This is a genomic window from Mycobacterium persicum, assembly GCF_002086915.1.
GTDB classification, from domain to species: Bacteria; Actinomycetota; Actinomycetes; order Mycobacteriales; family Mycobacteriaceae; genus Mycobacterium; species Mycobacterium persicum.
Genome location: NZ_MWQA01000001.1, coordinates 3,851,778 through 3,909,448, shown reverse-complemented (window position 1 = coordinate 3,909,448; position 57,671 = coordinate 3,851,778). Strand labels below are relative to the sequence as shown.

55 protein-coding genes and 1 pseudogene (2 of these 56 cut by a window edge) are annotated in these 57,671 nt (G+C 66.4%); 23 read left to right on the top strand and 33 right to left on the bottom strand.

Annotated elements, in window-relative coordinates; all coding sequences use genetic code 11:
- From B4U45_RS17830 to B4U45_RS17795, 8 genes are all read right to left on the bottom strand, one after another.
- Positions 1-824 carry the 5' portion of an SDR family oxidoreductase gene (locus B4U45_RS17830; protein WP_075546946.1) on the bottom strand. The gene continues 313 nt to the left of window position 1, outside the view, so 824 of the gene's 1,137 nt are visible here — the first part of the coding sequence; its start codon is at positions 822-824; its stop codon lies off the left edge, out of view.
- Positions 825-902: 78 nt separating this feature from the next.
- Positions 903-1,004, bottom strand: a complete 102-nt coding sequence (locus tag B4U45_RS17825; protein WP_003402602.1) for a 30S ribosomal protein bS22 — start codon at positions 1,002-1,004, stop codon at positions 903-905.
- Positions 1,005-1,176: 172 nt separating this feature from the next.
- A complete protein-coding gene (locus B4U45_RS17820; RefSeq protein WP_023370446.1) occupies positions 1,177-1,434 on the bottom strand; it encodes a helix-turn-helix domain-containing protein in 258 nt (85 codons plus the stop codon).
- 140 nt (positions 1,435-1,574) lie between these two features.
- Positions 1,575-2,447 (bottom strand): pyrroline-5-carboxylate reductase, encoded by an 873-nt coding sequence (gene proC, locus B4U45_RS17815; protein WP_176357673.1) that lies wholly within the window; start codon positions 2,445-2,447, stop codon positions 1,575-1,577.
- A 28-nt stretch (positions 2,448-2,475) separates the two neighbouring features.
- A complete protein-coding gene (locus tag B4U45_RS17810) occupies positions 2,476-3,312 on the bottom strand; it encodes a thioesterase family protein (RefSeq protein WP_075546948.1) in 837 nt (278 codons plus the stop codon).
- 1 nt (position 3,313) lies between these two features.
- Entirely contained in the window at positions 3,314-4,156 is an 843-nt protein-coding gene (locus tag B4U45_RS17805) for a sugar phosphate isomerase/epimerase family protein (RefSeq protein ID WP_075546949.1), read from the bottom strand.
- A 15-nt stretch (positions 4,157-4,171) separates the two neighbouring features.
- Entirely contained in the window at positions 4,172-5,209 is a 1,038-nt protein-coding gene (locus tag B4U45_RS17800; protein ID WP_075546950.1) for a hypothetical protein, read from the bottom strand.
- Positions 5,206-6,240: a Ppx/GppA family phosphatase gene (locus B4U45_RS17795; RefSeq protein WP_075546951.1), complete on the bottom strand. Its 1,035-nt coding sequence runs from the start codon at positions 6,238-6,240 to the stop codon at positions 5,206-5,208. Before B4U45_RS17795 ends, B4U45_RS17800 begins: the two co-directional genes overlap by 4 nt.
- Before the next feature lie 141 nt (positions 6,241-6,381).
- On the opposite strand from B4U45_RS17795, the gene B4U45_RS17790 reads away from it, so the two are divergent.
- Together B4U45_RS17790 and B4U45_RS17785 are read left to right on the top strand one after the other, a co-directional pair.
- Positions 6,382-7,179, top strand: coding sequence for a DUF3109 family protein (locus B4U45_RS17790; protein ID WP_075546952.1), 798 nt, complete (start codon positions 6,382-6,384; stop codon positions 7,177-7,179).
- 94 nt (positions 7,180-7,273) lie between these two features.
- On the top strand, positions 7,274-9,076 hold the full coding sequence (locus tag B4U45_RS17785; RefSeq protein ID WP_219859471.1) for a PE family protein: 1,803 nt from the start codon (positions 7,274-7,276) through the stop codon (positions 9,074-9,076).
- On the opposite strand, the gene B4U45_RS17780 is transcribed toward B4U45_RS17785, so the two are convergent.
- Positions 9,073-9,795: a FadR/GntR family transcriptional regulator gene (locus B4U45_RS17780; protein WP_075548122.1), complete on the bottom strand. Its 723-nt coding sequence runs from the start codon at positions 9,793-9,795 to the stop codon at positions 9,073-9,075. The two genes, B4U45_RS17785 and B4U45_RS17780, sit on opposite strands and share 4 nt — an antisense overlap.
- A gap of 44 nt (positions 9,796-9,839) precedes the next feature.
- On the opposite strand from B4U45_RS17780, the gene B4U45_RS17775 reads away from it, so the two are divergent.
- From B4U45_RS17775 to B4U45_RS17760, 4 genes are all read left to right on the top strand, one after another.
- Positions 9,840-10,799 (top strand): hypothetical protein, encoded by a 960-nt coding sequence (locus B4U45_RS17775; protein ID WP_075548160.1) that lies wholly within the window; start codon positions 9,840-9,842, stop codon positions 10,797-10,799.
- Positions 10,796-11,125: a hypothetical protein gene (locus B4U45_RS17770; RefSeq protein ID WP_075513270.1), complete on the top strand. Its 330-nt coding sequence runs from the start codon at positions 10,796-10,798 to the stop codon at positions 11,123-11,125. The genes B4U45_RS17775 and B4U45_RS17770 overlap by 4 nt, the downstream gene beginning before the upstream one ends.
- Positions 11,122-12,990 carry a GMC family oxidoreductase gene (locus tag B4U45_RS17765; RefSeq protein ID WP_122526368.1) on the top strand — a complete coding sequence of 623 codons (1,869 nt, stop codon included), beginning with the start codon at positions 11,122-11,124 and terminating at the stop codon, positions 12,988-12,990. The genes B4U45_RS17770 and B4U45_RS17765 overlap by 4 nt, the downstream gene beginning before the upstream one ends.
- Before the next feature lie 122 nt (positions 12,991-13,112).
- Positions 13,113-15,017 (top strand): PE family protein, encoded by a 1,905-nt coding sequence (locus B4U45_RS17760; protein ID WP_122526367.1) that lies wholly within the window; start codon positions 13,113-13,115, stop codon positions 15,015-15,017.
- 180 nt (positions 15,018-15,197) lie between these two features.
- Here B4U45_RS17760 and regX read toward each other — a convergent pair whose 3' ends face one another.
- The 6 genes from regX to B4U45_RS17730 form a co-directional block, all read right to left on the bottom strand.
- Positions 15,198-15,881: a two-component sensory transduction protein RegX gene (gene regX, locus B4U45_RS17755; RefSeq protein ID WP_075548125.1), complete on the bottom strand. Its 684-nt coding sequence runs from the start codon at positions 15,879-15,881 to the stop codon at positions 15,198-15,200.
- A 357-nt stretch (positions 15,882-16,238) separates the two neighbouring features.
- Positions 16,239-17,462: a sensor histidine kinase gene (locus B4U45_RS17750; RefSeq protein WP_219859470.1), complete on the bottom strand. Its 1,224-nt coding sequence runs from the start codon at positions 17,460-17,462 to the stop codon at positions 16,239-16,241.
- 136 nt (positions 17,463-17,598) lie between these two features.
- Positions 17,599-18,354 carry a phosphoglyceromutase gene (locus tag B4U45_RS17745; RefSeq protein WP_075548161.1) on the bottom strand — a complete coding sequence of 252 codons (756 nt, stop codon included), beginning with the start codon at positions 18,352-18,354 and terminating at the stop codon, positions 17,599-17,601.
- Between the two features lie 13 nt (positions 18,355-18,367).
- Positions 18,368-18,901, bottom strand: a complete 534-nt coding sequence (locus B4U45_RS17740) for a type III secretion system chaperone family protein (RefSeq protein WP_176358024.1) — start codon at positions 18,899-18,901, stop codon at positions 18,368-18,370.
- The gene (mshA, locus tag B4U45_RS17735) at positions 18,898-20,241 is read right to left on the bottom strand and encodes a D-inositol-3-phosphate glycosyltransferase (RefSeq protein ID WP_083154567.1); all 1,344 of its coding nucleotides are present in this window, start codon (positions 20,239-20,241) and stop codon (positions 18,898-18,900) included. The genes B4U45_RS17740 and mshA overlap by 4 nt, the downstream gene beginning before the upstream one ends.
- Before the next feature lie 58 nt (positions 20,242-20,299).
- Positions 20,300-21,601 (bottom strand): ROK family transcriptional regulator, encoded by a 1,302-nt coding sequence (locus B4U45_RS17730; RefSeq protein ID WP_244899377.1) that lies wholly within the window; start codon positions 21,599-21,601, stop codon positions 20,300-20,302.
- 177 nt (positions 21,602-21,778) lie between these two features.
- Between B4U45_RS17730 and B4U45_RS17725 the strand changes: the two genes are divergently transcribed.
- Entirely contained in the window at positions 21,779-22,537 is a 759-nt protein-coding gene (locus B4U45_RS17725; protein ID WP_075548128.1) for an SDR family NAD(P)-dependent oxidoreductase, read from the top strand.
- Here B4U45_RS17725 and B4U45_RS17720 read toward each other — a convergent pair.
- Positions 22,515-23,837: a L,D-transpeptidase gene (locus B4U45_RS17720; RefSeq protein WP_198929538.1), complete on the bottom strand. Its 1,323-nt coding sequence runs from the start codon at positions 23,835-23,837 to the stop codon at positions 22,515-22,517. The two genes, B4U45_RS17725 and B4U45_RS17720, sit on opposite strands and share 23 nt — an antisense overlap.
- Before the next feature lie 94 nt (positions 23,838-23,931).
- A complete protein-coding gene (locus B4U45_RS17715) occupies positions 23,932-25,056 on the bottom strand; it encodes a UDP-N-acetylmuramate dehydrogenase (RefSeq protein WP_075548130.1) in 1,125 nt (374 codons plus the stop codon).
- 2 nt (positions 25,057-25,058) lie between these two features.
- On the opposite strand from B4U45_RS17715, the gene B4U45_RS17710 reads away from it, so the two are divergent.
- From B4U45_RS17710 to B4U45_RS17700, 3 genes are read left to right on the top strand one after another with little or no spacing between them, the layout of a single operon-like run.
- The gene (locus B4U45_RS17710) at positions 25,059-25,583 is read left to right on the top strand and encodes a DUF2505 domain-containing protein (RefSeq protein WP_075548131.1); all 525 of its coding nucleotides are present in this window, start codon (positions 25,059-25,061) and stop codon (positions 25,581-25,583) included.
- 41 nt (positions 25,584-25,624) lie between these two features.
- Positions 25,625-26,455, top strand: coding sequence for a carbon-nitrogen hydrolase family protein (locus B4U45_RS17705; RefSeq protein WP_075548132.1), 831 nt, complete (start codon positions 25,625-25,627; stop codon positions 26,453-26,455).
- The gene (locus B4U45_RS17700) at positions 26,452-27,516 is read left to right on the top strand and encodes an LmeA family phospholipid-binding protein (RefSeq protein ID WP_075548133.1); all 1,065 of its coding nucleotides are present in this window, start codon (positions 26,452-26,454) and stop codon (positions 27,514-27,516) included. The genes B4U45_RS17705 and B4U45_RS17700 overlap by 4 nt, the downstream gene beginning before the upstream one ends.
- Positions 27,517-27,522: 6 nt before the next feature.
- Here B4U45_RS17700 and deoC read toward each other — a convergent pair whose 3' ends face one another.
- The 6 genes from deoC to B4U45_RS17670 all read right to left on the bottom strand — a co-directional run bounded on the left by deoC (position 27,523) and on the right by B4U45_RS17670 (position 31,803).
- Complete coding sequence (gene deoC, locus B4U45_RS17695) at positions 27,523-28,212, bottom strand: deoxyribose-phosphate aldolase (RefSeq protein WP_075548134.1); 690 nt, start codon at positions 28,210-28,212, stop codon at positions 27,523-27,525.
- The gene (locus B4U45_RS17690; RefSeq protein WP_075548135.1) at positions 28,212-28,652 is read right to left on the bottom strand and encodes a DUF2599 domain-containing protein; all 441 of its coding nucleotides are present in this window, start codon (positions 28,650-28,652) and stop codon (positions 28,212-28,214) included. The genes deoC and B4U45_RS17690 overlap by 1 nt, the downstream gene beginning before the upstream one ends.
- A 4-nt stretch (positions 28,653-28,656) precedes the next feature.
- Complete coding sequence (locus B4U45_RS17685; protein WP_023370391.1) at positions 28,657-28,944, bottom strand: DUF2516 family protein; 288 nt, start codon at positions 28,942-28,944, stop codon at positions 28,657-28,659.
- A gap of 86 nt (positions 28,945-29,030) precedes the next feature.
- Positions 29,031-29,645 (bottom strand): heparin-binding hemagglutinin HbhA, encoded by a 615-nt coding sequence (hbhA, locus tag B4U45_RS17680; protein ID WP_036398732.1) that lies wholly within the window; start codon positions 29,643-29,645, stop codon positions 29,031-29,033.
- Between the two features lie 297 nt (positions 29,646-29,942).
- A complete protein-coding gene (locus tag B4U45_RS17675) occupies positions 29,943-30,359 on the bottom strand; it encodes a helix-turn-helix domain-containing protein (protein ID WP_075548137.1) in 417 nt (138 codons plus the stop codon).
- A gap of 82 nt (positions 30,360-30,441) precedes the next feature.
- Complete coding sequence (locus B4U45_RS17670; RefSeq protein WP_075548138.1) at positions 30,442-31,803, bottom strand: DUF445 domain-containing protein; 1,362 nt, start codon at positions 31,801-31,803, stop codon at positions 30,442-30,444.
- A 137-nt stretch (positions 31,804-31,940) separates the two neighbouring features.
- On the opposite strand from B4U45_RS17670, the gene B4U45_RS17665 reads away from it, so the two are divergent.
- A complete protein-coding gene (locus tag B4U45_RS17665) occupies positions 31,941-32,648 on the top strand; it encodes a TetR/AcrR family transcriptional regulator (RefSeq protein ID WP_075548139.1) in 708 nt (235 codons plus the stop codon).
- 168 nt (positions 32,649-32,816) lie between these two features.
- Positions 32,817-33,680 carry a cyclopropane mycolic acid synthase PcaA gene (gene pcaA / locus B4U45_RS17660; RefSeq protein ID WP_075548140.1) on the top strand — a complete coding sequence of 288 codons (864 nt, stop codon included), beginning with the start codon at positions 32,817-32,819 and terminating at the stop codon, positions 33,678-33,680.
- Positions 33,681-33,693: 13 nt separating this feature from the next.
- On the opposite strand, the gene B4U45_RS17655 is transcribed toward pcaA, so the two are convergent.
- The 3 genes from B4U45_RS17655 to B4U45_RS17645 form a co-directional block, all read right to left on the bottom strand.
- Positions 33,694-34,557: a 3-hydroxybutyryl-CoA dehydrogenase gene (locus tag B4U45_RS17655; RefSeq protein WP_075548141.1), complete on the bottom strand. Its 864-nt coding sequence runs from the start codon at positions 34,555-34,557 to the stop codon at positions 33,694-33,696.
- 152 nt (positions 34,558-34,709) lie between these two features.
- Positions 34,710-35,996, bottom strand: coding sequence for an isocitrate lyase (aceA, locus tag B4U45_RS17650; protein WP_075548142.1), 1,287 nt, complete (start codon positions 35,994-35,996; stop codon positions 34,710-34,712).
- A 274-nt stretch (positions 35,997-36,270) separates the two neighbouring features.
- A complete protein-coding gene (locus B4U45_RS17645; protein ID WP_083154560.1) occupies positions 36,271-37,065 on the bottom strand; it encodes an acyl-[acyl-carrier-protein] thioesterase in 795 nt (264 codons plus the stop codon).
- Between the two features lie 163 nt (positions 37,066-37,228).
- Here B4U45_RS17645 and ramB point away from each other — a divergent pair, with 163 nt between their 5' ends.
- Complete coding sequence (ramB, locus tag B4U45_RS17640) at positions 37,229-38,650, top strand: acetate metabolism transcriptional regulator RamB (protein ID WP_075548144.1); 1,422 nt, start codon at positions 37,229-37,231, stop codon at positions 38,648-38,650.
- A complete protein-coding gene (locus B4U45_RS17635) occupies positions 38,647-39,213 on the top strand; it encodes a carboxymuconolactone decarboxylase family protein (RefSeq protein WP_075548145.1) in 567 nt (188 codons plus the stop codon). Before ramB ends, B4U45_RS17635 begins: the two co-directional genes overlap by 4 nt.
- Positions 39,214-39,218: 5 nt before the next feature.
- Here the strand turns inward: B4U45_RS17635 and B4U45_RS17630 are convergent, their stop codons facing one another.
- Positions 39,219-39,494 carry a hypothetical protein gene (locus B4U45_RS17630; RefSeq protein WP_075548146.1) on the bottom strand — a complete coding sequence of 92 codons (276 nt, stop codon included), beginning with the start codon at positions 39,492-39,494 and terminating at the stop codon, positions 39,219-39,221.
- A gap of 9 nt (positions 39,495-39,503) precedes the next feature.
- Positions 39,504-40,898, bottom strand: coding sequence for a dihydrolipoyl dehydrogenase (lpdA, locus tag B4U45_RS17625; protein WP_075548147.1), 1,395 nt, complete (start codon positions 40,896-40,898; stop codon positions 39,504-39,506).
- Positions 40,899-41,245: 347 nt separating this feature from the next.
- Here lpdA and B4U45_RS17620 point away from each other — a divergent pair, with 347 nt between their 5' ends.
- The 5 genes from B4U45_RS17620 (at position 41,246) to B4U45_RS17605 (ending at position 46,936) form a co-directional block, all read left to right on the top strand.
- Positions 41,246-41,989, top strand: a complete 744-nt coding sequence (locus B4U45_RS17620; protein ID WP_131808325.1) for a hypothetical protein — start codon at positions 41,246-41,248, stop codon at positions 41,987-41,989.
- Between the two features lie 366 nt (positions 41,990-42,355).
- Entirely contained in the window at positions 42,356-42,487 is a 132-nt protein-coding gene (locus B4U45_RS29920) for a hypothetical protein (protein WP_255245988.1), read from the top strand.
- Positions 42,477-43,634 carry a hypothetical protein gene (locus B4U45_RS17615; protein ID WP_131808326.1) on the top strand — a complete coding sequence of 386 codons (1,158 nt, stop codon included), beginning with the start codon at positions 42,477-42,479 and terminating at the stop codon, positions 43,632-43,634. Before B4U45_RS29920 ends, B4U45_RS17615 begins: the two co-directional genes overlap by 11 nt.
- A gap of 458 nt (positions 43,635-44,092) precedes the next feature.
- Complete coding sequence (locus tag B4U45_RS17610) at positions 44,093-45,397, top strand: PPE domain-containing protein (protein ID WP_075548149.1); 1,305 nt, start codon at positions 44,093-44,095, stop codon at positions 45,395-45,397.
- Between the two features lie 450 nt (positions 45,398-45,847).
- Entirely contained in the window at positions 45,848-46,936 is a 1,089-nt protein-coding gene (locus B4U45_RS17605) for a hypothetical protein (RefSeq protein WP_131808327.1), read from the top strand.
- A gap of 563 nt (positions 46,937-47,499) precedes the next feature.
- Here the strand turns inward: B4U45_RS17605 and B4U45_RS17600 are convergent.
- The 4 genes from B4U45_RS17600 to exaC are packed head-to-tail and all read right to left on the bottom strand — an operon-like array spanning position 47,500 to position 50,383.
- Positions 47,500-48,066, bottom strand: coding sequence for a hypothetical protein (locus B4U45_RS17600; protein ID WP_116671275.1), 567 nt, complete (start codon positions 48,064-48,066; stop codon positions 47,500-47,502).
- On the bottom strand, positions 48,059-48,337 hold the full coding sequence (locus tag B4U45_RS17595; protein WP_082275522.1) for a putative holin: 279 nt from the start codon (positions 48,335-48,337) through the stop codon (positions 48,059-48,061). The genes B4U45_RS17600 and B4U45_RS17595 overlap by 8 nt, the downstream gene beginning before the upstream one ends.
- Positions 48,338-48,357: 20 nt before the next feature.
- A complete protein-coding gene (locus B4U45_RS17590; RefSeq protein ID WP_075548152.1) occupies positions 48,358-48,846 on the bottom strand; it encodes a DUF779 domain-containing protein in 489 nt (162 codons plus the stop codon).
- A 13-nt stretch (positions 48,847-48,859) separates the two neighbouring features.
- Complete coding sequence (gene exaC, locus B4U45_RS17585) at positions 48,860-50,383, bottom strand: acetaldehyde dehydrogenase ExaC (protein WP_083154557.1); 1,524 nt, start codon at positions 50,381-50,383, stop codon at positions 48,860-48,862.
- A gap of 65 nt (positions 50,384-50,448) precedes the next feature.
- Here exaC and B4U45_RS17580 point away from each other — a divergent pair, with 65 nt between their 5' ends.
- The 4 genes and pseudogenes from B4U45_RS17580 to B4U45_RS17565 all read left to right on the top strand — a co-directional run bounded on the left by B4U45_RS17580 (position 50,449) and on the right by B4U45_RS17565 (position 55,842).
- Positions 50,449-52,467 (top strand): prolyl oligopeptidase family serine peptidase, encoded by a 2,019-nt coding sequence (locus B4U45_RS17580; RefSeq protein WP_083154555.1) that lies wholly within the window; start codon positions 50,449-50,451, stop codon positions 52,465-52,467.
- Between the two features lie 440 nt (positions 52,468-52,907).
- Positions 52,908-53,870, top strand: a complete 963-nt coding sequence (locus B4U45_RS17575; RefSeq protein WP_075548165.1) for a crotonase/enoyl-CoA hydratase family protein — start codon at positions 52,908-52,910, stop codon at positions 53,868-53,870.
- Positions 53,871-53,946: 76 nt separating this feature from the next.
- Positions 53,947-54,396 (top strand): DUF5078 domain-containing protein, encoded by a 450-nt coding sequence (locus B4U45_RS17570; RefSeq protein WP_063472022.1) that lies wholly within the window; start codon positions 53,947-53,949, stop codon positions 54,394-54,396.
- Between the two features lie 397 nt (positions 54,397-54,793).
- Positions 54,794-55,842, top strand: a pseudogene (locus B4U45_RS17565) (HNH endonuclease signature motif containing protein).
- A 288-nt stretch (positions 55,843-56,130) separates the two neighbouring features.
- Here the strand turns inward: B4U45_RS17565 and B4U45_RS17560 are convergent.
- A protein-coding gene (locus tag B4U45_RS17560) for an MMPL/RND family transporter (protein WP_082275322.1) crosses the window boundary here: on the bottom strand, positions 56,131-57,671 show its 3' portion. The gene runs 1,438 nt beyond the window's last position; 1,541 of the gene's 2,979 nt are visible here — the last part of the coding sequence; its start codon lies beyond the right edge, outside the window; it ends in the stop codon at positions 56,131-56,133.

The window sequence follows — 57,671 nt, the reverse complement described above, 5'->3', positions numbered from 1 at the left end:
ATTCGGCCGGCCCGGCGAATCGCCTGCGACAGCATGATGATGCCGTCGGCACCGATGTTGAAGGTGCCGGCTTTGCCGGCCATCGCAGCGCGCTCCAGGGCACCCAGCGCATCCTGCTCGTGCAGCAATTGCAGTCGGGCGTCGCGGCCGAACATCGTGGGCACGAAGGGCCCGGCAAGATAGCGCGACAGCGTGGTGTCCATCGCGGGGCCGATCATGTTGGCCAGCCGCAGGATGGTCACCGCGATATCGGGCCGACGCCGGCCCAGGCCGCGCGCATACCCCTCGATATCGAGACTGTCCTTGGCGAAACCCTCGCGGAAGGGTCGACGGCTGGTGCTGTCCTCGGTGAACACCACCGGGTCGTGTGGGCTCGAGCCGTAGACCTCGGACGTGGACTTCAGCACGACGCGGCGAACCGAAGGCGACTTCTGGCAAGCCGCGAACAGCTGCATAGCGCCCATCACGTTGATTTCCTTCAACGCCGCACTTCCGCCGGACCGCGGCGCGTAGGAGGCCGCTGCGGCGTGCACCACGGTGTCGACATCGCCGTTTCGAATCACCTTGGCAATGAAGGGATTTCGAACGTCGGCGCGGACGAACTCGGCTCGGCCCATGCGACGCAGCATGTCCTTGCTGGGCGCGATCGCATCCACCGCGATCACCGAGTTGATCAACGGGTTCTGCGCCAGCCGGGCGGTCAGGTAGCCGCCCAGAAACCGGCACGCACCGGTAACCAGCACCACCTTGGGGTAGTGCACGGTGTCGTCATTGCGGCCGCCGATTCCTCCGGCGCCGCCCCCCTGGCCGCTCGATGAGTTCACCCCGACAGCCTAGCGGCGACGAGAGACAGCAGCGTTACAAGCCGGTGACGGTACGCGTCAACTGGGGCCGGTCGGGCCTTACTTGCCGAGTTTCCTGCGCTGTACCCGGGTGCGGCGCAGCAGCTTGCGGTGCTTTTTCTTCGACATGCGCTTGCGCCGCTTCTTGATTACTGAACCCATGGACTCCGCTACCTGACCGTGCCCGCTTGTCAATATTTACACGGGACTACCAATGACTACATAGGACCCAGTCACTTTACCCAGCCCGCCGCACCCAACACCAAACCGGCGCCGATTGCTGGCCGCCGGGCCTGGAGAGGCAGACCCGTGGCAGCCCGCTCGGCGCCGTCGGCTAACCGGCGAAGTAGGAGGTCTGCAGCATGTCGTGGACGGCCTTGGCATGCACCCGGAAAGACCGCCCGACCCGGACCGCGGGCAACTCGCCGTTGTGCACCAGCCGATAGACGGTCATCTTCGAGACCCGCATCAGCGAAGCCACCTCGGCCACGGTGAGGAATTGAGTGCCGGCCTGCTGGCCTTCCCCCGTGCCGCTGTCCCGCACCGATTTACCTGCGGAATCCCGTGCTGATGGCCCGTTCGTTGACGTCATCGCAACCCAATCATGTCAGGCACGCGCAATGCCAGCGGCTTCCCCTCCGCTGGCACCCACACGTGCATACAAAGAGGAGAATAGCGGGACTAGTGGGGTTATTGGTACTGGTGAGAGGAAATCAGTTCAAAATTCCCGAATTATTCCGATGTAATTCTTAGCTGCTCAGAGCGGCTTTTGGCGGCTTGGACGGCTGCGTCGACGACCCCCCGAAACCCGCCTTTCTCCAGCTCGCGCAGCGCGGCGGCGGTCGTCCCCCCGGGGGAGGTGACCGACGCCCGCAGTTGCAGCGCCGTGGTGTCGATCCGCAACCCCGCCGGCTCGCCGGCGGCCGGACGCTCTTGCTCCATCCGCTCCAGCAGCATCGCCGTCGACCCGGCCAGGGTCTGCGCGGTCAGTTCGGTGGCCACCTGACGGCTCAAGCCCACCGCGACGCCGGCGTCGACCAAGGCCTCGACCAGCAGGAAGAAATACGCCGGCCCGGAGCCCGACACCGCGGTCACCGCGTCCAACTGCTGCTCCGGAACGTTCAGCACCACGCCGACGGCATCGAAGAGCGCGGACACGTCGTTCAGCTGTTGCGGTGTGACGAACCGCCCCTTGGCCAGCGCGGTGACCCCGGCTCCCACCAGTGCGGCGGCGTTGGGCATCGCCCGGACCACCGGCGTGCCCGCCGGCAGCTTGGATTCGAAGTAGGAGGTCGTGACACCCGCGGCTACCGTGACGAACACCTGCTCGACACTGTCGCTGCCGGCGGTTGTGGCCGCTGCCACCAAGTCCCCCATCACCGTCTCGACGTCGGCCGGTTTGACCGCGACGACCACAAAGGTCGCGTGTTCGATCGCATCGCTGACCGAGGTGACCAGTACCGAGTAGGTGCTGGCCAGGTACTTGGCGCGCTCGGGGATCCGTTCGGCCACCACCAGGTCCTTGACCTGCCGGCCGGAGCGCAGCAAACCCGACAGCAACGCCTCGCCGATACTGCCCCCACCGATGATCGCGATTCTTGCCATGCCGCACAGCATCGCAGACCCCGAACGGCTAGCCAGCGGCCGGGACCATCGCCAGCTGACGGGCTTGCACCACCAGACGGCCCAGGCTGTCGACGATGGTGTGGTCCTCGTCGAACCAGTCGTGTCCGATCTCCGTGCAGGTGGCGATGATCCGCAGCCAGCCGTCGGCGGGCAGTGCCCGAACCAAGGCGGTGAGCTGGACGGTCGGCGCCCAGCCGGTGCGGTCTACGGCAAAGGTGACCGGCGCCGACAAATCCCCGCACATGAGCGCGAACAGCGGATCAGGAGCCACCCCGCGCGGGCGCGCCCACATCTGGATGACCGGTGGCCGCCCGTCGGTATCGGGCCGCAGCGTCGACAACAGCGGCCGCACGTCGCAGCCCTCGCCCAGGTGCACCAGTCCGGCCAGCGGGTGGCCCGGTCCGATCGGCGCGACGTCGTCGGGAGGTTCGGGTGCCATCAGATCCACGACCGGCTTTGCCGACAGCAGCGGGGTCCCCGCCGGGTGCTCGGGTTCGCCCAGCGTGACAACGGCGTGCACCGCGGTGCGCTCACTCTGGGTCAGCTCGACGTCGACGACGCCGATCCGGCGGCCCCGCTTGCGGATCGACGTCACCAGTCGCATCGCCCCCGGATCCGGCGCCCACAGGAAGTTGGCCGATACGACGACCGGTTGCAATGCCGGCTGCGGTGCCGCCCCTGCATAAGCCATCCGGGCGGCATTGGCGCACAGCGCCATCATCGCGCCGCCATGCACCTTGGGACCGATCGTCCAGTGCCGGTTCAGCTCACCGTGAAATACCGCGTCATCGGCGGCAGTGTCGACTTGCCGCAACGCCATGGCGGTGGTGAACATCGCGCTCATGTCACCGCAGCAGATGGGTCCGGGCGAACTGCAGGGACTCCACCAGCATGGCTTCGCGCTCGCTGGCCGAACGCGCCGACGAGGTGGACACCTCCAGCACCACATGGCCGGTGAAGCCACCACCGGCGAGCATCTGGCACACCTCGGCGGTGGGCTGGGTGCCGTGACCGGGCACCAGATGTTCATCGGCGGGCAGCCCGCTGCCGTCGCACAGGTGCAGATGGACCAGACCCCGGCCCATCCGGCGGGCCATATCCAGCGCATCGGTGCCCGCGGTCGAGGTGTGCGAGAGGTCCAGCGTGTAATGGGCGTGATTGCCGTCCAGCGGGTCGTAGGACGGCGCGAACGCCGAAATCGCCGGACCCGGACCACCGCCGCGCCGGCGCATCCGTTCCCGTGACTGACCGGCCCCGAAAAGCCGGTCCGCCCGGAACGGAAACATGTTTTCGACGGCGACCATCACGTCGCTGGCCGCTTCCAGCGCGGCGACCTGCTCACCGAACCCCTCGGCGTAGCGCCGTTGCCACCGGAACGGCGGGTGTACCACGACCGTCTGCGCGCCCAGTCGTTCGGCGGTCCGCACACTGCGCTCCAGCTTGGGAATCGGGTTGGCACCCCATACCCGTTGCGAGATCAGCAGGCATGGGGCGTGCACGGACAGCACCGGGACGCGGTAGCGTCGCGACAGCCTCCTGACCGCGTCGACATCCTGGCTGACCGACTCGCCCCACACCATCAGCTCGACTCCGTCGTAGCCGAGTCGGGCCGCATACTCGAATGCGGCTTCGGCCCGCAGCGGGTACACCGAAGCCGTCGACAAGCCGACTTTGATTGCTGGACGCACTGTGTATCGGCGCGCCTAGCCTGTTTGCAGCGATAGCACCAACGGTCCCCAGGTAATCAGCGCGCCGACCGCAACCGCGATCAGCGTGCTGGCGATGTCCTCGGTCTTACGGACTACCCGCACCGCGACCACCAGCCCCAGGATCACCAAGACCGAGAGCACCAATGCCACGATGCTGTTCCATCGCCACAGCTGGTCGAAGGCGATGAACAGACCGGCGCCGAATACGACGGCCAGAATTGACTGCAGCACCACCACCGTGCCGCGCCACAGGGCCACCAGCGCGCCCGGACCGCGGCCGGTCCCTCCGGTTTCGTCGGCACGGTCACTGTCGAGCCGCTCGGCGTCGAACACCGCCGGGGCCGCCTCGCCCCGCCGCCGGGCCACCTCGTCGGCCAGCGACTGCCCGCCGAACAGGGTCCGCTCCGCGGCACCGTCCACATCGTGCGGGTAGGAACGCACATAGGCCGTCTCGTCTTCGACCGGTTCGGCCTCGTCTACCGCTACGTCGATCGCGTCCACCGATGTGTCGACGTAGTGCCCGACCGGGTCGGGACTCATGTGCTCGGCGCCGGACTGCTGCTCGGAGATGTCGCTTTCTTCGGTGTGACGCAGGGGTCGCGGGTACTCGCTGCGCTCGGGGCCCGACGCGCGTCGGGCGATCGGCTCGGATCTGGGCCAGCGTGGTTCGGGCTCGGACCAGTATCTGGCCTTGGCCGGCTCCTCGGTTGCCGGTTCTGCGGTGACCAGCTGCGGTTGGGGAGGCGACGGCGCGACCGGCTCGGCAACCTCGACGCGCGGTTTGCCCGGCGTCGGCTGACTTGGCGGTTCGGCCGGGACAGTAGGCGCGGGGGTCTCGGCCTTGTCGCGGCGGTCTTCGCGAATGATCGGGATTTCGCCGGTCAGCTCGGCCACCGTGACCGAATCGCTATCGCCGCGGCGACGGCGTCGCCGCCGGGTCACGGCAGGGGCGCCGATGGTGCCGTTTCTGGCCAGTAGTTCGGCGACCGAGATCTGCTTGGTGTCCTCCGTGTCGGAATGTGGTCCAGTCATGGTTTGTTGCCTCTCGATCGGGGAGCGGCATTCCGATCTACTAACTGACCTCCAGCATCGCGCACCGATGTCGCCACCGGCGAAGTTTCCATGAAGGCGGCGCCGTCGGCCTCGCTGTCGAGTCGGCGCAAGATCACGCCTTCCCGCAGCGCCCACGGGCAGATATCCACCGCATCTATCGACAGCGCTCGCATGCTTGCCTCCGCGACCAGAGCCCCCGCTACGATCTGCGGCGCGCGCTCGGCGCTGACTCCTTCCAGTTCTGCACGGTCAGCGGTCGTCATCCTAGAGATGAAAGATATGAGTTGTCTGAGGCCGTTGGCCGTCAGCATCCGTTTCACCCGCGGTCCGGCGGCCGACGGCGCCGCTCCGGTCAGCCGTGCCAGCGAACGAAACGTCTTCGATGTGGCGACCGCGAGGTCGGGATTGCCTGCCTCCAGAACGGCCACACTGGCGTCCGACAGCTCGGCATCGAGCCAGTCACGCAGCATCGCCACCCGCCGCCGGCCGGGTGGATCGTCGGGCAGCCATTCGCGGGTCAAGCGGCCGGCGCCCAGCGGCAGCGACAGCGCTACCTCGGGCTCCTCATCCACGCCGCTGGACAACTCCAGCGAACCGCCGCCGATGTCGAGGTTGACGATGCGGCCCGCACTCCAGCCGTACCATCGTCGCACCGCCAGGAAGGTCAGCCGGGACTCGTCGACCCCGCCCAGTACCTGCAATTCGATACCGGTTTCCTTGCTTACCCGGGCCAACACATCTTCGGAGTTCTCGGCTTCGCGCACGGCGGAGGTGGCGAAGGCCATCAACTCGGCACAGCCGGAGCTCACCGCGATCTTGGCGAACTCGTCGATGGTCGACACCAGTTTGTCGGCGCCGCGCCTGGTGATCTTGCCCGAGCTGTCGGTGGCTTCGGCCAGCCGCAGCGTGGCCTTCGTCGAACTCATCGGCGTCGGATGCCCACCACGGTGAGCATCTACGACCAGTAGATGGACCGTGTTGCTGCCCACGTCCAGCACGCCCAATCTCACGAAATCAAACTAGCGGGCGGCGACGCGGGTCGCTCAGCGACCCGATGCGGGGGCACCGTCAGGCTTGCCGGGAGAGTCCGCGCAGCATGCGCCCGCCGCTGACCGCCCGGACCACCGCAACGGTGGACTAACGTTGCAACCGTGGCAAACTCGCGCCTGAGGCCGGTGCACCCGGGGCAAGAGGTCGAATTGGATTTCCCCCGTGAGTGGGTGGAATTTTATGATCCCGACAATCCCGAGCACCTGATCGCGGCCGATCTCACCTGGCTGCTGTCGCACTGGACATGTGTGTTCGGCACGCCTGCCTGCCAGGGCACGGTGGCGGGCCGGCCGGACGACGGGTGTTGTTCGCACGGAGCCTTCCTATCCGATGACGACGACCGTGCCCGGCTCGACAACGCCGTCGAGAGCCTGACCGACGAGGACTGGCAGTTCCGCGAAAAAGGCCTGGGCCGCAAGGGATATCTGGAACTCGACGAGCACGACGGCCAACCGCAGTACCGCACCCGGAAACACAAGGACGCCTGCATCTTCTTGAACCGGCCGGGCTTCAAGGGCGGCCCCGGTTGCGCGCTGCACACCAAGGCACTGAAGTTGGGTGTGCCGCCGCTGACGATGAAACCCGACGTCTGCTGGCAGCTGCCGATCCGGCGCAGTCAGGAATGGGTGACCCGGCCCGACGGCACCGAGATTCTGAAAACCACCGTCACCGAATACGATCGCCGCGGCTGGGGTTCCGGCGGGGCCGACCTGCATTGGTATTGCACCGGCGATCCGGCCGCCCATATCGGAACCAGACAGGTGTGGGAGAGCCTGGCCGACGAGCTCACCGAACTGCTCGGCGTGAAGGCGTATGCGGAACTGGCCGAAATATGTAAACGCCGCAGCCGGTTAGGGCTGGTGGCCGTGCACCCTGCGACACGCGCGGCGCCGAGGTAGCCGACGGGCGGGAGTTTGCCGCAACGGCGCTATCCGGCGTCCGCAGCGCGATACGATCGCGCTTCTACCGAGGATGCGGACCCTGGAGTAGCTCATGTCCTTTGTGATGGCGGCGCCCAACGTCGTAGCGGCAGCGGCCACCGATCTGGCCGGAATCGAGTCGGCGATCCGCGCCGCCAACAGCGCCGCGGCGGCCCCGACGACGGGATTGCTGCCCGCAGCCGCCGACGAGGTCTCGGCCGCCATCACGGCACTGTTCGGGGCTCATGCGCAGAGCTATCAGGCGCTCAGCGCCCAAGCTACGGCGTTTCATCAGCAGTTCGTGCAGGCGTTGACCGCGGGCGCCGGCTCGTATGCGGCGGCCGAAGCCGCCAACGCCGGACCGCTGCAATCGATACTCGACCTGATCAACGCGCCCACCCTGGCGCTGCTGGGTCGTCCGCTGATCGGCAACGGCGCCGCGGCGCCCGCGGGCAGCGGCAAAAACGGTGGCGATGCCGGCATCTTGATCGGAAACGGCGGCAATGGCGGCTCCGGCACCCTCAACCAGGGGAACGCCGGACCCGGCGGCAACGGCGGGGCAGCCGGCTTGTTGTGGGGTCACGGGGGCAATGGCGGGGCCGGGGCGGCCAGCGGGAACCAGGCGCCCGGCGCCAACGGCGGGAACGGAGCCGCGGGCGGACTGTTCGGCAGCGGCGGCAACGGCGGAGCGGGCGGCATGGGCGGCCCCGGTAACACCGGCGGCACGGGCGGCAGCGGCGGCGCCGCCGGCATGTTCGGCAACGGCGGCAGCGGCGGCAACGGCGGCAGCGGCGGCTCCGCCGGCGGCGCCGGCGGAACGGGCGGCATTGGCGGTCGGGGCGGGTTGGTGTTCGGCGACGGCGGCAAGGGCGGTGACGGCGGCAACGGCCTTCTCGTCGGCAGCGGCGGGGACGGCGGAGCGGGCGGCCTCGGCGGGCGACTGTTCGGCAACGGCGGGGCCGGCGGCGCCGGCGGCAGCGCGGGCTCCAACGCCGGAACCGGCGCCAACGGCGGCGCCGGCGGGGCCGGCGGGTTGCTGTTCGGCGACGGTGGTTCCGGCGGCGGCGCCGGCATCGGATTCAACGGCTTGCCCGCATCCGGCGGTGCCGGCGGCAACGCGGGCTTCCTGGTCGGCAACGGCGGCGACGGCGGATTCGGCTTTTCCGGAGGCGCTGCCGGAAAGGCCGGGGTACTGATCGGCAATGGCGGCGACGGGGGCCTGGACACCGGGCAGTCCGGCACGGCTGGCGGGTTCCTGTACGGCAACGGCGGCGCCGGCGCCAACGCCCTGGCACCCGGTGTCGTCGGTGGTAACGGCGGCAACGGCGGCCTGATCGGCCATGGCGGGGCCGGCGGCAGGGGCGCCAACAGCACCGACGGCGCCGCCGGCGGCAACGGCGGCAATGGCGGACTGCTGTACGGCAACGGCGGGGCCGGCGGCAACGGCGGGACCGCATCGGGAATCGGAGGACAAGCTGGAGCCGGCGGCAACGGCGGCAACGGCATCGGGCTGTTCGGCAGCGGCGGCGCCGGCGGGCTTGGCGGCAACGGAACCGGCGCACCCGGCTCCGGTGGGGCCGGCGGGGCGGGTGGCTACGCCCAGGGATTCGGCGACGGAGGGGCCGGCGGAGCCGGCGGTAACGGAGCCAACTTCGTCGGGGGCGGTGGCGCCGGCGGGGATGCCAGGTTCATCGGCAACGCCGGCAACGGCGGCAACGCGGGAACCGGCGGCGCCTTCGACGCCACCGGAGGTGGCGGCGGCAACGCCGCGCTGATCGGCAACGGTGGCAACGGCGGCAAAGGCTGGGGCCAGGGGCCGGGTGGCACCGGCGGCACCGGCGGCCTGCTGTTCGGCCAATACGGGACTAACGGCTAGCTCGCGGATCCCTCGGTGTAGGCCACGATCATCCGCAGTGCGCTGGCGCGTAGATACGCCTCGACGAACGCGCCGGCGGCAACGGGGTCGCGCGCCAGCACCGCCTCGGTGATCGCTCGCAGATCGGCCAGGACCGGTTCGGCATCGTCGTAGGCCCCGGTCAGCTCGTGCTCGCGGTCGCCGAAGGCGTGCTCCACCCAGCGATACAGCAAACCCAAGGCGCGGTTGCGGCTGCTGTGGATGAGCACCCGGAAATAGGCGAGATCGGCCGCCTGCCGGGCGGCCGGACCCTCGGCGTCCCGCAGGGCTGCCAGCGCGTGGCGTAATGCGAGGGCATCGTCGGGGGTGTGTCGCTGCGCGGCCAGGCGGCCGATCAGCGGACCTAACGCCGCGCGGATCTCCAGCAGTTCGGCGAGGAAATCCGGGCCCAGTCTGCGTACCAGCGCCTCGACAACGGCGGGATGGGTGAGCCCCTCGGGATCGCGTACCACGCTGCCGCTGCCGTGTCTGACCTCGATCAGGCCCATCTGCTGCAGTCGGGCCAGCCCCTGCCGCAGCGACGTGCGGTTGACCCCGAACCGCGCCGCCAGGTCACGCTCGGGCGGCAGCGTCGAGCCGGGCGGGAAGACCCCGTCCAGGATGGCGTCGGCGATCGACGCGGCGATGTGTTCGTCGACGCGCTGACGGTCCGGCGGCTGAAAGGCACTTGACTGGTTCATTGGCTCAACCAATATAGTGGACGAATCAATCGGAGGTGGAGCAAGTGGACGATGAATTGCTGTCGGCGGTAGCCCCGCGCTGGAAAGGTAAGGCGGGACGGCTGGAAGTCTGGTACGCCACCCTGTCCGATCCGTCGACGCGCGCGGGCCTGTGGGTCCATTGCGAAACGGTGGCGCCGACAACCGGATCGCCTTACGGACACGGCTGGGTCACCTGGTTTCCGCCGGAGGGCCCGCCGCGCACCGAACGTTTCGGTCCGACACCGGTCCAGCCCGCCGCCGGCCCGGCATGGTTCGACGCCGCCGGCGCCCGGGTGGCGCCCGGAAAGCTGACCGGGCGGGCCGGATCACTGGCCTGGGAGCTGGCCTGGAAGGACGCCGGCGCGCCGCTGTGGACGTTTCCCCGGGCGGCGTGGGAGCGCGAGTTGCTGCCGGGCGCGCAGGTGGTGCTCGCCCCCACCGCCGACTTCACCGGCTCGCTGAGCGTCGACTCCGCAGGCAATACCACCCATCCCGTCACCGGCTGGCGCGGCGGGGTCGCACACATCTACGGGCATGGCAATGCCAAGCGCTGGGGGTGGATCCACGCCGACCTCGGCGGCGGCGACGTCGTGGAGGCCGTCACCGCGGTGTCACACAAGCCTGGGCTGCGCAAGCTTGCGCCGCTGGCGTTCGTACGGTTCCGCATCGACGGAAAAGACTGGCCGGCAAGCCCTTTCCCGTCCCTGCGGATGCACACCACGCTCGGCGTGGCGCACTGGCAGCTGGAGGGACGCGTCAGCGGCCGCAAGGTGCTGATCCGCGTCGATCAACCCCCGGACAGGTGCGTGAGCCTGGAATACACCGACCCGGACGGGGGCCGGGCGGTGTGCACCAACACCGAACAGGCCGACATCTACGTCGAGGTCGACGACCGGCGTTGGTCGGTGTTGGGCATCGGGCATGCCGAAGTCGGGTTGCGCGGAGCCGACGCACCTGCCGTCAACGAAAGGACCCCGTCATGAGTTTTCTCCTGGACCCGCCGCTGCTGTTCGCCAGCGGAGCGCTCATCGAGCGCAGGGTGCCCGAAGACCGTCGTGATCTCGCCGAAGCCGCCGTGCTGGGGGTCTTCTTCGCGGGATCGTTCGGGCTCTACAACAACGTGCCCGGGCTGGGGTTCTTGTGGCGCCCGTTCCGTTCGCAGAACGGCCGTGACTTCATGTGGAACAGCGGCGTGTTCGCCGTGGATACCGCGGAAGCGGGGTGGCCGCTGCACGCCGCCGCCGGCGGCATCTTCGGGACCTATCCGTTCTTCATCAAACTCGGTCGACGGTTCGGGCGCCGACGATGAGTCGACTGGCCGATCGGGCCGTGGCCGCCTTCGGGACGGCGTTGCTACCACCCGAGCACGGCGGCCCGACGCCGGCTCAGTTCGTCGAGCGCGTCGGGCGCTACGTCGAACAGCTGCCGGCGACGCAACGGTTGGCGGTGCGCGCCGGGGTGCTGTCGCTGGCGGCCGCGAGCTACCTGACCACGGGCCGGTCGTTGCCGCGATTGGAGCCGGCGGACCGGGCCCGGGTGCTGGGCCGCGTCGCCGCCGTCGGTCCGGACATGGGTGCCGCGGTGGAGGGCCTGAAAGCGGTCGTGCTGCTGGCCAATGGCGCCGACGCCTACGCCGACGAGCTGCTCGCCGGCGCGCAGGGACACGACCCGGCGCGCCCGGATGCGGCGCTGACCATCACCTCGTCGACCGATAGCCCTTCGGTCGTCACCACCGATGTGGTGATCGTCGGCTCCGGGGCCGGCGGGGCCATGGCCGCGCGCACGCTGGCGCAGGCCGGCGTCGGCGTCGTCGTGCTCGAGGAGGGCCGGCGCTGGACGGTCGAGGAGTTCCGCACCACCCACCCGATCGACCGCTATGCCGGCCTTTACCGCGGCGCCGGAGCCACCATCGCGCTGGGCCGCCCGTCGGTGGTGCTGCCGATGGGCCGGGCGGTCGGCGGCACCACCGTCGTCAACTCCGGCACCTGCTTCAGGCCACCCGATGCCGTGCAACGGCGTTGGCGCGACGAGTTCGGGCTTGACCTAGCGGACCCGGACCGGCTGGCCCACCACCTCGACGAGGTGGAGCGGACGCTGCAGGTCGCGCCGGTTCCACTGGACATCATGGGCCGCAACGGCAACCTGTTGCTCGATGCCGCCACCGCACTGGGCTGGCGGGCAGCGCCCATCCCGCGCAACGCGCCCGGATGTGGCGGCTGCTGCCAGTGCGCGATCGGCTGCCCCCGCAACGCCAAGTTCGGGGTACATCTCAACGCGCTGCCGCAGGCCTGCACGGCCGGGGCGCGGATCGTCTCCCGGGCGCGCGTGGAACGGGTGTTGCACGAGCACGGACGCACCCGTGGCGTGCGCGCCCGCCGGCCCGACGGCACCGCGATCGACGTGCTGGCAGACACCGTCGTCGTCGCCGCCGGCGCCACTGAGACGCCGATGTTGTTGTGGCGCAGCGGTCTTGGCGACCATCACCGACTCGGCCGGAACCTGGCGCTGCATCCGGCGACGATGCTCGCCGGCCGCTTCGACGACGACGTGTATGCCTGGCGCGGCGTGTTGCAGAGCGCGGCGGTCCACGAGTTCCACGAATCCGACGGGGTGCTGATCGAGGCGACGGCAACGCCGCCGGGCATGGGCTCGATGGTCTTTCCCGGCTATGGCGTCGAACTGCTCGGCTGGCTGGATCGGGCGCCTCGGGTCGCCACCTTCGGTGCGATGGTGGCCGACCAGGGCGTGGGGTCAGTGCGGTCAGTGCGGGGGGAAGCGCTGGTGCGCTACGACATCGCCCGCGCCGATATCGCCAAGCTGCGAGTCGCCATGGAGGCCATCGGCCGGCTGCTTTTCGAAGCCGGGGCGGCCGAGGTACTCACCGGCCTGCCCGGCGCCACCACGGTGACGTCGCTGCCCGAGCTACAGGAGGCGGTGCGGCGCAACGACCCCGCAAGCCTGCACCTGGCGGCCTTCCATCCGACCGGGACCGCGGCGGCCGGCGCCGACCCGCAGATCTGCCCCGTCGACCCGACCGGCCGGCTGCGCGGTGTTGACGGTGTGTGGGTTGCCGATGCATCGATCCTGCCCAGCTGCGCGGAGGTGAACCCGCAGGTGTCGATCATGGCACTGGCGTTAGCCGTCGCCGACAACATCGCCGGTGCCTACCGCTGAGCACGACAATCTGAGCTGAATAGCTCCAGCCTGCACGTTTCATGTTCTCCCAACACCTACCGATAGCGCGCCCCGGATAGTGAGCCCCGGCGGCCATACAGGCAGCGTTGGGAGGACCACCCATGTCATTCGTGATCGCGGCACCCGACCCCATGCTGGCAGCAGCGGGCGGCCTCATCGAGATCGGCTCGGCGATCAGCACGGCCAACGCGACCGCAGCAGCACCAACAACTAGCTTGCTGGCCGCCGCCGGCGATGAGGTATCGGCAGCCATCGCCACCCTGTTCAACACCTACGCCGAGGAATACCAACAGTTCAGCACCCAAGCGAGCGCCTTTCACGACCACTTCGTGCGCACCCTGCAGGCCGGCATGAGTTCCTATGCCAGCGCCGAGACCACCAACGCCGCCCAGCAACTGCTCAACGTGTTCAACGCACCCGCGCGCGCACTGCTGGGACGCCCACTGATCGGCCGTGGCACCGACGGGGTGGCCGGCACCGGCCAAGCCGGTGAAGCCGGCGGCCTGTTGTTCGGCAACGGCGGCAACGGCGCCTCCGGCGCGCCCGGACAAGCCGGCGGCGCCGGCGGCGACGCCGGACTCATCGGCAGCGGCGGGATCGGCGGAACCGGCGGCATCGGAGCACGCGGCGGAAACGGCGGCGCCGGGGGCTGGCTGCTGGGCAACGGCGGCGCCGGCGGAACCGGCGGGATCGGCGCTACCGGCGGCAACGGCGGCAACGCCTACTTCTTCGGCGACGGCGGAGCCGGCGGACGAGGCGGCACCGGCCTGGCCGGCACCAACGGCCTAAACCCAACCGACACCGGCACCGCCACCACCGGCCAGGCCGGCACGGACGCATCGGCAAGCGATGTATTCCCGCCGCAAGGCGGCACCGGTGAGAACGGCAGCCCGGGCGGGCCTGGCATCACCGGCGGCACCGGAGGGGCCGGGGGCGAGGCGAAACTCATCCTTACCAAATTTGCCTCTGCGGGTAACTACGAAGCCGTTGCCGGTAACGGTGGCCAGGGGGGTCCTGGCCCCAACGGGGGCGACGGCGGGGCCGGCGGCAACGCCACGGTAATGCCGGCCCCAAGCGGTGGCCCCGGACTGTCAGTCGGTGGTTTGGCCCGCGGCGGCGGCGGCGGCAACGGTGCCGACGCTGGCGCTCCCGGCGGCTCGGGCGGTGCCGGTGGCACCGGCGGAGCTGCCACGTCCTTCATCCTCCGGGCGACCGCCTTCGCGGGCGACGGCGGCGACGGCGGAAGCGGCGCGGCAGGAGACCTGTCCGGCGGCGACGGCGGCCACGGGGGTGCAGGCGGCAACGGGGGTCAGGCCGGGCTATTCATCGGCAACGGGGGCGCCGGCGGCGCTGGCGGCGCCGGCGGCGCCGGCGGGTTCGGGATGTCGGGCGGCGCGGGTGGCGCCGGCGGTGACGGCGGGATGGCATCAGCTGCCGGCGGCAACGGCACGGGTGGTCTCGGCGGTGACGGCGGCGACGGCGCTGACGGAAAGACAGCAGGCGGTCACGGCGGTAACGGTGGCACCGGCGGTATCGGCGGCAACGGCGGGCGGCTGTACGGCAACGGCGGCGCCGCCGGTGACAGCGGCGCCGGCGGGGCCGGCGGCTCGGGCGGCGCCGGTGGTACCGGGGGGGCCGGCGGCGATTTCACTGTGGGCCTGGGCACGGGTGGCGACGGCGGTGATGGCGGTGACGGCGGCGACGGCGGCGAAGGCGGCAACGGCGGCAACGGCGGGGCGGCTGGAACGTCCGGCTTTGGTGGATTGCTCGGACTTACCAGCGATGGCGGCTTCGGAGTAGGTCTTGGCATCGGCCCGCTGGGATCGGGCGGCGCTGCCGGCGCGGGCGGCGCGGCCGGTGCCGCTGGGGCCGCCGGTGTCGGCGGAGCCGCCGGAACCGGGTTGTTCGAGGGCACCGCCGGGATCGACGGCACCGATGGCACTGCCGGCATTGCCGGCAAAGCCGGCCAGCCCGGCCCATCAGGGGCCTCGCCGAAACTATTCTAGATCTGGTCCACCAAAGCTGTTGTAAACCTTGGTCTTTGAAACTCTGACGGTGGCGCCACACGGCGCCCGTCGGCGAACGCCCCGCAGCCATGGCCAACTCGCGGGCCGTGATCACGTTCGGCTTTCCACCACAGAGCGGCTCCGGGATCGATTGCGACCCGCGGAGCCTGGGGCAAGAGGTCAGCCCTCGAGCTTGTAACCGAGTCCCCGCACCGTCACCAAGTGCACCGGATTGGCGGGGTCGGCTTCGATCTTGGACCGCAGGCGCTTGACGTGGACGTCGAGCGTCTTGGTGTCGCCGACGTAGTCCGCGCCCCAGACCCGGTCGATCAGCTGGCCGCGGGTCAGCACCCGCCCGCTGTTGCGCATCAGGTATTCGAGCAGGTCGAACTCCTTGAGCGGCAAGGTAATAACGTCGCCGTTCACCGAGACGACGTGGCGCTCGACATCCATCCGCACTGGCCCAGACTCCAAGATGCCGTCGCTGGATTCGGCGTCGTCGTCGCCGCCGCGGCGAAGCACCGCGCGGATTCGGGCGATCAACTCGCGTGCCGAATACGGCTTGGTCACGTAGTCGTCGGCACCCAACTCGAGTCCGACCACCTTGTCGATCTCGCTGTCCCGAGCCGTCACCATGATCACCGGAACACTGGACCGGGCACGCAACTGCTTGCACACGTCGGTGCCCGACATCCCCGGCAGCATCAGATCCAGCAGCACGATGTCGGCGCCGGACCGGTCGAACTCGGCCAACGCCGACGGACCATCGGTCACCACCGTCGCCTCAAAGCCCTCCTTGCGCAACAGAAATGCCAGCGGATCGGCCAACGACTCCTCGTCCTCCACGATCAACACACTGGTCATCAGCGCCGCTCCTCCTCATTGCTTTGCACTGCATCGTCGTCGGCGCGGGTCATCAGCGCCGCTCTTCCCCGCACGCGGGCGGTACCCCCACCTCATTGCTTTGCACTGCATCGTCGTCGGCGCGGGTCATCAGCGCCGCTCTCCCCCGCACGCGGGCGGTACCCCCACCTCATTGCTTTGCACTGCATCGTCGTCGGCGCGGGTCATCAGCGCCGCTCTCCCCCGCACGCGGGCGGTACCCCCACCTCATTGCTTTGCACTGCATCGTCGTCGGCGCGGGTCATCAGCGCCGCTCTCCCCCGCACGCGGGCGGTACCCCCACCTCATTGCTTTGCACTGCATCGTCGTCGGCGCGGGTCATCGACTCAGCTCTTCCTCTCGTTGTGACCTGTTGGGTCGCGCGTCGCACGCCCGCAGTTGGTCAGATAGCTCGCCGTCATCACAGTCCGCCGCCGGAATCGACAACGTGAACGTGGACCCGGTTCCGGGTTTACTCCACACGCCGATGCTGCCGTTGTGGTTGGCGGCGACGTGCTTGACGATTGCCAAGCCCAGCCCGCTGCCGCCGGTAGCTCGCGACCGTGCCTTATCGCCCCGGAAGAACCGCTCGAAGACCCGCTCCTGGTCCTCGAGGGCGATCCCGATCCCGCGGTCGGTGACGGCGATCTCGACGTTGTCACCGCGGCGGCGCCGGCTGATCGAGACCAGCGACCCGCGTGGTGAATAGGCGATCGCATTGGAAACCAGGTTGGCCAGCGCGGTAACCAGCAGGGTTTGGTCACCGAGCACCCGTAGCCCGCTGGGCGCGTCGGTACGAACCTCGATGTCGGCAGTGTCCGCGGCCACTTTGTGACGTGAAATCGCTTCGGACACAATGGTATCGACGTCAACGTCGGTCACATTGTGCAGTCCCTCGGCGCCCTGCAGCCGGGACAGCTCGATCAGCTCCGCGACCATGTCGCCCAGTCGATTGGCCTCGATGAGCACCTTCTCAGCGAACCGTCGAACGGTGTCGGGGTCATCCGGCGACGCGAGTAGAGCTTCGGCAAGCAGCGCCATGGCGCCGACCGGGGTCTTGAGTTCGTGACTGACGTTGGCCACGAAGTCGCGCCTGGTCGCCTCCATCCGGGCATAGTCGGACTGGTCATGGACGAAGACCACGACGAATCTGCGGTCTTCCTCGCTCAGCAACCGGGCGTGCCCGTGCACCAACAGCCCGGAGCGGCCGGCCGCACGCTTGGCGGGTGACAGGTCGAACTCGACGTCGTCACCGCCCAGCACCTGCTGCGCGGCCCGCCAGGCTTGGTCGTCGAGCTGCCGGTCGCGCACCAGGCCCAGCTCCCTGGCCCGGTGGTTGAGATAGACACCGTCGCGATGGGCATCCCCCACCGCCGCACCCATCGGCATCAGGGCGACGATGCGCTGCAGCATCTGCGCGACGGTGATCCCGGCCCGCTCGGTGGCCGCTTGCTGGCGGCGCCGCGCGACCCGCTGCGACAGGCGGTTTCCCGCCGCAACACCTACGGCCAGCGCTAGCGCGGACAACACCCCGGCCAGCAACAGTGCCGAGAACACAGTCACAAGCAAAATCCTACAAACTCCGGTGAACGCGGCCCTAGCCGAGCGACGCGGAAATCGGACAAGTCACACCAATCGCCTCAGGTGTTCGGCTGTCGTTCACGCGTTGTTCAGCAAACAGCCCTACCGGCGCCGACGATCAGACTTTGGCCGTGCCTTGGCTGGCCACCGCGGCAGCACCGGCGGCTGCGGCCTCCGGGTCCAGGTAGCGACCGCCAGGCTGCACGGGGCGCAATTGGCGGTCCAAGTCGTAGCGCAGCGGAACGCCTGTCGGGATGTTCAGTCCGACGACGTCGTCGTCGGACATCCCGTCCAAATGCTTGACCAGCGCACGCAACGAGTTGCCGTGTGCCACGATCAACACCGTCTTGCCCGATCGCAGATCACCGACGATGACGTCGGTGAAGTAGGGCAGAAACCGTGCGACCACGTCGGCCAGGCACTCGGTCAGCGGGCCACCGCCGATATCGGCGTACCGGGGGTCGGCGTCCTGGCTGAACTCGCTGCCTCTCTCGATCGGCGGCGGCGGCGTGTCGTAGCTGCGCCGCCAGGCCATGAACTGCTCTTCGCCGTAGCGCGCCTTCGTCTCCGCCTTGTCGAGACCCTGGAGTGCGCCATAGTGACGTTCGTTCAGCCGCCAGCTGCGCCGCACCGGAATCCACAGTCGGTCAGCGCGGTCCAGCGCCAGATGCGCGGTGGTGATCGCGCGCCGCAACAATGATGTGTAGAGAACGTCGGGCAGCAAGTCGTGTTCGGCCAGCAGCTCGCCGCTTCGGATCGCCTCGGCCTCGCCCTTTTCGGTCAGGCCGACGTCCACCCAGCCGGTGAACAGGTTGAGGGCATTCCAGTCGCTCTCACCGTGGCGCAGCAGCACCAGCGTGCCAGTGTCTCCCATGCCGGCAAGTTTCTCACGCGCCGTCGCCAGCGTCATCGCCGTCGATCAGATGTGCAAATGCTTGCAGGTTCTTCAGCGATTCACCGCGCGACACCCGCCATTCCCACTCTTTTTGAATCGATGAACGAAAACCCAACTCCAGCAACGTATTAAAGTCCGAGTCCACCGCCTCGAGCACCTGCCCGAGCACCCGGTCGATCTCCTCGGCGTCGACCGACGCCAGCGACATCCGGCCCACCAGGTAGATGTCGCCGACGTTGTCCAGCGTGTAGGCGACCCCGTAGAGCCGGCGGTTGCGGTTGAGCAGGAACCGGTAGACACCCTCGTGGTTCTCGTCCGGTTTGCGGCACACGAATGCCTCGACGCGCACCGAGTGCTCCCCGATGCTCAAGATGGTGTTGGTCTTGAGCTTGCGCTCACCCGGCAACTCCACGACGAGACCCGCCGGCCCGCCATGCGCGCCGGGATGTCGCGAGTAGTTCAGCCGGCTGGCCTGCAGCGCCTGTTCGATCACTTGCGCGACGGTCTCGGCGGCATCGGATGTCACGCGCCCACCCCGCGACGAGCCGTCCAGCGGCGCGGTTTGCGCGCCGCAACCAGGTCACGCACCCGGTGCCGGCGCCCCGCGGTGAAGTCACCGATCGCCCGCCGGTAACTGGCCAGCAGCGCGTCGGTGGTGTGGTCCCACGAGAACCCGGCCGCGTGCTGGGCTGCTGCGCGACTCATCGCCCAGCCCGGCGGGCCGGCACGGCGACGCAGCAGCTGGCCGATCGCGTCGGCCCACCGGTCCACGTCGTGCCCGGCTACCAGGATGCCGGTGATCCCGTCGCGCACCGCGACCGGCAGCCCCCCAACCGCCGCCGCCACCACCGGCGTACCGCAGGCCTGCGCTTCGATGGCCACCAGACCGAACGACTCCGAATAGCTCGGCACCGCGACCAGGTCGGCGGCGTGGAACACGGTCGCCAGATCCGTGCGAGACTGTGGCGGCAGGAACGTCACTCGCTGCGCGATACCGAGTTCGCCGGCCAGCTGCGCCAGTCCCTCCGGCGCGGCCAATCCACTGCCCGACGGCCCGCCGGCGACGACGACGCGCACTCCCTGGAGCTTGGCGACGGCGCGCAGCACGATGTCGGGTGCCTTCAGCGGCTGGATCCGTCCGACGAAGGCCACCACCTGCCCGTCTAGCGGCAACCCCAGAGCGGCCCGCGCCGCCCGCCGGTCGCCCGGTGAGAACACGTCAAGGTCGACACCGGGGTGAACGACGTCAACGCGCGCCGGATCTGCATGATGGATCGAAATCAGTTGTTGGGCTTCATCTTCGGTGTTGACGATGAGCCGGTCCGCCTCGTCGACAACCTGCTGTTCGCCGACCATGCGCAGCGGCGGCTCGGGGGCGTCACCGGCGGCCAGCGCCGCATTCTTCACCACCGCCAGCGTGTGAGCGGTGTGCACCAACGGCACCGCCCAACGATCGCGGGCCAGCCAGCCGACCTGCCCGGACAGCCAGTAGTGCGAGTGCACGATGTCGTAGTAGCCCGGTTCGTGGGCGGCTTCGGCGCGCAGCACCCCGGCCGCGAACGCGCACAACTGGGTGGGCAGGTCGTATTTGTCCAGACCCTCGAAGGGCCCGGCTACCACGTTGCGCACGAGCACGCCCGGTGCCACCTGCACCACCGGTGGATCCGTCGAAGCGGTGGCCCGGGTGAAGATCTCCACCTCGATACCCCGACGGGCCAGGTGCAGCGCGCTTTGCAGCACGTAGACGTTCATTCCACCGGCATCGCCGGTGCCCGGCTGGGCCAGCGGCGAGGTATGCACCGCCAGCAGGGCGACCCGGCGTGGATCTACGTCTCCGCCTAGCCGGGGACTGTCGCTGTGGCGCACACTGTCATCTTTACAGCACGCGTTCCGGAGCCAGGCCCACGCACGGGCATAAGCCGCACTAGGCGAGGGCCCCCGGCTCGGTATCCGGCAGCCGGGTGTCCAGTGCCCCGGCACGACGCATCGCGCCCAACGGGTCGGCGTAGAGCCCGCCCAGCGACACGATGCCGGCCCCGGCTTCTTGCACTCGGTTGCCGAATGCCGTGACCCGGATGTCCCGCGGCGGCAGCACCGAGCATGCGGCGAAGGCCTTCTCTACCTGCTCCATCCCTTCCGGGTACTCGGTGAACGCCTGGCCACCCACCACTAGTTCGTCGGGGTTGAGCAGGTCGCGTAGCAGCGCGACCGATTCGCCGAGCCCCCGGGCCCGCTCCGCCAATAGATCGCTGGCCTGTTGGTTACCGGCTCGTGCCGCGCGGAGCAGGTCGGTGACGGCGCCGCTCGAGCCATTGGTGCGGGTAGCCGAGGCGGCTGGAAGGATCCGGAGCCGGCGCGCGGCCACCAACACCGCCTCGTCGCTGACGGTGGACTCGAGCTGTCCGGTGCCGCCGAGCAGCTCGGAGCGGGCCGGCAGGCCCGCGATGGTTCCGGGCCCGCTGGCCGGGCAATGCACCCGCCCGTCGATCACCAGCGCATACCCCACGGTCTCGCGGGCATAGACGTACAGGCTGGTCGACGAGCCCGGCGCGAACCGTCGCATCCCCAGCAGCAACTCGGCACCTGCCATCGCATCCACGTGGGATGCCACCGAAACGGGAAGGCCCAGCGCGTCGGCCAGCACCGGCCCGACCGGTGCCCGCTGCCAGCCCAGCCGGGGGTGATCGACGTGGCCGGTCGCGCCGTCGACGGTGCCACCGATCGCCACTCCGACCCACAGCGCCCGCCGCCGATGCCAGCGCCTCAGGTAGCGGCAGGCACTGTCGGCCAGTGACCCGAGCGCTGCGCCCGCGGGACTGAGCGGTGTCGGCGTCTCGACCGCGTCGAGGGTACGACCGAACAGGTCGGCGGCCACGATGCTGGTCGTGCGCGCACCGATGTGGATGCCCAGCGTCACGAACGGCTCGTGGTTGACCTCCACCGGGACCCGGGGACGCCCGATCGCCCCGGAGACCGCCAAGTCGGCGCGCTCACGCAGCAGACCGGCCTCGAGTAGCGCAATGACCTGGCGATTCACTGTCGCGATGCTCAGCGAGGTGACACTCGCGATGACGTCGCGGCCGACGGGGCCACGTAACCGCACGGCCCGGAAGACGGATGCGGCCGCGGAGTCGGCCAGGTGCAGCGATGGCGGCACCACCTGTCGGTACGGCCGTGTCCGGCCACCACGGGCGGGGCGATGGGTGGTGAGAGTTGTCGAGTGCACTGGCGTCCTTATTCCGAGTTCAACTGACCGGGTTCTTGGCCACGCCTGCTGACGTGAGTCAGGCGCGACAAAGTACGCGGCAACAACAGGCGCCCGCGCAAAGACGCGCGGTCGTCGTGTTGAACCAGGTGCTGCAGTACACACCGAGAATTTAGCACGTTTATTAGAGTGGTCCCGATGACGACTCCCGACGCGCCGAACCGGGTTGCGGTGGTTACCGGCGCCAGCTCCGGTATTGGCGAAGCAACCGCAAAAACCCTTGCGGCACAAGGGTTTCACGTGGTCACGGTGGCACGTCGCGCGGACCGGATCAGCGACCTGGCGGACCAGATCGGCGGCACCGCGGTTGTGGCCGACATCACGGACGACAAGGCCGTGGCGGTGCTGGCGGCGGGACTGAGCCGGGTCGACGTATTGGTCAACAACGCCGGTGGCGCAAAGGGCCTGGAGCTCGTCGCCGACGCCGACCTGCAACACTGGCGTTGGATGTGGGAGACGAATGTGCTGGGCACGCTGCGAGTGACCCGCGCACTGTTGCCCAAGTTGATCGAATCGGGCGACGGCCTGATTGTCACCGTCACTTCCATTGCGGCACTTGAGGTTTACGACGGCGGCGCCGGCTACACGGCGGCCAAGCACGCCCAAGGCGCGTTGCACCGCACGTTACGGGGGGAGCTGCTGGGAAAGCCGGTCCGGCTCACCGAGATCGCCCCCGGCGCGGTGGAGACGGAGTTCTCGCTGGTCCGCTTCGACGGTGACCAGCAACGCGCGGACGCCGTCTACTCCGGCATGACGCCGCTGGTGGCCGCAGACATCGCCGAGGTGATCGGGTTTGTGGCCTCGCGGCCGTCGCACGTCAATCTGGACCAGATCATCATCCGGCCGCGCGATCAGGCCTCAGCGACGCGCCGGGCTAACCACCCGGACCCGCGCTAGGTTCCGGCGTGCCGGACAAGCTGGGCGCGGTGGACGGCGTGGCCGGCGCGGTGACCGGGATCTGTGTCCCCGGGGGGCGTGAGGTCGGGCGGGGCAACGCCGACATCGATACCCAGGTGTCCCAGTCCACGGCCCAGTCCCAGATGTCGCCGTCGGCGTAGGACAGCTGGATCGAGCTGCCGGTCACCTCGACCGGGTCACCGTAGATCGCGGTGTGGAAGTACTGCTCGGCGTCGCCGGTCGACAGGTTGATGCAGCCGTTGGTGACGTTGCTGTTGCCCTGCGCGCCCGCGCTGGCCGGGTTCGCGTGAATGAACTCGCCGTTGTTGGAGATGCGCACAGCCCAGCGTTCGTGCACGTTGCTATAGCCGGCCGCCGGGTTGGACATGTAGAAGTCCGCGTATTTCTCGGTCACCACGTGGATCCCGTTGCGAGTGACGTTGCGCGCCTTGTCGGCTTCGCCGTAGCTGCACGGGAAGTCCATGATGACGCCCTCGTCGGTGACGACCTGGATGCGGTGCGAGGTGACTTCGGCCTTGACCACCTGCCGCCGGCCGATCTGGATGTTCAACGAGAAATCCTGCGCGCCATACGCGCCGTCGCCGAACGGCAGCCCGTACAGCTTCGCGTCGACGTTGACGGTGGTGCCCGCCGGATAGTACTCGCGGGGACGCCAGTGCACCCGAGCGCCCTTCGCCTCGTCCGGCAGCCAGGCCCAGCTGCCCTCGACGGGTGGGTTGGTATTCACCGTGAGCGCCCGCTCGACGGAAGCCTTGTCGCTGATCGGCGCGTCGAACTGGATGATGATCGGCGCCGCGATCCCGACGGTCTGACCGTCGGCCAACTGGAAGCCGCCGTCGATCTTCTTCTTGGGCGTGACGGTGGTGAATTTGCCGGCGAGCGGAACCGCCTTGCCGTCATGGCCGACGGCCGCGCCGCTCCAGCTGTAGGTGGTGTCGTAGCCCAGCGGCTCGGTGATGGTGTACACCGTGCGGTCCTGGTTGTAGGTGCCGGCAACGAGCTTGCCGGACGGGTTGGTCAGCGCTACTCGCTGGAACCAGCCGTCGCCGACCTCGACGCTGATCGGGGCGATCGGCAACACGTCGTCGGCGGCGTCGGCCGGCCGGAATGTCAGATGGGGCGCAGCCGGCGGCTTCTTCTCGGATTGCCTGGTGACCCCGCCCGCGCAGGCGGCCAGCACATTGGGCGCTAGCACCCCGGCCCCCAGAGCCATCAAAGCCATGCGCCGGTTGATCGGCCCTGGACTTTGGGGCAAGTTGGAGGTGGTCACGGAAATCAAAGATACCGGGCCAAACCGTCCATAACCGGCTGCAAGCGCCGGCGAACCGGCCGAGGCGACGGCGCGGCGAGCGTATCGGACACGAAACTAGCAGCTATAACCGGCAACCGATCAGGATCGGCTCGGGTTGCAATGTGATACCAAACACATCACGCACACCGTCACGTACCGTGCGGGCCAGTAGCATCACGTCGGCCGCCGTCGCGGTGCCCCGGTTGGTCAGCGCCAGCGTGTGCTTGGTGGACAGCCGGCACGGGGCGGCCTCCCCGGTGAGGGCCGGATCCGGATAGCCCTTGCCGAAGCCGGCGTGCTCGACCAGCCAGCCCGCGGCCAGCTTGACACCGCCAGGCGCCGGATAGTGCGGCACCGGGCCGTCCACCGCCGCCGCCAGCCGTTCGTAGACGTCCGGTGCGACCACCGGATTGGTGAAAAACGACCCCGCGCTCCAGGTGTCATGGTCGGTCGCGTCGAGCACCATGCCCTTGCGCGCCCGCAGTGCCAGGACGGCCGCGCGGACGGTTTGCGGGTCGGCACGCTCGCCGCTGGCCGCTCCCAGCGCCGCCGTCAGTTCGTCGTAGCGCAACGGCGCGCTGCGGCCCGAGGCATCCAGCGCGAATTCCACCTCCAGCACCACGGCCGGCAACCGCAGCCCGTCAGCCTGCTTGAGCACGCTGGTGCGGTAGCCGAAGCCCAGCGTGGCGGCCGGTACCCAGTGCACCTGGCCACTGCTGCGGTCCAACAGCCGTACCCGGCTGATGACGTCGGAGACTTCCACGCCGTATGCCCCGACGTTCTGCACCGGTGTCGCACCGGCCGATCCGGGTATCCCCGACAGGCATTCCAACCCGCCCAGACCGTGGTCGATGGCCGTGAGCACCACGTCGTCCCACACCGCGCCCGCCTCGGCGCGCACCAGGTTGCCGTCGACGGTGATGCCGGTATTGGCCAGCCGCACCACGGTCAGGTCGGCCACGGTATCGCCGATCACCACATTGGATCCACCAGCAAACACCAGCACCGGCTCACTGCTTTCGGCTCGGACCTCGGCGTCCAGCTGGCGCAGCACCGCTACCACCTGATCGCCGGTGGCGCAGGTGATTACGCGCCGCGCGACGGGCCCTACCCGCAACGTCGTCAAGGGAGCCAGCGGCACCGACTCCTCGACTCGCGCGCCGGCAAAGCGTGAACCAATCACGGCCCGTAACGGTAGCCTGACCAGCTATGCCGCGTTCATTCGACATGTCGGCCGACTACGAAGGCAGCGTCGAAGAAGTTCACCGGGTTTTCCACGATGAGGAGTACTGGCGGGCCAGGCTGGCCGAGACCCCGGTCGACGTTGCGACCCTGCACTCGATGCGCGTAGGTGGTCAGTCCGGCGGCGAGGGCACCATCGAAGTGGTCACGCTGCAGACCGTGCACCGGCACAACCTCCCGGGTTTGGTCACCCAGTTGCATCGGGGCGACCTTTGTGTGCGGCGCGAGGAAATGTGGAGTCCGGTGACCGACGGCGTCGCCACGGCATCCATCGCCGGATCGATCGTGGACGCGCCGGCCAACCTATGGGGCACCGCCGTGCTGGCTCCCAACGCCGACTCCGGCGGCGCCCGGTTGTCGCTGCAGGTCACCATCCAGGTACGTATTCCGCTGATCGGCGGCAAGCTGGAGAGCATCATCGGCACCGAACTGCGTCAGCTGGTGACGCTGGAGCAACGCTTCACCACGCAATGGATCGCCAACAACGCCTAGCCATACCAGCGTGAGTGTCGGCGGCTCCTAAGCTGACCAGTATGCGGATCGCGTTGGCGCAAATCCTCAGCGGCACCGACCCGGCAGCGAACCTGCTCCTGGTGCGTGAGTACGCTAACCGGGCTGTCGACGCCGGCGCCGAGCTGGTGGTGTTTCCCGAAGCGACGATGTGCCGGTTCGGTGTGCCCCTGGCGCCGATCGCCGAGCCCCTCGACGGCCCCTGGGCCAACGGTGTGCGGCGGATCGCGACCGAGGCCGGCATCACCGTGGTCGCGGGCATGTTCACCCCAGCCGACGACGGGCGGGTGATGAACACCGTGGTCGCAGCAGGTCCGGGGACGCCGAATGAGCCCGACGCGCACTACCACAAGATTCATCTTTACGACGCGTTCGGCTTTGCCGAGTCGCGTACCGTCGCCCCGGGACACGAGCCGGTGGTGATCACCGTCAACGACGTGCGGGTCGGTTTGACCGTTTGTTACGACATCCGTTTCCCCGAGCTCTACACCGAGCTGGCCCGGCGCGGCGCTTCGCTGATCGTCGTGTGCGCATCCTGGGGTTCGGGTTCCGGCAAACTCGACCAGTGGACCTTGCTGGCCCGGGCCAGGGCGCTGGACTCCACGAGCTATGTCGCCGCGGCCGGTCAGGCCGACCCCGGCGGCACGCTCACCAGCTCGGGTGCGCCCACCGGCGTGGGTGGCAGCCTGGTGGCTTCGCCGTTAGGGCAGGTGCTGGTGTCGGCCGGAGCCGAGCCGCAGCTCCTGGTCGCCGATATCGATGTCGAGAACGTGACCGCAGCCCGCGACAGTATCGCCGTGCTGCGCAACCATTCAGACTTCGTTCACATGGATAGGGCACAATCGCTTAGGTGACGAACCCGCAAGGGCCACCCAACGAGGGCCCGTCGACATGGTCGCGTCCCAGCAATCCAGGTTCCCTTGGCCGGCCTCCAGCGCCCACAGATCCCTCCGGCGGACAATTGCGTCCCGGCGGGCCCGGCGCCCCTGCCCAGGATCCGGCCACTCAAGCCGGACCCGGTGCCGGCCAGACAACCCAGCCGACGGAGCACTTGGCTGCCGCCAACGCCGATGCACAGCGACCCGGGCCACCGCCGGCGGCCGGGGCCGCCGCCAGGACCACTCCGATTGCCAAGCCGCAAGACGACGCCGAATCGGGAGCGCCTAAACGGAAACGCCGCTGGCGTCGGGACCCGTTGTCGATCTTCCTCATCCTGATCATCGTGTTCTCGCTGGTCGTCGCGGGGCTGATCGGAGCCGAGCTGTACGTCCGCCACGAAGCAAACACCAAGATTGCCGAAGCGGTGGCGTGCGAGGTCAAGGACAAGGCCAGCGCTTCTTTCGGTGTGGCCCCGTTGGTCTTGTGGCAGCTCGCGACCAAGCACTTCACCAACATCACGGCGGAGACAGCGGGCAACCAGGTTCGCGATGCCAAGGGCATGAAGCTGCAAATCAGCATTAGAGACGTCCAGCTCAGAGACACCCCCAACTCCCAGGGCACTGTGGGTGCGCTCGATGCCACCGTCACGTGGACGTCTGTGGGCATCAAGGAATCGTTCCAGAATGCGATACCGGTGCTGGGTCCATTCGTTTCCAACACCGTGACGACCCATCCCAGAGACGGCACAGTCGAAATGAAGGGCTTCCTCGACAACATCGTGGTCAAGCCGCAGGTGACCGGATCCGGACTGCAACTGCCGATTGTCACGTTCAACGCGCTGGGCTTCACGCTGCCCAAGGAGTCAGTGCAATCGATGATCGACGACTTTTTCAGCAAGCTGACCAAAGATTTCCCGTTGGGCATTCATTGGGACAGTGTGCAGGTCACCGATACCGGTGTGGTTGCTCACCTCTCGACCCGCAACGCCACCATCCCCGCCGGCGGCGAGCAGGATCCCTGTTTCGCCAACCTCTGAGGCCCGTCAGTCGGGGCTGAGCCCATCGAGAACCGAACGGGTTGCGGACAGGCCGAGTCGGGTGGCGCCGGCCTGCAGCATGGCGACGGCGTCGGCGGCGGTGCGGATGCCGCCACTGGCCTTGACCCCCAGCCGATCGCCGACGGTGTCGGCCATCAGTGCGACGGCGGCCACCGTCGCCCCGCCCGCGGGATGAAAGCCCGTCGACGTCTTGACAAAGTCGCCGCCGGCGCCTTCGGCGACCCGACATACGGCTCTCAGCAGGTGTTCCCCCGCCCGGTCCAACAGCACCGCCGACTCGACGATTACCTTCAGCACGGCCCCGGCCGTCGCGTCGCGCACCGCCTCGATGTCCGTCCGCACCGCATCCAGGTTTCCGGCCAGCGCAGCGCCGATGTCGATCACCATGTCGATCTCGGCTGCCCCCGACACGACGGCCTGCGCCGCCTCGTGCGCCTTGACCGCCGACAGGTGCTTGCCCGACGGGAAACCCGTCACCGCGGCGATCCGCACGCCACCGGCGCCGAGCGCGGTGCGCGCGGCCGGCACCATCGACGGCGAGACGCATACCGCGTAGACGCCCAGCTCCGCCGCCTCGGCGACCAGCGTCGTCACATCGGCCACCGTCGCCTCGGGCTTGAGCAGCGTGTGGTCGACCACCGCCGCCAGCTGACGTCGGGTCGGCGGGCTCGGCATCAGAACTGCTCTTCGGCGCCACCCGGGTTACACCGGGAGGCAAGCATCTGCTCGTCGTCGACGACCGGGCGCCACGGCTCGAGATTCCAGCTGATCTTCCCGGGTTCAGCGGCCTCGGCTAGCTGCCAGTGACAGTCGAACTGCGCCCGCATGCCGGGTGTGTCGGCGTCGGGGGCCAGGCCGAGTACCTCCGCCCAGGCCTCGTCGGCGGCTGCGGCGCTGCTGCCGGGGTCGCGGGAAGCCGCGCGCCCGGATGGCGTCGGGTAGACCCGCAGGCTGCTCAGGCGCCCCGAATATGCCCACTGGGTGTGGTCGACGAACGGCGGCGAATATACCGGGCCTGACGGGTCGGCGACGCCGCTACCGGAGCCGGCTTCGGCGGGAACAGCGCACAGCATGCCGACAAGCACCGCTGCCGGCGCGGCCACCAGGGCTTTCATCCGGTCAGCGGGACTTACCCTGAATTTCCAGAAGCTTGGGCCGCACGTCGACCAGATAGACGCCGGCCGCGCATGCGGCAATTGCCATCCCGAGCACGCCGAAGACGAAACCGAGGATGGATGTCAGCGCCACCGCCGCCCCAAGGATCACCAACCACACCGGCTTGGTCAGCTTGTCTGCGGCGGTATAGGCGTCTGGCCGCTGCAGCGCCGCATGCACAAACGCATACACCGCCGTCACCAGGACGGCGATCTGCAAGACCAACATGACGGTACCCACAAGGTGGCTCACGCTTAAAGAGTATGCGGGCAGCGCCCAAAACGTCGACTCCGAGTCGCCCAACGGGGCGACTCGGAGTCGAGTCGAGGGTCGCCGGCTTACTTTTGGGTGACCTTCTTGGCCGGCGCCTTCTTGGCAGGCGCCTTCTTGGCCGGCGCCGCCTTCTTGGCCGCAGCCGGGGCCTTCTTGGCCGGAGCCTTCTTACCGGACTCCGCCTTCTTCGGCAGCTCGATGCCGACCAGCTTGGCGGCACGCTCACCGACGGCGCGGGTCTGCGAAGCGACGGTGCCCAGCGCCTCCTGGGTCAGCTCGACGGCCTGGTCCACGTAGCCCTCGGCACGCGCCGACGCGTCCTCGAAGACCGGCTGGCTGCGCAGCCGCTCAAGAGCGGCCTCGCCGCGCTGGACCAGTTCGTTGTACCGGTTGGTGGCAGCCTCGAGGTAACCCTCGGCAGCCTTGCGCAGCTCCTCGGCGGTGAAACGCTCGCGGAGTTCGCTGAACTGCTCGGGAAGGTCCTCCTGCAGCTTGGTCAGGCGGGCGCGACTCTCCTCGACGCGGGCCTCAACGCGGGTACGGGTGTCGGTGCGGGTCTCTTCGGCACGCTCGCGCAGGTTGGCGATCAAGTCGTTGACGGTGGCCAGAGCCAGATCCGCGGCACCAAGCGCGGCGAGCAACGGAGCCCGCAGGTCCTCGATGTTCGGGTTTTCAGCCATGGTATTTCCTTTCATCAATTGTTTCATTATTGGTGTTATTGCATCGTGATATGAAGTTGGAGCAAGCGTCGGCTCCTCTGGCGGAGTAGTCAAGACCCGCGGATTGACCTGGCACGCGACTTGCTGAAGACCTCCTGATGTGTCGGGTCGGGTTGGTGATCGAGTTCGTCGTCCGGGCCGCGTAATCGGGTCGCTCAGGCGGCTGGCCTGAAACAGAATTCCCCGTCCCTCTTGTGTTGCCCGGCGGCCGTCGATCTAGACCTCACCTGACGTCGGATCTGACGGCCGACACGCTGATCATTCGTCAATGTCGGATGGGCTCGAACACTCCTCACGGGTGGATTCGTTCTGATGGGTGAATGCGGCGTAGATATCCAGCAGAATCTGCTTTTGACGCTCGGTGATCGCCGTGTCGGTGATGATGGCGTCACGAACTTGGCTGGTCTCGCTGGGCTCGAGAATCCCGGCCCGCACGTAAAGAACCTCGGCGGAAACCCGTAGCGCCTTTGCGATCTGGGCCAGGACGTCTGCCGACGGCTTACGCAGGCCACGCTCGACCTGGCTCAGGTACGGATTGCTGACACCGGACCGTTCGGCGAGTTGCCGCATCGAGACCTGTGCCGTTTCGCGTTGTGTCCGGATGAAGCTGCCGATGTCGGAGGCTCTGGAAGTCACACTGGACACCTTCGCGCCGAACTTCTCCTCCGGCGGCATGGGTGTGCTCCTTACCTGCTGTTTGATCTTGACGCACTCAGGGTACGGACAGGTGCTTGCTTTTGCAAGCGCTTGTTAGCACCTAGAAGAACAGCTGAGCGATGGCGTAGATGGCCAGTCCCGCCAGCGCGCCTACCACGGTCCCGTTGATCCGAATAAATTGCAGGTCGCGCCCCACATGTAATTCGATTCGCCGACTGGCTTCCTCCGCATCCCAACGTTCAATCGTGTCGGTAATGATCGCTGTGATCTCCACCCCATATTGCGAAACCAGGTGTTGGGCGGCCCGAACCATCCAGTCGTCGACCTTGTCGCGCAACTCGGCGTCGTCGCGCAGTGATTCGCCGATCCGGATCACCGTGTCGGCGATCCGGGTGCGCAAGCTGCTGGACGGGTCGTCGACGCCCTCGAGCACCAGCCGTTTGAGCGTCTTCCACGCCGCTGCGGCGGCGTTGGCGACCTCATCGCGCGCCATCAGCTGCTCTTTGACCGCATCGGCGCGCGCGATGGTGGCCGGGTCGTTTTGCAGGTCGTCGGCGAACTCGAACAGAAACCGGGTCGCCGACCGGCGAAGTTCGTGATCAGGATTTCGGCGGACCTTGTCGGTGAAGTCCATCAATTCACGATGGATGCGGTCGCCCACCAGATGGTCGATGAATCGTGGCGACCAGGTCGGCGAATCGCGTTCCACGACCCGCTGAATAACCACCCCGGCGTTCAGCGACCACTGAAATGCGCGGTCGGCCAGCAGCTGGATCAGCGCCTCCTGCCGGTTCTCAGACAGCACCGTCTGCAGCATCCGTCCCACCGGTGGGCCCCACTGCGGCTCGGCGATGCGGCGCATGATCATGCGGTCGATCAGCTGGTGGATCTCGTCGTCGTTGAGCAGCTCCACCAGTACCCGCAGCACCGTGGCCGTCTCGGCCGCCACCCGACGGGCGTGCACGGGATCCGACAGCCACTTTCCCAGCCGGCTGGGCACTTGCGCGTCGCGCAGTTTGGTCTCCACCACCGGTCCGGACAGGAAGTTCTCCCGGACGAAGGTGCCCAGGCCCTCACCCAGCTGGTCTTTCTTGCGCCTGATGATGGCGGTATGTGGGATCGGAATGCCCAACGGATGCTTGAACAACGCAGTGACGGCGAACCAGTCGGCCAGTGCGCCCACCATTCCGGCCTCCGCGGCCGCGCCCACGTAGCCAACCCACAGCGGTGCGGCGCCGTCCGCCTGCGCCCACCTGCAGACGAGGAACACCACCGTGGCGCCGAGCAGAAAACTCAACGCCACCAATTTCATCCGCCGCAGCGCCCGCCGGCGCTCGGCGTCCGCCTTCGGATCGGCTCCGGCGAACGACTCAGCCAGGGACGGCCGGCGCATCCCGGCCGGCGGCGTGCCCACTTCAAGCCTCGGCGGCGAACCCGGCGCGTCGACTCTGTGTGCCACCACACCATCATCCGCTATCGCGGTGACCAGCTAGTGTGACGGCACTCTTCGCAGGCTGCACGCACCGGGTGACCGATCAGTCATATCAGCTACCGCACGCCGTAGTATCGACTGCGTCTAGTGAATGGAATCGGCGGAGAGTGACAGAGCATATCCCGGCCGTGGCGGGCAAGACGGATGGGCGCAAGCGGCGCTGGCACCAGCACAAGGTGGAGCGCCGCAACGAACTCGTTGACGGCACCATCGAGGCCATTCGGGTCCGCGGCCGCTTCCTGAGCATGGACGAGATCGCGGCGGAGATCGGTGTTTCCAAGACGGTGCTCTACCGCTACTTTGTCGACAAGAATGACCTGACGACCGCGGTGATGATGCGGTTCGCACAGATTACGTTGATTCCGAATATGGCCGCGGCGCTGTCATCCAACCTCGACGGCTACGAGCTGACCCGCGAAGTCATCCGGGTTTATGTGGAAACGGTGGCGTCCGAACCCGAGCCGTACCGGTTCGTGATGGCCAATAGCTCGGCCAGCAAGAGCAAGGTGATCGCCGACTCCGAACGGATCATTGCCCGCATGATCGCGGTGATGCTGCGCCGCCGCATGCAGGAGGTCGGCATGGACACCGGCGGGGTGGAACCGTGGGCATATCTGATTGTCGGCGGCGTTCAGTTGGCCACCCACTCCTGGATGTCAGCGCCGCGGATGACCAGCGACGAGCTCATCGACTATCTGACGATGCTGAGCTGGAGTGCGTTGTGTGGGATCGTGGAGGCCGGCGGGTCGCTGGAAAAGTTCCGCGAGCAGCCGCATCCAACGCCGATCGTGCCACCACGGCGACCCGTGGAATAGGCTGCCCCGCCAGGGCGGGGGCGCGGTTGGAGGTAGCGGTGCGGGCCCGGTAGCGGCTGCCGCGGCCGTTGCAGGCCGTTCGCAACGGCTAACATGCTTGAGGGGCATCCCGGGGGGAGACCAGGGTGCGCTGAGCCACGCCCTGCGAAGCAGAAAGGCCCGACCGCTATGTCCGTGCAGCTCACGCCGCATTTCGGAAACGTACAAGCCCACTACGACCTGTCCGACGACTTCTTCCGGCTGTTTCTGGACCCGACCCAGACCTACAGCTGCGCATACTTCGAGCGCGATGACATGACGCTGGAAGAGGCGCAGCTGGCAAAAATCGATCTGTCGCTGGGAAAGCTCAAGCTCGAGCCGGGGATGACGTTGTTGGACATCGGCTGCGGCTGGGGCGCGACCATGCGGCGAGCCATCGAAAAGTACGACGTCAACGTCGTCGGCCTGACATTGTCCGAAAACCAGGCGGCCCACGTCCAACAGATGTTCGACAAGTTGGACACCCCCCGCACCAGGCGGGTTTTGCTGGAAGGTTGGGAAAAATTCCACGATCCGGTCGACCGGATCGTCTCGATCGGCGCTTTCGAGCACTTCGGTCGTCAGCGCTACCCACGCTTTTTCAAGATGGCCTACAACGTACTGCCCTCCGACGGCGTGATGCTGCTGCACACCATCGCTCGTCCCACCTTCAAAGACGCCCGAGCGCAGGGGTTGACCCTGACCCACGAAATCGTGCACTTCACTCAATTCATCCTGGCTGAGATCTTCCCCGGCGGCTGGCTGCCAACGATCCCAACGGTCGAAGAGCACGCCACCACGGCCGGTTTCAAAGTCACCCGGGTTCAGTCGTTGCAGCTGCACTACGCGAAGACACTGGACACCTGGGCAGCGGCGTTGGAAGCCAATAGGGAGAAGGCGATCGCGATCCAGTCCGAGAAGGTCTACGACCGCTACATGAAGTACCTCACGGGTTGCGCGAAACTGTTCCGCGAGGGCTACACCGACGTCAACCAGTTCACGTTGGAGAAGTAGCCGACGCGCTCTTTTAGTACGTGTAGAAACCGCGACCGGATTTCTTTCCCAGCTGGCCGGCCTCGACCATCCGCAGCAACAGCGGCGGCGGTCCGTACAGCGGCTCCTTGAACTCCTCGAACATCTTGTCCGCGATCAGTTTGAGCGTGTCGAGGCCGACGAGGTCGGACAAGCGCAACGGTCCCATCGGATGCGACAGCCCGGCGACGACGGCCTTGTCGACATCTTCGACCGTGGCGAACCCGGCTTCGACCATCCGGATCGCCGACAACAGATACGGCACCAAAAGGGCGTTCACCACGAAACCGGATCGGTCGGAGCAGCGCACCACCTGCTTGCCCAGGACGGTGCCGGCGAACTCCTCGGTGCGCGCGGCAGCGGCCTCGTCGGTGACCAGGGTGGTGACCAACTCGACCAGCGGCAGCACCGGGACCGGATTGAAGAAGTGCAGACCCAAGACCCGCTGAGGGTTCTTGGTGGCCGCGGCAATTCTCATGACCGGGATGCTGGAGGTGTTGGACGCCAGCACCGCGTCGGGATCGCTGACGACTCGGTCGAGTTCGGCGAAGATCGCGGCCTTGACGGCTTCGTCTTCGACCACGGCCTCGATCACCAGCTGCCGGTCGGCCAGGTCGTTCAGGTCGGTGGTGAAGGTGAGGTTGCTCAGCGCGCGGTCCCGCTCGCGCTCTGTCACCTTGCCCGCGCTGACGCCTCGCTCCAGCGATTTCACGATGCGGTTGCGTCCTGCCGTGACCAGCGCCTCGTTCGTTTCGAACACCGTCACTTCGACGCCCGCGCGGACCGAGACCTCGGCGATTCCGGACCCCATCTGTCCGGCCCCGATCACCCCTACCCGCTGAATCGCTGCGTCACTCACTGTTACCTCTTCCGAATCGGATTGTCCTGCACCGCAGTAGGCCCCGCCCAGGTTGGCTGGGCAGGGCCTACGCTGTCAACTTCGCCCGCGAGCAGTCGCAGACTCGCATCAACTGCGCAGCAGAAGTGCGAGTCTGCGGCTGCTCGGCCAGCTCAGTGAAACTGGCCCTCTTCGGTCGAACCGGCCAGCGCCGTGGTCGACGACGTCGGGTCCACCGTGGTGGCGATCCGGTCGAAGTAGCCGGCACCGACCTCGCGCTGGTGCTTGGTGGCGGTGTAGCCGCGCTCCTCGGCGGCGAACTCGCGCTCCTGCAGCTCGACATAGGCGCTCATCTGGTTGCGGGCGTAGCCGTAGGCCAGGTCGAACATCGAGTAGTTGAGCGCGTGGAAGCCGGCCAGGGTGATGAACTGGAACTTGAAGCCCATCGCACCCAGCTCCTTCTGGAACTTGGCGATGGTGGCGTCGTCGAGGTGCTTGCGCCAGTTGAACGACGGCGAGCAGTTGTAGGCCAGCAGCTGGTCGGGGTATTCGGCCTTGACACCCTCGGCGAACTTCTTGGCCAGCTCCAGGTCCGGGGTACCGGTCTCCATCCAGATCAGGTCGGAGAACGGCGCGTAGGCCTTGGCACGGGCGATGCAGGGCTCCAGGCCGTTCTTGATCCGGTAGAAGCCCTCGGCGGTGCGCTCGCCGGTGATGAACGGGCGGTCACGCTCGTCGACGTCGGAGGTGATCAGCGTGGCCGCCTCGGCGTCGGTCCGCGCGATGACGACGGTGGGAACACCGGCGACATCGGCCGCCAGCCGCGCCGAGGTCAGCGTGCGGATGTGCTGCTGGGTGGGGATCAGCACCTTGCCGCCGAGGTGGCCGCACTTCTTCTCCGAGGCCAGCTGGTCCTCCCAGTGGGTGCCTGCCACACCCGCGGCGATCATGGCCTTCTGCAGCTCGTAGACGTTGAGCGCGCCGCCGAAGCCCGCCTCACCGTCGGCGACGATCGGCACCAGCCAGTTGTCGACGGAACGGTCGTTCTCGACCTTGGCGATTTCGTCGGCGCGCAGCAGCGCGTTGTTGATGCGACGGACGACCTGCGGCACCGAGTTGGCCGGGTACAGGCTCTGGTCCGGGTAGGTGTGGCCGGACAGGTTCGCGTCACCGGCGACCTGCCAGCCCGACAGGTAGATGGCCTTCAGGCCGGCGCGCACCTGCTGCACGGCCATGTTGCCGGTCAAGGCGCCCAGCGCGTTGACGAAGTCCATCTCGTGCAGCTGCTCCCAGAGCACCTCGGCGCCGCGACGGGCGAGAGTGTGCTCCTCGACGACGTGGCCCTGCAGGGCGACGACATCCTGGGGGGTGTAGGTGCGGGTGATGCCCTGCCACCGGGGGTTGTGGTCCCAATCGTGCTGGATTTGCTCAGCGCTCTTCGGGGTGCCAACCACAGACATTGGACTGCTCCTAACGGTCACTCAATTTGCTGGACTGCTGAGACCACGGCGCGATCGCGACGGTGCCGAAGGCTCAGCTTCACTGGTGTGCTAATCCGACCATGGCACAGCCAGCTAACCTGGTCTACCCATTTCATTTGCCAAGTTCAGCAATGACTTTGGGCGATCTTGCTAATTTTGCAAAGTCGCCGCTCAACTGAACCGTTACAGAACCTACCCGCCAGTAACGGCAAAGTCGCAGGTCAAAGCGCGGATTTGCGGGTAGGGGCCGACGCTAGCGGGCGAAGATGGCTGCGACGGCTTTGGTCTCGTCGCCAACCGCATATGTGAGCGTTGTAACAGTACGGTCAGTCAGTCCGGAACCGAATTGTTCGGTCGAGCCGGGCGGATGAACGTGCGAGATGATCTCCAGCTTGTCGCCGAGCGCCACCGGCGCCTCGTGCTCGATGGTCACCCGCAACGGCCCGGCCAACAGGTCGGTGTGACCGGCCAGGTAGTCCTCGATCACGCTCCAGTACACGGAGTTGTTCATGTGGTCGAACAAGTCGATGTCGGTGACCCGGACCGGGAACTCGTGGATTTCGGTGGCGTCATCACGGCTGCCCGGCTTGAGATAGCCCTTCCACCGCAGCCGGTCAACCGACGTTGTCTTGTGCAAGCCCGCGAGGAAGTCGTCGGCGATGCGTGCCGGCATCTCGGTTTCCCGGTTGACGTGGATCCAGAACGCTTCGGATTCGATCAGCCCGCCTTTGCGTCCGTCTATCCGAACGCGCATCTCACACCACCGGTTGGAGGTTCCCGAACACCACCGTCGGCACCGCAGCATGTCCTGGAACTCGATCGGCCGGATCATGTCCACCATGGTCCGGCGGACTATCCACAGCGGATGGGTCTCCTCGAAGCCCATCTCGCGCAACTGGTCCTGGCCGATGTCCTGGATATGCCGGCACGCCGCGTCCAGACGCAACCGGCCGGTGCGGTCGATGTCGCCGACCCGCAGTGGCCACTCGCGATCGAACACGCTGGGGTGACCGTCCGGTACCGGCATCAGTTCTTTGTCCAGGCTCACGGCGCTACTCCCCGTTCCCTCCTCATGCAAACCCCAGGCTGACCCTGAAAGCCTGATGCGAATCATGCCAACGACGCCTTGAAAACACCAATCGGAACACCGGTGGCCGCCCAGATGCGAACTCTGCGAAAGATGGCTTAGCACAGCCGGTACGCTCGGTGAAGTGTCCAAGACGTTCGTCGGGTCCCGGGTCCGCCAGCTGCGTAGCGAGCGTGGGTTCAGCCAGGCGGCGCTGGCTCAGATGCTGGAGATCTCGCCGAGTTACCTCAACCAGATCGAGCACGACGTCCGGCCGCTGACCGTGGCGGTGCTGCTGCGGATCACCGAGGTGTTCGGCGTGGACGCGACCTTCTTCGCCTCCCAGGACGACACCCGGCTGGTCGCCGAGTTGCGGGAGGTCACCATGGACCGCGACCTGGATATCGACGTCGACCCGACTGAAGTCGCCGAGGTGGTCAGCGCACATCCGGCCCTGGCGCGGGCGATGGTCAACCTGCACCGGCGGTACCGGATCACCACCGCACAGCTAGCCGCCGCCACCGAGGAGCGCTTCTCCGACGGCAGCGGCACCGGGTCGATCACCATGCCGCACGAAGAGGTGCGCGACTACTTCTATCAGCGACAGAACTACCTGCACGAACTGGACACCGCCGCCGAGGACCTGACGATCCAGATGCGGATGCACCACGGCGATCTGGGCCGCGAGTTGACCCGGCGACTCACCGAGGTGCACGGGGTGCACATCAACAGGCGGATCGACCTCGGCGACGGCGTGCTGCACCGCTACGAGCCCATTTCCAAGACGCTGGAGATCAGCAATCACCTCGCCCCCGGCCAGCAATTGTTCAAGATGGCCGCCGAGCTGGCTTTCCTCGAGTTCGGCGACCTGATCGACACGCTGGTTGAAGAGGGCAAGTTCACCAGCGACGAGTCACGCACCCTGGCCCGGCTGGGACTGGCCAATTACTTCGCGGCGGCCGCGGTGCTGCCCTACCGTCAATTCCACGATGTCGCCGAGAATTTCCGCTACGACGTCGAGCGCCTGTCGGCGTTCTACTCGGTGAGCTACGAGACCATCGCGCACCGGCTGTCGACACTGCAACGGCCGTCGATGCGCGGCGTGCCATTCTCCTTCATCCGGGTTGACCGCGCCGGCAACATGTCGAAACGCCAGTCCGCCACGGGTTTTCACTTCTCCTCCAGCGGCGGAACCTGCCCGCTGTGGAACGTCTACGAGACGTTCGCCAATCCGGGCAAGATCCTGGTGCAGATCGCCCAGATGCCCGACGGCCGCAACTACATGTGGGTGGCCCGCACCGTGGAGCGACGCGCCGCCCGGTATGGTCAGCCCGGCAAGACCTTCGCGATCGGACTGGGTTGCGAACTTCGCCACGCGCACCGACTCGTCTACTCGGAAGGACTCGACTTGTCCGGGGATCCGAACACCGCCACCCCGATCGGCGCGGGTTGCCGAGTATGCGAACGCGACAACTGTCCGCAGCGGGCCTTTCCCGCGCTCGGCCGCGCGCTCGACCTCGACGAGCATCGCAGTACCGTGTCCCCCTACCTGGTCAAGCAGCCATGACAGGGGACCAGGTCGCGCGCATCCCGTCGGGCCGGTTACGCCAGCTGGGTCCGATCAACTGGGTTCTGGCGAAGCTGGGAGCACGTGCGGTCCGCGCACCGGAGATGCATCTGTTCACCACACTGGGCTACCGCCAGTCGCTGTTCTGGGCCTGGCTGATCTACGGCGGCCGGCTGCTGCGCGGTCGGCTGCCCCGAATCGACACCGAGTTGGTGATCCTGCGGGTGGCGCATTTGCGATCGTGCGAATACGAGCTGCAACACCATCGCCGGATGGCGCGCGCCGCGGGGCTGGATGCGCAGACACAAGCCACGATCTTCGCGTGGCCGGACGTTCCGGAGGGCGACGGGCCCCGGAAGGTGCTCAGCGCCCGGCATCAGGCGTTGTTGAAGGCGACCGACGAGTTGATCAAGGACCGGTCGATCACCACCGAAACCTGGCAGCAGCTGGCGACTCACCTCAAACAGCGTCAGCTGATCGAATTCTGCATGCTCGCAACCCAATACGACGGGCTCGCGGCGACGATAACGGCGCTCAACATTCCGTTGGACAACCCGCGCTAGCTGGTTCAGAGATAGATGTCGGCCAGCACCGCCAACGTCAGCCCCACCGGCAGAATCGGCAGGCCGAACGCGAAGGCCGCCCACAGGTGGTTGCTGCGCCAGCGCAGCAGCAGACCGCCCAACACGGCGCAGACGGCCAGCACACCCGACAGCAGCAGCACCGCCACGCTCCAGCTACTCACCGTGGTGACGTCTTCGCCGATCGAAATGGCCACCAGCCACAGCACATAGCCGGTGGCCACACCGCCGATGCCGCCCAGGAGGGTCTCGGTGCGAATCATCGAGGTGACTCAGAAGTTGATCATGTGCCCGGTCAGGCCGTGGAAGCACTCCTGCAGCGCCTCCGACATGGTCGGGTGTGTGTGGACGTTGCGGGCCAGTTCGGTGGCCGTCAGATCCCACTTCTGCGCCAGGGTGAGTTCGGGCAACAGCTCGGAGACGTCGTGGCCGATCAGGTGCCCGCCCAGCAGTTCGCCGTGTTTGGCGTCGGCCACCAGTTTGACGAAGCCGCTGGGGTCGCCCAGTCCGTGGGCCTTGCCGTTGGCGGTGAACGGGAATTTCGCCACGACAACGTCGTAACCCTCGGCGCGGGCCTGGTCCTCGGTGAGTCCGAAGCTGGCGACCTGAGGTTGGCAGAACGTCGCCCGCGGCAACATCCGGTAGTCACCCAGCGCCAAAGTCTCTGCGCCGGCGATGGTTTCGGCCGCGACCACGCCCATGGCCTCGGCGACATGGGCCAGCATCAGCTGGCCGGTGACATCGCCGATGGCGTAGATGTGACCGACACTGGTCTGCATGTACTCGGTGATGCCGATGGCCTTGCGGTCGGTCAGCGCAACGCCGGCCTTGTCCAGTCCGTAGCCGTCGACATTGGGCGCAAAACCGATGGCCTGCAATACCTTCTCGGCCTTGAGCTCCTCGGATTTACCGTCCTTGCTGACCACCACGGTGACCTCGGAGCCGTTGTCGGTGATCGACTCGCACTTGGTACCGGTGAGAATTTTGACTCCCAGCTTCTTGAATTGCTTCTCGATCTCCTTGGAGACCTCCGCGTCTTCGTTGGGCAAGGCCCGCGGTAGAAATTCCACGATGGTCACGTCGACGCCGTAGTTCTTGAGCACATAGCCGAACTCCATACCGATGGCGCCGGCGCCGGCAATGATGATCGACTTCGGCAACTCCCGGGACAGGATCTGTTCCTCGTAGGTGACGACGTTGGCCGACAGCGACGTGCCGGGCACCAGCCGGGTGCTGGCACCGGTGGCGATGATGGCGCTGTCGAAGGTGACCTCTTGGGTACCGCCGTCGTTGAGATCGACCGAGAGCGTGTTGGCATCGGTAAACCTGCCGTAGCCGTGGATCTCGGTGATCTTGTTCTTCTTCATCAAGAAGTGCACCCCGGCGACGCGCCCCTCGGCCACCTTTCGGCTCCGGTCGAAGGCGACGCCGTAGTCGAAGGTGGCCTCGCCGCTGATGCCGAAAGCCTTGGCGTCCTTGGTGAAGATGTGCACGAGTTCGGCGTTGCGCAGCAACGCCTTGGACGGAATGCAGCCGACGTTGAGGCAGACGCCGCCCCAGTACTTCGGCTCGACGATTGCGGTGTTCAGACCGAGCTGCGCGCAACGAATGGCGGCCACGTATCCGCCCGGACCGGCCCCGAGGACGACGACGTCATAGTGAGTCACGGGCACTACCCTAACGGCTGCAATGCCTGGGCAGGGACCGAGTCACGGCAGTAGCGGCGGCGATCCCACAGCCGTCGGCGACGCGCGGCGACCGGCATAGCCGCCGCGATCCGCTCGCGGCCGTGACGATGCGGTTCTCGGCGGAGACCGGGAGGTGCCCGCGCCCGTCCTATCGAACGCGGACGCTAGTTACTTCGCCAATTCAGCGCGGGGGCCGGAGACTCGACCCTAGAATTGACACGATCGAAAGAAATGAGCGCAATGGGAATCACCGATATCTGCGAGCATCGTTGCGCCCCGGCAGATCGCCGGGCCATCCTCGGGTCAGCGGCACCATCACGGCGTCGATGCTCGCCGTAAGCGGGCTGCCGTCGTGGTCGTTCACCACGATCGAACGCTCTATTGCGACGCTGCCGCCGATCGAGGAGGTTTGGGCTACGCTGCCCGACACAGTGGCGACGGCCCAACTGAAGCGGCGTGAAAATCTGCTCGGTGTCGCGACTCTTTCCTGTCCCGCGATCGAACTCCTGCATCTCCTCATATCCAGCCTGGGTATTTTCCACACGATCATTCGCCACCCGCCCTCCGTGAAAGCCAGCACTAAGCAGACCCTGATAGCGGGTGGGCTCGACGGCAGCGTGCTGCTGGTCAACAAGACGATGACGGTGCGGCTGGATAACCAGCACTTTCTGTTCACCGGGGCGGGCGACTTCACCATCAATCGCCGGTTGTTACACCGCGTCGCCGCGGAACTGGGTCTTGCCAAACGTGCAGTGAAAGATTGCCGGATCAATCCGGCGGATTACTGCCCCGAATCCGAGCTGGGGCTATTGAAGGGCATTGTGTCGCCTTTTTTCTCACCCTCGGTAGCACAGCCCACATTGCAAGGGGTAGTGCTCATTGCACCAGCGGAGGTTGATCGGGCCCAAGCGCACATGGTTGCGATATCGCTTTCGCCATTTGAGAGTCTGGTTGTGCGGCTCGCTGACTTGCCCGCATTGGTGCAGCATTACGCGGCACGCGCATATCCCGACCTCAAGCGGACCACACTTGGTGCTCAACTCGGCGGGGTCGGGGGCCCGCGCGGATAACTGCCCATGCGCTGCCTCCGGGACGCGGTGCCGAAGGTGACCGGATTCGGTAATACCGTCGTGGCGCGTCGCTGAACGCCCGCCGCCCGGTCGGCCAGGGCAGATCATCGACCTGGGCGACTTCGACCACCGACCGGGCCGCGTCGGCGACTGCTTGGACATGTGCTGACGCAGCCGAAGTGTGAAGGGCGCGTCTGGGGTGAACGGCCCAGCCGGGTCGAGAAGCCGGCATTGACAGTTGGCCGCACAGACGACTTGTGCAACTATGTCCAATACAGTCGTATTCTATACGATACATTCGTATACGACACGGGATCCGGCGGCGTCAGCTTCACAGGCTGAGATGAACTGGAAGGAGTGGCGACGGTGACATTGTGGGTCGTTCCTGACGACGTGGCGAGCGCGGCTGGCGCCGTGGCGGTGCTGAGCGCTCGACCGGCGCACGCCCCCGCCGCTGCCGCGCCGCCGATGTACACGGTGGCGGCAAATGTCGGCTAAGCGAGAAGCGTCCAGTTGTCGCGGGGATGCCAACGCCGACGGCCTCAATCGCGCAACGCGTCGCAGTAAACCCCGACCAGGCAGGTCGTCGAAGCAACGCGCCCGCGCGGCCGGCGTCGCACTGGGAGCACTCGCCCTGACCACCGCCGCCAGTGCCAACCTGGATGGCCCGGCACCCCAATCAGTGATGAATTCTTCTCAGCTCAGCGCAGGCCGACTCGCCATCACGCTGAGCGCCCACGAGGTGTTCAAACTCGATACCTGCACAACAGAGGACCCTGGCGATTCCGTCACCACATCCACCGACCGTTCCGACGGCACGGGAGAAACGCCGTCAAACAACGCGACCAACAATACCCATACGTCACGTATCCGCATTCCCGAGCCCTGGCCGATAAATGCCCTGGCCCTTCTCTCCGATTCCGAAGAAGCCGAAGCCGTGGGAAATCTTCGGGCCAATTTCGATGATTCCGAAGAATCATCGAGCGAATCACTCGAACCTACTAATCCCGCGGAAACGGTCAGAAGGATATTCGAGGAAATCGACACGCCGGAGGTAGAGGAGGTATTAAGAACCCAATTCACGCCAACGAATTTGTCCTCGATACGAACCGCAGAGACTCCTTATTACATACCTGACGTCGGCTGGGTAGATGAGAGATTCGCCAGCAGATTCAGGAATGAGCTCGATGAGATACAGGAACAGCTCAACCAATTTAACCCCGACATAAATGAGAGCAAGGTCGGGTTTTCGAGAGAGAACATTGACGATCACTTAACTAACCTGCGCGCGAATTTGCCTGAAAATCCCTGGTCAGATCAGCCTGACAGTTCCGAGTCAGATGCGATTCTATTGAGCGGGGAAGAAAGTAATTCGGTATTTGCTACTCTCGGTAACAGTCCTTCCGACAATAACCTCTCGAACAGTAATATTCCCGACTACAGCGCGGTCGACTATGAGGTGAATACCGAGGCATCTTCAATGCAGATCCCGTTGATCGACCCCTACGCTGACACACCTGATTATCACGGTATGAGCGTTGCGGCGCTTTCGGCGTTGGCATATACCAATTTAGTCGGCGCCGACGACAACTACGTTACCGTAGCCGACGCTTTCGATATAACGAGTTCCAACGATAACAATTGAACGCTGATGGCGGTTAAAGACTTCGGCGAGCCGGTTGGCTTTTGGTTGTCAGATCGGTTGCCAGGTGCATCAGCGGGCAACCAGATTTGTCATAGGCAGCAGCCCGCTCACGGTAATGACGCCCGGGTGCGGCAACGGAAGTATGACAAAGCAAACGGGAGTAGTGGAATGAGTGAAATGACGTATCCGGTGGGACCGACATCCCCGGCGGCCTTCGTCGGCGCGCGGGAGTCATTGCGTGCTACCCGGCTCACGACCGACGCCGCTGCTACGCCAGCGACTACCACGCCGGCCGCCCCGGCGGGCAGTCCGAAATCGCCAAGCACCGTGCAAGCCGCGGTGAACACACCGGCAGCTCATGAGCTGAGCCGCTCGCAGGTTGGCCCTCATCGACCCGCTGGTGGCTCTGCGGCCCGCGATGCCGCGATGGTCCCGACGGCGCTCGCAGGTGGTGCGAAATGACGGCGCCGCTGTGGTCGGCGTCGCCGCCGGAGGTGCATTCTGCGTTACTTTATGCGGGCCCAGGGCCGGGCTCGTTGCTGGCCGCGGCGGAAATCCGGACAATGCTGAGCGCGGAGTACGCCTCAGTGGCCGAGGAATTGACCGCGGTGCTCGCCGGGATCCAAGCCGGCGCATGGGACGGTCCCACCGCGGAGTGTTGTGCCGCGGCCTATGCGCCGTACACCGCGTGGTTGCTGCAGGCCAGCGCCGACAACGCGCAAGCCGCTGCTGCTCACCAGGCCGCCGCAACAGCCTATGTGAGTGCCTTGGCGACGATGCCGACGTTAGGCGAGTTGGCGGCCAACCATGCCACCCATGCCGTGTTGGTGGCGACGAATTTCTTTGGCCTCAACACGATCCCGATCGCCCTGAATGAGGCCGACTATGTGCGGATGTGGATCCAGGCGGCCACCACGATGAGCGTTTACGAAATGACCACTGCCGCCGTCCTAGCCTCCGTACCGCGCACGAGTCCGGCACCGGTCGTCGTCAAACCCGGGACAGGCGTCATCGGCGATATCGCGGCCGGGGTTGTCCAATTCGGCCTCACGCCATGGCAGCAATTTTTACAGGCGTTCCAAGTATTTCTTACCGTAGAGCTCTTCACGATGGTGGAATTTATTGGCTACTTTCTAATGGGAATAGTATTTACCGGACCGATGCTTGTTGAGGCCTTCGTGTTGTTATTTAGCCAGCCCGCTACCGCATTTCTCATGCTGCAGGTTCTCTATTTGCTTTGGAGTCTGGTCGCCTCGTACGCCTTTTCTCTGGTGCTCAACCCGTTCTTTTTCATAGGCGCGATCCTCGAATGGATTCTCGACGGCGCGGGTCTTGGTCTTGGTCTTATTCCGGGTTTGGCGACGTCAATTGCTGAGGGAATCGCGCTGTCGACGGCCGGGGTGGCCACCGCTGCTGCCGAGTCGAGCGTGGCCGCGCTGACCGCTGTGCCGGCGGCGGGTGTGGCTGTTGGCGCGCTAGGGCCATTGGCGGGGGTATCGGCGGCATTGCCGCAAGCGCCGGTGGTATCAGCAGTAACGATGGGGGCTGCGTCGGGGTTATCGGCCTCGGCCGCGCCGGCTGATCAGGGCGCTGGCGTGATGGGGTTTGCCGCGACCACACCCACCGAGGCAGTGGTGCAGGCCGGCGGGTTGGCCGCGATCGGCGGCGGCGAGTCGGGTGGTTGCGCGCAGGTGCCCATGCTGCCGACCGGTTGGCAACCAGGTTTGGCCGACGCTGCCCACACCGTGCTCACGAGCGCCTAATACGGGATGACGCCAACCAGACAGTGGTCCACCCCGCTGGCCGCGGCGGGAATCCGGACAACGCTGAGCGCGGAGTACGCCTCAGTGGCCGAGAAATTGACCGCGGTGCTCGCCGGGCGGCAACGCCCCGATACACGGCCAGGCCAGGACACACCGTGGGCCGGCGAGTTCGGCCACCGGCCGGGCCGCGTCGTCGACTGCCCGGCTACACAGGTGACATATGCAACTATGTCTGATGCAGATATATGTTGTCTAATACACCCGTATACCGCTGCGGCTGGCCGACGTAGTCTGCTTCACGGTGTGAGAGCAGGTGAAAGGGGTTGTGGCGGCTACGTTGCGGCTCGACCCTTACGACGTGCGGGCGCGCCTGCCGCCGCAAACGCGCTGAGCGCTCGACTGCCGGCCGCCAATGCCGCCGGCGCAGTTTCGATTCCACGGTGGTGACACATGCCAGCTGAGCCCGAAGCATCCAGTTCTCACAGCGATGCCACGGCTGATGACCCCAACCGTGCAGCGAGTCACCGCAAACCCGGCCCAGACAGGTCGCCGCGACAACGCGCCCGCGCGGCAGGGGTCGCGCTGGGAGCACTCGCGCTGACCAGCGCTGCCAGTGCCAACCTGGCTGTCCCGACATCCCCATCGGCGATGAGTGCTCAGCTCAGCGCAGGCCGACTCGCCATCACGTTGAGCGCCCACGAGGTATTCAAACTCGATATCTGCACAACAGACGACACTGGAAATTCGGCCACCGACCCTACCGACACGACTACCACTTCCAACAACGATTCCACCGGCATCGACGAAACGCCGACGAACAACGACACCAGCAATACCAATATCGCACGCATCCGTATCCTCGAGCCCTTGCCGGTAAATGTTCTGGCCTATCGCGATGATCGCGAAGAATCGTCGAGCGAATCATCGGAGCATACTAATCCCCTCGTGACGGTCACAAGGATTTACGCGGAAATCAACACAGCAGAGGCAGAGGACGATTTCAGAACTGAATTTACCCCAGCGAATGTATCATCGACAAGAACCGCACAGACTCCTTATTACATACCCGACGTTGGCTGGGTGGACCGCGAGTTCGCCAGTAGCTTCCGGGAACAGCTTGAATCGCAATTAGAAACCATCATCGCCTTTGACACTACTCATGATAGCCTTATTGGACTTTCCTACGACCACATTGATGATCACCTAGATACTTTGCACTCGACTATGCCTCAGGCCGAAGACTTTGAGTCAGACGAGACCGAAAGTTCTGAGTTAGGCGAGGTAGGGATGAGACGAGAAAGCAATTCAAATAATTACCTGGGCGACGAAATTGTCGCCGGCCGGGCCAGTCCATACGATAATTTTTCCAACAATAACGCCCTTGGCAATAGCGGCCCCGACTATGGCGCGAACGCCGAGCCACCGCCAACGCGAATTCAGTTTGCCGAACCCTACCCCGACGTGCCTGATTACGAAGCTATGAGCGTTGCAGCGCTTGAGGCGTTAAACTATGACAATATTTCAAACAACAATAATTGAACTTTGATGACGACGGAAGGCGGGGGCTGGCCGGCCGATTTTTCGGTTGCGGGGCGGTCAGATCACCGGCGCGCGCCAGATCTGTTCTTGGTCGAATCAGTGCAGTGGTAGGTTGGCGGGCCGGGGTCGTTGGCGGACCCCGGATGTGATCTTCACAGCCGGCGCGGCGGGGATGGTGCAGCTCGAGAGCGGGCCGCGGCTGACATGGTATCCCTCGACCCTCCTATGCCCCGAATGCGCGGGTAGTCGACACTGCGATGACACTGGCAGATCGGGTGTCCACCTACGGATGTGGGCATACCGCCGACAGGCACACACGCGGCGCCCCATCTGATCCAGCCACACCCCTCACGAGCCCCGCCGAACCTCGGACCCCCAAACTGGGGGTACCGCCCGCTTGCGGGGGAGCGGCCGGCCACCAATGTCCGCCAACGGGACACCCTCACGTTGATGAAACCAGCCCGAAATACACGGAAACCGACGTTCACACCGCCCCGGCGGCCTGAACCGACGACGCCCCGGGAAGGGCGGTGCAGACATTCGTCAGAGTTGTTCGACACGCTTTAATACGGAATGACGCCGACCAGACAGTGGCCCACCCGCTCGCAGTAGTAATAGCCGTACAGCGGTGCCGCCGCGGCGACCGAGGCAAACGGCCCCGACATCACCCCGATTGACATTGCCGCGATCATGGGCCGGCCCTGCACCATCGACAGAATCAAGCCGCCCACGGTGCACGCGACCACATAAACCAGGACGACAAAGACGGCCGCCGTCTTGTCCAGCGTGTGATACCACCAATAGAACAGACTCAGCCCGATTTCGGCCGTGCCAAACCACACGCCGAGGATGACCAGCAGCAACTTCCACCACTTCAGGTACTGGTAGCGGCCGGGCACCTGCACCGGTGCGGCAGCCGGCTCGCCCGTCGACGCATCGGCGGGCGCTTCCGCGACAGGCGGGGCCGAGGACGGGCTTTCAGGTTCCTCCTTGGGCTGCGTCGCCGAGTCAGCCTTCTCCGCGTGGGCGGCCAACAGGGGTAAGGGCTGCGAGCCGGTGTCGAAATCGGGCACGAACGGTGCCGTCCCAGGGTCCGAAACGTGATCCTGGTCAGCCTCTTTGTCAGCCACCGGTTGCCACCTCGATCGCCACCAGCACACCGAACCAGCCCGGCGCCAGCGCGAGGATGAAGGCGCCCAGCGTCGTTACCCAACGGCGCCCGGAAAACAGAATGATCGCCAGCCCGAGCACGCTGGGAATCGCGACCACCAGCGCAATGACGATGTCCGGCCGCAGCGGCGTATGAACCAGGACTGTTCCCGCCACTCCGGCCAGCAAGCCGACCGCGTTGCCAACCAGCATGGCGCTCGTCAGTAGCCGCGCACGTGGAAGGGGAATCACGTTGTACGACCTTACTGCGGTCACGCCCCGGTGGCCCGGCACGCTCCCGGCGCGTTGTCGGCGACAACCTCGCCACGTACCGGCGGCCGCTCACCCCGTGCGTACGCCAGGCCGGTGATCACTGGAACAGCTTCGACCTGGGCCTTCTCTTCGTCGCTGAAAACCCGGCCGCGACTGAGGAAGCGCACGCCCTCGGGGGCTTCCAGGCTGAACCCGCTGCCGCGGCCCGGTACCACGTCGATAACCAGTTGGGTGTGCTGCTCTCGATATTGAGCCTGGTACTGCGGACCCGAGATCCATACCGGCACGCCCGGTTCCGTCACATCGAGCACCCCGAGCAGGACGTCGCGGTCACCGACGAGGAAGTCCCCTTGCGGGTAGCACATCGGCGAGGACCCGTCGCAGCAGCCGCCGGACTGGTGAAACATCAGCGGACCGTGCTGCTCGTGCAGCCGGGCCAACAACTCGGCGGCCGGCGCGGTGATGACCGCACGGCTGGGCGGGTTCATGACAGCCCGAGCATCAGAACAATCCCAGCGCCTTGTCGGAATAGGACACCATCAGGTTCTTGGTCTGCTGGTAGTGCTCGAGCGCCATCTTGTGGCACTCGCGGCCGAAGCCGGACAGCTTGTAGCCGCCGAACGCCGCGTGCGGTGGATAGACGTGGTAGCAGTTGACCCACACCCGCCCGGCTTTGATGTCGCGCCCGGCCCGGTAGGCGGTATTGCCGTCGCGGCTCCACACACCAGCTCCCAGACCGTAGAGGGTGTCGTTGGCGATGCCGATCGCGTCGTCGTAGTCGGTGAACGACGCGACCGCCACCACCGGCCCGAAGATCTCCTCCTGGAAGATCCGCATCGCGTTGTTGCCGGCGAAGATGGTGGGCTGCAGGTAGAACCCGCCGGCCAAGTCACCACCGAGGTCGGCACGCTCACCGCCGGTGATGAGCTTGGCGCCCTCCTCCTTGCCGATTTCGATGTAGGACAAGATCTTCTCGAGCTGGTCGTTGGAGGCCTGAGAGCCCAGCATCGTCTCGGTGTTCAGCGGGTCACCTTGCCGAACCGCCTTGGTCCGGATCGCCGCCAGTTCCAGGAACTCGTCGTAGATGTCGGCCTGGATCAGGCTGCGCGACGGGCAGGTACACACCTCGCCCTGGTTGAGGGCGAACATCGTGAAACCCTCCAGCGCCTTGTCCTGGAAATCGTCGTTGGCCGCCATCACGTCGGAGAAGAAGATGTTGGGGCTCTTGCCGCCGAGTTCCAGGGTGACCGGAATCAGGTTCTGCGAGGCATATTGCATGATCAGCCGACCGGTCGTGGTCTCGCCGGTGAAGGCCACCTTGGCGATCCGGTTGCTGGACGCCAACGGTTTACCGGCCTCGAAGCCGAATCCGTTGACCACGTTGACCACCCCCGGCGGCAGCAGGTCAGCGATCAGCGACATCAGGTACAGGATTGATGCCGGGGTCTGCTCGGCCGGCTTGAGCACCACGGTGTTGCCGGCGGCCAGCGCCGGCGCCAATTTCCAGGCGCCCATCAGGACGGGGAAGTTCCACGGAATGATCTGGCCGACCACTCCCAGCGGCTCGTGGAAGTGGTAGGCGACAGTGTTCTCGTCGATCTGGGAAAGCGTGCCCTCCTGGGCGCGGATCGCCGCGGCGAAATACCGGAAATGGTCTGCGGCCAGCGGAATGTCGGCAGCCAGCGCCTCCCTGACCGGTTTGCCGTTGTCCCACACTTCGGCCACCGCCAGCGCGGCCCGGTGTTCGTCGATGCGGTCGGCAATCTTGTTCAGGATCGCCGCCCGCGCGGCGGGCGCGGTCTTGCCCCACCCCGGCGCCGCGGCGTGCGCGGCGTCGAGCGCCTTGTCGACGTCGGCCTCGTCGGACCGCGGTATCTCACAGAACGGCTGGCCGGTCACCGGCGTCAAGTTTTCGAAGTAGCGGCGCTGGGCGGGTGCGACCCATTCGCCGCCGATGAAGTTCTCGTACCGGGATTCATACGACATCAGCGCACCGGCGGAACCCGGACGTGCAAAGACGGTCATCTTTTCGGCTCCTCGCTAGATCATGTAATACAGCTCACACTACCGCCGGGGCAAGAATGGCTTCCATGACATCTGAGGCGCCCGACGACCCGCACCTGTGGCTTGAAGACGTCACCGGCGAGAACGCACTGGACTGGGTGCGCGCACGCAACGAGCCGACGCTGACCCGGTTCTGTGGCGGCGATTTCGAACGGATGCGGGCCGAGGCGCTCGAGGTGCTCGACACCGATACCCGGATCCCCTACGTGGTGCGCCGCGGCGACTACCTCTACAACTTCTGGCGCGACGCCGCCAACCCGCGCGGGCTGTGGCGGCGCACAACGCTGGACAGCTACCGCGCCGACAACCCGGAATGGGACGTGCTGATCGATGTCGACGAACTCGGACGAGCGGACGACCAGAAATGGGTGTGGGCCGGCGCCGGCGTCATCGAACCCGACCACACTCGCGCGCTGATCGGTCTGTCGCCCGGCGGCTCGGACGCATCCGTGGTGCGTGAATTTGACATGCGGACACGCCAATTCGTCGACGGCGGATTCGAGCTTCCGGAAGCCAAGTCCCAGATCTCCTGGCAAGACCCGGATACCGTGCTGGTGGGCACCGACTTCGGCGCTGATTCCCTCACCGAATCCGGCTACCCTCGCGTCGTCAAGAGATGGCGCCGGGGCACCCCGCTAGCCGAGGCGGAGACGGTGTTCGAGGGCGCCCGTGCCGACGTCCGCGTCATGGCATCGGTGGATCGCACCCCCGGCTTCGAGCGCACCATGATTGCGCGGGCACTCGACTTCTGGAACGACGAGGTCTACGAGCTGCGCGGCGCAGAGCTGATCCGCATCGATGCGCCCACCGACGCCAGCGTGTCCGTGCACCGCGAATGGCTGCTGATCGAACTGCGCACCGACTGGACGGTAGCCGCCACCACCTACCCCGCGGGCGCGCTGCTGGCCGCGGACTACGACGAATTCCTTGCCGGCACAGCGCAATTGCGTGTGGTATTCGAACCCGACCCGCATACCGCCCTGCATCAGTACCTGTGGACCCGCGACCGGCTGCTGATCGTGACCCTCGCCGACGTCGCCAGCCGCGTCGAAATCGCCACCCCAGGCAGCTGGCAGCGACAAGGGTTGGCGGGCATCCCCGCGGCGACCCACACCGTCGTCGTCACCGCCGACAACCACGGCGACGAGTTTTTCCTCGATTCCAGCGGATTCGACACGCCGTCGCGACTGCTGCGCGGCACCGACGACGGACAACTCGCCCCGATCAAGTCCGCGCCCGCCTTCTTCGATGCCGAAAACCTCACGGTGGCGCAGTATTTCACCGAGTCCGACGACGGGACGGCCATTCCGTATTTCGTGGTGCGGCCCGTGGCCGCCGACGGACCCGGTCCCACGCTGCTGAGCGGCTACGGCGGCTTCGAGACGTCCAGAACGCCCGCATACGACGGCGTGCTGGGCCGGTTGTGGCTGGCCCGCGGCGGCACCTACGTGCTGGCCAATATCCGCGGCGGCGGCGAGTACGGACCTGGCTGGCACACCCAGGCGATGCGCGCTGACCGGCACAAGGTTGCCGAGGACTTCGCCTCAGTTGCAACGGATTTGGTGAGACGGGAGCTCACCACGGTCGAGCAGCTCGGTGCCCGGGGCGGCAGCAACGGCGGGCTGCTGATGGGCATCATGCTCACCAAGTACCCGGAGAGGTTCGGCGCGCTGGTCTGCGATGTGCCACTGCTGGACATGAAGCGCTATCACCTGTTGCTGGCGGGAGCCTCCTGGATGGCCGAATACGGCGACCCCGACAATCCCGACGACTGGAAATTCATCTCCGAATATTCGCCGTACCAGAATATTTCGGCGGACCGGAAGTACCCGCCGGTGCTCATTACCACCTCCACCCGCGACGACCGCGTCCACCCGGGCCACGCCCGCAAGATGACGGCCGCCCTGGAGGCCGCCGGCCATCAAGTCTGGTACTACGAGAACATCGAGGGCGGGCACGCCGGCGCGGCCGACAACGAGCAGCTGGCGTTCAAGTCGGCGTTGAGTTACTCCTTCCTGCACCGGATGCTGGGCGAGAGCCGGTAACCCTGTCAGCGGGTCAGGAGCGGACGTCTAGCACCAGGCATCTTCGGGCCGCGGCCGAGCGTTTCTTCTCCGGACGCGGCGCCGTCGTGGTGGTCGGTGCGCGGTTCATCGACGGGCTGCGCCAGGCCAACGGGATCGTTGCCGGGGCGGCCCACCTGGGGTGGTGGCGTTTTCGGCGTTCAACACCCTCGGGGGCGCCGCGTGGGTCGCCCTACGGGTGTTGGTCGGTGACTACTATCGGGGCGATCTACGCGGATTTCCAGCGCCACGAGAAATACGTATGGGCAGCGTCAGCCGCCCTGGCCGTCGCCCTGCTGATCCGTGACTGCTCAAACGGCGATCCGGGCATGGCACGGAAGCGCAAGAAACACAAGACGTCCCGTGCGCCTCGCAATGGCGCACCCTTGACACTGAAGTCCCCCAGCGGCTTCGCTTCGGCTATGCCTACTTCCCGGCCTAGTCCCCCGTCTAGTCCCTCACCTAGTCCCCGGTCGATACCGGACTTCGAAACGCTGCTCTACTCGGCAGCCGGCCCAGTCGCCACCATCACGTTGAATCGCCCGGAACACCTCAACACGATCGTCCCGCCCATGCCCGACGAGATCGAGGCAGCTGTCGGGCTGGCCGAGCGCGACCGAGACATCAAGGTCATCGTGCTGCGCGGCGCCGGACGCGCCTTCTCCGGTGGTTACGACTTCGGCGGCGGTTTCCAGCACTGGGGTGAGGCCATGATGACCGGCGGCAAGTGGGATCCGGGTAAGGATTTCGCCATGGTCAGCGCCCGTGAGACCGGTCCAACGCACAAGTTCATGGCCATCTGGCGGGCGTCGAAGCCGGTGATCGCGCAGGTACACGGCTGGTGCGTGGGCGGCGCCAGCGACTATGCGTTGTGCGCCGACATCGTGATCGCCAGCGAGGACGCCGTGATCGGGACACCCTACAGCCGCATGTGGGGGGCTTATTTGAGCGGGATGTGGCTGTACCGCCTGAGCCTGGCCAAGGTCAAGTGGCATGCGCTGACCGGCCGGCCGTTGACCGGTGTCCAGGCCGCCAAGGTCGAGCTGATCAACGAGGCGGTGCCCTTCGAACGGCTCGAGGCGCGAGTCGCCGAGATCGCCACCGAGCTGGCACGAATCCCGTTGTCGCAATTGCAGGCCCAGAAGCTGATCGTCAACCAGGCCTACGAAAACATGGGACTGGCGTCCACCCAGACGTTGGGCGGCATTCTCGATGGCCTGATGCGCAACACCCCCGAGGCGTTGGACTTCATCACGACCGCCCAAACCCAGGGGGTGCGGGCAGCGGTCGAGCGCCGCGACGGCCCGTTCGGCGACTACAGTCAAGCCCCTCCGGAGCTGCAGCCCGACCCGAACCACGTCATCATCCCTGATGACACTGCATAGTGAGCTGGGCTAGGAATATGACCGAAGGTGACGGTCGACGCTATGCCGGGAGCCGAAAAGTGTTACCGTAACAACTATGTCTCGGCTGAGTTCTCGCCTGCGCGCAGGCGTTGTTTTCCTCGCGTTGGGTGTCGCCGCAGTGGCTGTTCCGAGCACCGCTACGGCCGATTCCACGGAAGACTTTCCGATTCCTCGCCGGATAATCGCCACCACCTGCGATGCCGAACAAATACTCGCGGCCACCAGGGACACCAGCCCGGTGTACTACGAGCGGTACATGATCGACTACAACAACCATGCTCAATACCAGCAGGCTACCCAGGACAAGGTGCACTGGTTCTTCTCGTTGTCACCGGCGGACCGCCGGGATTACTCCGAGCACTTCTACGATTCCATCGATCCCCTGTGGTGGGGCTGGCGCAACCACATGAAGATCTTCTTCAACAACAAGGGCGTTGTCGCCAAGTCCACCGAGGTGTGCAACCAATACCCGCCCGGCGATATGTCGGTGTGGAACTGGGGGTAGGCACCGGCGTGCGTCGAGATCGGCGGTGCGCGACGGTCGGGGAACTCCCGGTCTTCGACCGCGGCGCCGGTCATGGTGATGGCGGCGACGTGGAGGGTGTCGGCGTGGGTGTGCGTGCCGGCGACGATGAGCACTGATTCCGCCAAGGTGGTGGTGTGCCTTCTGACGAGCGTTGAGGTGGGGGTTCACACCGGCCAGGGCGGGCAGACAAGCCGTTGATGAGGAACGGCCGGGCTCCTGATTAGGTCAAGTCCGGCGTGCTCAAGACGCGCACCACGCGGGCCGGGCAGATCAAGTGAAGGACAGCCCAGTAGGGCGGCGGCCAGACTCAGGGTCACGACCTGCGCGGTAACGCTGTTTCATCATCAATGTCAGACCCGGCTGCGATGATGGGGTTATGTCTTCGGCCGCGTCGTTGGGCTGTGCGCCCATGCTGCCGACGGAGCACCTTGAGGTGTTGTTTGCGGAGTTGTCGGAGTTGGCCGGTCAGCGCAATGCGATTGATGGGCGCATCGTGGAGATCGCCGCGGAGATGGATCGCGACGAGCTGTGCGGAATGACGGGTGCGCGGTCGGTGGCGGCGTTGCTGGCCTGGAAGCTCGGCTCGTCGTCGACCAACGCCCACACGATCACCACGGTGGCGGGCCGGCTCGAGGAGTTCCACCGGTGTGTGGCGGGCATGCGGGAAGGGATCAGACTTGCCCATGACGACGCGGCGAAGTTCGACGCCGCGCTGGCCTCTCATCGTGAGGCGCTGATCGCCGAGTGAAAACACGACCACGACACCGCCGCGGGCGCCTCAGATACCGCGCCGCCGGTGCCGAGCACCGTCGAGGCGTTCCTGCGGCTGGTCGAGACCGGCTGGGACGCCGAGGCGACCCGCCGCCCCCACGGCCAACACACCACGGTGGTGGTGCACGTCGATGTCAAGGACCGCATCGCCGCACTGCATCTGGGTCCGCTGCTGTCTGACGCCGAGCGCCGCTACCTCAGCTGCGATGCCACCTGCGAAGCCTGGTTCGAACGCGACGGCCAGCTCCTCGGCGCCGGGCGGGCGACCCGCGTGATCAACCGCCGGCTGCACCGCGCCCTGGAGCACCGCGACCAAACCTGCGCAGTACCCGGGTGCGGGGCCACCCGCGGCCTACACGCCCACCACCGACGCCATTGGGAAGACAGCGGCGCCACCGAACTGGACAACCTGGTACTGCTTTGCCCCTATCACCACCGCAGCCACCACCGCGGCGTCATCACCATCACCGGCCCCGCCGCCAATCTCAGCATCACCGACACCTGCGGCCGACAACTCAGCGCAGCATCGCTGGCACGCCCACCCACCCAACCCCCGCCCGCTGTCGCGGCCTATCCCGGGCCCACCGGCGAACGCGCCGACTGGTGGTGGGACGACCCCTTCCAACCCCACCACCAGCACCACCAGACAACTGAGTTGGTGGCCGGCCCGGTCATTGTCAGCACCGGATCGGAGGTTAAACGGGTTGGCACATCAAGAAACTCGTTCGCGATACACCCACGGCCATCGCCAACAATCAAGGCCGACGACCACACCCACACCCCAACGCCCACGATCCCGCGACGACGTGCGCACTAACGTGAGCCAAGTCGGAGCAGCACCACGCGCACTCGCGCTTCTCCGCGCACACGTAGATCTCGCTTGCGGCTCAAGGCGATTGATCGGGACCTGCCCATCGGGCAGCTGAACGTTCGCGTCCCGCGTCAGTAGTGCGGGGTGCTCACCGGGAATCGATCGGTGTCCGCGGTTCCGGATGGGCCGACGGATTTACCATCGCGGGGCAGCAACAACGCACGAACCAACGGGCGCGGGCCGTAAGGCCGAAGTAGCTGACTGGCCGGCCGGGTCCGCACTCGCTGCGGCCACCAGAACCAGCGGCCCATCAGCGCGGCCACGGACGGCATCATGAATGACCGCACGATCAGCGTGTCGAACAACAGACCCAGCGCGATCGTCGTACCAACCTGTCCGATCACCTTCAAGTCGCTGAAGATGAACGAGGCCATGGTGGCGGCGAAGACCAGGCCCGCAGATGTCACGACGGCGCCGGTGCCGGCCATCGACCGGATGATCCCGGTCTTTATTCCGGCGCCGATTTCTTCCTTGAAGCGCGATACCAGCAGCAGGTTGTAGTCCGATCCGACGGCCAACAGCAGGATGACCGACATCGCCAGCACCATCCAGTGCAATTCGAAACCGAGAATGTCCTGCCAGACCAGAACAGAAAGCCCGAACGAGGCACCCAACGACAGCAGCACCGTGCCGACGATGGTGAACGCCGCCACCACACTTCGTGTGATGATCAGCATGATGATGAAAATCAGACTGGCGGCGGCGATTCCGGCAATCATGAGATCCCATTTGGAACCGTCGCGCATATCCTTGAAGACCGCGGCCGTTCCACCCAGATAGATCTTGGCGCCCTCCAGCGGAGTCCCCTTGACCGCCTCCTTGGCCGCCTTCAGGATCGGCTCGACGTGCGAGATGCCTTCGGGGGTAGCCGGATCACCTTCGTGGGAGATGATGAAGCGGACCGCGTGCCCGTCTGGTGACAGGAACATCTTCAGACCCCGCTTGAAGTCGGGGTTGTCGAAAACCTCCGGCGGAATATAGAAGGAGTCGTCGTTGCGCGACGCGTCGAAAGCCTGCCCCATCGCCGTCGAATTCTTGCTCATCTCGTCCATCTGGTCATACAGCGACGACATCGAGCTGTGCATGGTCAGCATCATCGTCTTCATCGTCTTCATCGTCGCGATCTGCGGCGGCAGCTGAGCAAGCATCTGCGGCATCAACACGTCCAATTGGTCCAAGTTGCCGGAGAGCTCCGCCAACTTCTCGTCGATCTGGTCAAGGCCGTCCAGCGCATCGAATATCGACCGGAGCGACCAGCAGATCGGAATGTCGTAGCAGTGTCGTTCCCAATAGAAGTAACTGCGAATCGGCCGCCAGAAATCGTCGAAATCGGCGATGTGGTCCCGCAATTGGTTGGTGATCTCAACCATTTCATGGGTCAGCGTGTCCATGTTGTGGGTGACTTTCACCGTCTGAGCCATGATGTCGTACATGCGCTGCATGGTGTCGATCGACTGCTGCATCGCGTCTGCCTGCGTCAGCATGTCGGCCATCCGCTGCTTCATGTACTGCATGTTCTCGACCTGAACCGTGCTTTGCATGCTGATCTGGAACGGAATCGAGGTGTGCTCGATCGGCCTGCCCAACGGCCGGGTTATCGCCTGCACACGTC

Coding starts and splice junctions, on each gene's coding strand:
- exaC (WP_083154557.1), bottom strand. CDS start 50,383: ATGACCGTCTTTGCACGTCCGGGTTCCGCCGGTGCGCTGATGTCGTAT.
- B4U45_RS17690 (WP_075548135.1), bottom strand. CDS start 28,652: ATGAAAGCCCTGGTGGCCGCGCCGGCAGCGGTGCTTGTCGGCATGCTG.
- B4U45_RS17780 (WP_075548122.1), bottom strand. CDS start 9,795: ATGAACCAGTCAAGTGCCTTTCAGCCGCCGGACCGTCAGCGCGTCGAC.
- B4U45_RS17615 (WP_131808326.1), top strand. CDS start 42,477: ATGTCGGCTAAGCGAGAAGCGTCCAGTTGTCGCGGGGATGCCAACGCC.
- B4U45_RS17760 (WP_122526367.1), top strand. CDS start 13,113: ATGTCATTCGTGATCGCGGCACCCGACCCCATGCTGGCAGCAGCGGGC.
- B4U45_RS17705 (WP_075548132.1), top strand. CDS start 25,625: ATGCGGATCGCGTTGGCGCAAATCCTCAGCGGCACCGACCCGGCAGCG.
- proC (WP_176357673.1), bottom strand. CDS start 2,447: ATGGCAAGAATCGCGATCATCGGTGGGGGCAGTATCGGCGAGGCGTTG.
- B4U45_RS17725 (WP_075548128.1), top strand. CDS start 21,779: ATGACGACTCCCGACGCGCCGAACCGGGTTGCGGTGGTTACCGGCGCC.
- B4U45_RS17635 (WP_075548145.1), top strand. CDS start 38,647: ATGACAGGGGACCAGGTCGCGCGCATCCCGTCGGGCCGGTTACGCCAG.
- B4U45_RS17800 (WP_075546950.1), bottom strand. CDS start 5,209: ATGACTGGACCACATTCCGACACGGAGGACACCAAGCAGATCTCGGTC.
- B4U45_RS17820 (WP_023370446.1), bottom strand. CDS start 1,434: ATGACGTCAACGAACGGGCCATCAGCACGGGATTCCGCAGGTAAATCG.
- B4U45_RS17785 (WP_219859471.1), top strand. CDS start 7,274: ATGTCCTTTGTGATGGCGGCGCCCAACGTCGTAGCGGCAGCGGCCACC.
- B4U45_RS17770 (WP_075513270.1), top strand. CDS start 10,796: ATGAGTTTTCTCCTGGACCCGCCGCTGCTGTTCGCCAGCGGAGCGCTC.
- B4U45_RS17675 (WP_075548137.1), bottom strand. CDS start 30,359: ATGCCGCCGGAGGAGAAGTTCGGCGCGAAGGTGTCCAGTGTGACTTCC.
- B4U45_RS17710 (WP_075548131.1), top strand. CDS start 25,059: ATGCCGCGTTCATTCGACATGTCGGCCGACTACGAAGGCAGCGTCGAA.
- B4U45_RS17765 (WP_122526368.1), top strand. CDS start 11,122: ATGAGTCGACTGGCCGATCGGGCCGTGGCCGCCTTCGGGACGGCGTTG.
- B4U45_RS17575 (WP_075548165.1), top strand. CDS start 52,908: ATGCCTACTTCCCGGCCTAGTCCCCCGTCTAGTCCCTCACCTAGTCCC.
- hbhA (WP_036398732.1), bottom strand. CDS start 29,645: ATGGCTGAAAACCCGAACATCGAGGACCTGCGGGCTCCGTTGCTCGCC.
- B4U45_RS17590 (WP_075548152.1), bottom strand. CDS start 48,846: ATGAACCCGCCCAGCCGTGCGGTCATCACCGCGCCGGCCGCCGAGTTG.
- B4U45_RS17605 (WP_131808327.1), top strand. CDS start 45,848: ATGCCAGCTGAGCCCGAAGCATCCAGTTCTCACAGCGATGCCACGGCT.
- B4U45_RS17620 (WP_131808325.1), top strand. CDS start 41,246: ATGCTCGCCGTAAGCGGGCTGCCGTCGTGGTCGTTCACCACGATCGAA.
- B4U45_RS17745 (WP_075548161.1), bottom strand. CDS start 18,354: ATGGGAGACACTGGCACGCTGGTGCTGCTGCGCCACGGTGAGAGCGAC.
- B4U45_RS17580 (WP_083154555.1), top strand. CDS start 50,449: ATGACATCTGAGGCGCCCGACGACCCGCACCTGTGGCTTGAAGACGTC.
- B4U45_RS17825 (WP_003402602.1), bottom strand. CDS start 1,004: ATGGGTTCAGTAATCAAGAAGCGGCGCAAGCGCATGTCGAAGAAAAAG.
- B4U45_RS17610 (WP_075548149.1), top strand. CDS start 44,093: ATGACGGCGCCGCTGTGGTCGGCGTCGCCGCCGGAGGTGCATTCTGCG.
- deoC (WP_075548134.1), bottom strand. CDS start 28,212: ATGCCGAGCCCGCCGACCCGACGTCAGCTGGCGGCGGTGGTCGACCAC.
- B4U45_RS17630 (WP_075548146.1), bottom strand. CDS start 39,494: ATGATTCGCACCGAGACCCTCCTGGGCGGCATCGGCGGTGTGGCCACC.
- aceA (WP_075548142.1), bottom strand. CDS start 35,996: ATGTCTGTGGTTGGCACCCCGAAGAGCGCTGAGCAAATCCAGCACGAT.
- B4U45_RS17570 (WP_063472022.1), top strand. CDS start 53,947: ATGTCTCGGCTGAGTTCTCGCCTGCGCGCAGGCGTTGTTTTCCTCGCG.
- regX (WP_075548125.1), bottom strand. CDS start 15,881: ATGACCAGTGTGTTGATCGTGGAGGACGAGGAGTCGTTGGCCGATCCG.
- B4U45_RS17810 (WP_075546948.1), bottom strand. CDS start 3,312: ATGAGCGCGATGTTCACCACCGCCATGGCGTTGCGGCAAGTCGACACT.
- pcaA (WP_075548140.1), top strand. CDS start 32,817: ATGTCCGTGCAGCTCACGCCGCATTTCGGAAACGTACAAGCCCACTAC.